Here is a 56,240-nt window from a genome sequence, read left to right on the forward strand (position 1 = left end):
GTGACGACGATTCGCGTGTTGCCGTAGCCGGCTTCCTTCACCATCGAATAGAAAGTCGCGGCATTGGCCGTATGCAGGCGCACGCAGCCATGCGAGGCCGGACGCCCGAGATATTTCACGGCGCCGGTGCCGTGAATGGCGTAGCCGCCGCGGAAGAACACCGAATACGGCATCGGCGAATTGTCATACTTGCGCGAGTACCACATCCGCGCGGTCCATTGCGGCCGGTAGCTGCCGCGCGGTGTGAAGTAGCCCCTTCGGGCCGTCGATACATTCCAGCGATACAGCACCTGGCCGTATCTGCTGACGGTCATCGTCTGCGTCGAGACGTCGATATTGGCGACCAGCGAAGCCGCCCGGCTTGCGATCGACGTGCCGAGCAACGTGGTTGCCAGCACGGCCGCCATGAGGCTGGATTTTTTCATGCGATGAACCCCTTCGATTGCCCCCTGCCATCACGTGGTCTCTTTTCCATCATTTTCGCCGGCAGGTGCGTTAAGTACCACACACTCCTTGACAAATTCGCCAATTCGATTTCGCGAATTTGAATGATTTCCCGTCATAGTTGCTGGGCCGCTGCCCACTCTCAACGGTTTAAGCGCGAGCCTGCCCTCAATCATTGTCCGGCAACCGCGAAAGGCAGCTTGCAAAAGCGCCGCGTTGCTTCTTCAATCAGCAGGATGAATGAACGACTCCTCCGGGCCGTCGATGACCGGGTCGACGACCTGATCGCGCTGACCGCCGAGCTCATCCGCTTTCCGACCGTCAATCCGCCCGGCGAGGCCTACCGGCCATGTGCCGAGTATCTTGGCGCACGCCTCAAGAAGCTCGGCTTCGAAACCGAATTCATTCGCGCAGAAGGCACGCCCGGCGACACCGACCGCTACCCGCGCGTCAATGTCGTCGCCCGCTTCGACGGCCGCTCGCCCGGTGCCTGCGTCCATTTCAACTCGCATATCGACGTGGTCGAGGCCGGCGAAGGCTGGACCGTCGATCCTTTCGCCGGCCTGGTGAAGGAAGGTAGGGTCTACGGCCGCGGCGCCTGCGACATGAAAGGCGGGCTGGCGGCTTCTGTCATTGCCGCCGAAGCCTTCATGGAGGTCTATCCCGACTTTCCCGGCGCCATAGAGATATCCGGCACGGTCGACGAGGAATCCGGCGGGTTCGGCGGCGTCGCCCATCTGGCGAAGCTCGGCTATTTCTCGAAGCCGAAGGTCGACCACGTCATCATCCCCGAGCCGCTGAACAAGGACCGCATCTGCCTTGGCCATCGCGGGGTCTGGTGGGCCGAGATCGAGACCAAGGGCGAGATCGCGCATGGCTCGATGCCGTTCCTCGGCGACAACGCGGTGCGCCATATGGGTGCCGTCGTGCAGGCCTTCGAGGACGAGCTTTTCCCGGCGCTCGACCGCAAGGTGACGCGCATGCCGGTGGTGCCCGAGGGCGCCCGGCGCTCGACCATGAACATCAATTCCGTCCATGGCGGCCAGACCGAGGATTTCCGGCCGGGACTGCCCTCGCCCAACGTGCCGGATTCCTGCCGGCTGACCATCGACCGCCGCTTCCTGCTCGAGGAAGACCTCACCACCGTCAAGGGTGAAGTCACCGGCATCCTCGACCGGCTGAAGCGCGAGCGAGAAAAGTTCGACTACGAGATCCGCGACCTGATGGAGGTGCTGCCGCTGATGACCGAGCGCGACGCGCCGGTGGTGAAAGCCGTCGCCAAGGGCATCATGGAAATCTTCGACCGCGAGCCGGAATACGTCATTTCGCCCGGTACCTACGACCAGAAGCATGTTGCCCGCATTGGCCAGATCTACGACTGCATCGCTTATGGCCCCGGCATCCTCGATCTCGCGCATCGGCCGGACGAATGGGTGGGCATCGCCGACATGGTGGACGCGGCCAAGGTGATGGCGATCGGCCTCGACGTGCTGCTGCGCGGTACGACCGGCTGATCGGGAAAAACATTTCGCTTGGCGCCACCCGGCAGCACGAAACGCAATTTACTCACAGGCCAAATCACGCTTCTATCCGCTGGGCTTGTCCGTTTGACCGCATGGGAGTTCGGCAATGAGATTGTGGAAGACCATTTTGGCCGCCGCTGTGCTTACTTTCGCGGCCGCCACGTCGGCATTTTCGGCCCGCACCGACCTCGTCATCGGCATTCCGCTCGAACCCCCGCATCTCGATCCGACCGCGGGCGCCGCCGCCGCCATCGACGAGGTGCTCTACGCCAATGTCTTCGAAGGTCTCACCCGCATCGGTCCGAACGGCGAGGTGATCCCCGACCTTGCCGAAAGCTGGACCATCTCGGATGACGGCAAGATCTACACTTTCAAGCTGCACACCGGCGTGAAATTCCACGACGGCAGCGATTTCAGCGCCGACGACGTGAAATTCTCTCTCGACCGTGCCCGGGCCGACAATTCGGTCAACGCCCAAAAGGGGCTGTTCGCGCAGATCGACAAGGTCGATGTCGTCGATCCGGCGACGGTGAAGGTCACGCTGAAAAACCCGCAAGGCTCCTTCCTGTACAATATGGGCTGGGGCGACGCGGTGATGGTGTCGCCGAAATCGGCCGACACCAACAAGGAAAAGCCGGTCGGCACCGGCCCCTTCAAGTTCCAGAACTGGGCCAAGGGCTCGTCGATCACGCTTGTGAAGTCGGATAATTACTGGGGTGCCCCGGTTGCGCTCGACAAGGTCGAGTTCCGCATCGTACCCGACGCCGCCGCCGCCGTGCCGGCGCTGCTTTCGGGCGACATCCAGGCCTTCCCCTTCTTCGATCCCGACAGCGTCTCTCAGGTCAAGGACGATCCGCGTTTCAAAGTGGTGATCGGCTCCACCGAAGGCGAGACGATTCTTTCGATCAACAACAAGAAGCCGCCCTTCGACAAGCTCCAGGTGCGCCAGGCCATCTCCTTCGCGCTCGACCGCAAGGCGATCATTGACGGCGCCTCGGCGGGCCTGGGAGTGCCGATCGGCTCGCATATGTCGCCCGCCAACAAAGACTATGTCGACCTCACCGGCCTCTATCCGCACAATGTCGACAAGGCCAAGGAACTGCTGAAGGAAGCCGGCCTAGAAAAAGGCTTCAAGGCGACGCTGAAGCTGCCGCCGCCGTCCTATGCGCGGCTTGGCGGCGAGATCATCGCGTCCGAGCTGCGCGATGTCGGCATCGATCTGGAGATCATCCCCGTCGAATGGGCGCAATGGCTGGATCAGGTCTTCACCAAGAAGGACTACGACCTCACCATCGTCTCCCACACCGAGCCGAACGACATCGATATCTATTCGCGCAAGGACTATTACTTCAACTACGACAACCCGGCCTTCGATGCCATCATCGCCAAGCTCAACCTGACCTCGGACGAGGCGAGGCGGAAGGAGCTGCTGGCAGAGGCGCAGAAGATCCTCGCCGACGACGCCGTGGTCGGCTTCCTTTACGAGCTGCCGAAGGTCGGGGTCTGGGACGCGAAGCTGCAGGGCCTGTGGGAGAATGCACCGATTCAGGCCAATGACCTTACCAAGGTGAAGTGGACGGAGTGACGCCGGCGCGGTCGCCTGATCGCCTCCCATGGCCACCTATCTCCTCAAGCGCCTCATCATCGCGACCATCACGCTGGTGCTGGCCTCGATGGTGGTGTTTGCGGTGATGGAAATCCTGCCTGGCGACCCGGCGCGCCTGATGCTGGGCTTCAACGCCAGCGCCGACCAGGTCGAGCTGTTGCGCAACCAGATGGGCCTGAACGCGCCGCTTGTCCTGCGCTACCTGCACTGGGCGGGCGGGTTGCTCAGCCTCGATTTCGGTCGCTCCTACACCTATTCGGTTCCCGTCATCGACCTCGTGGGTGAGCGCGTCGTCGTTTCCCTGCCGCTGGCGCTAATCGCGCTGGCGCTGTCGACCGTCATAGCCATTCCGGTCGGGGTGTTTTCCGCCGGCCGCCAGGGCCGGGCCGGCGACACATTCGCCATGGGCGCTGCCCAACTCGGCGTTGCCGTGCCGAATTTCTGGTTCGCGCTGATGCTGATTTATCTCTTCGCCGTATGGCTGCAGCTGGTGCCGGCGGGTGGATTTCCTGGCTGGGACGCCGGGATCTGGCCGGCCGTGAAATCGCTGCTGCTACCGGCCATCGCGCTGGCGCTGCCGCAGGCGGCGATCCTGGCGCGCGTCGCCCGCTCGGCGCTGATCGAGGTGCTCAACGAAGACTATATCCGCACCGCCCGCGCCAAAGGCCTGCCCTACCGCGCCGTGCTCTGGCGCCACGCGCTGCGCAACGCCATGATCCCGGTGCTCACCATTCTCGGCCTGCAATTCGCGTTCCTGCTTGCCGGCACCATCATCATCGAGAATGTCTTCTATCTGCCGGGGCTTGGACGGCTGGTTTTCCAAGCCATCACCCAGCGCGACCTGATCGTCGTCGAGAGCGTCGTCATGCTGCTGGTCGCCGCCGTGATCGCCGTCAATCTGCTGGTCGACTTCTCCTACGCCGTTGTCGATCCGCGGCTCAGGGGCCGGCAATGATAATGCGCGTCGACCTGCCCGAGGAAACGCTTGCCGGGGTTCTGGCCAAAGCCTTCGGCAACCGCTCTTTTCTGATCGGCTTCGCCATCACGCTGCTGGTGGCCGCGATTGCGCTGCTCTCCTTTGCATGGACGCCCTACGACGTCACCAAGCTGGTCATCGCAGACAAGACGCAGGCGCCCTCGTGGACGCATTGGTTCGGCACCGACCATTTCGGTCGCGACATCCTTTCGATGATCATGGTCGGCGCACGCAACTCGATCGCGGTAGCGCTGGTGGCGGTCGGCATCGGCATGGGCATCGGCGTGCCGCTCGGCGCCTTCGCGGCGGCGCGGGGCGGCCTTGCCGACGAGGCGCTGATGCGCATCAACGATCTCGTCTTCGCCTTCCCGGCACTACTGTCGGCGATCATGATCACCGCCATCTTCGGGCCGGGCGCCGTCAACGCCATCATCGCCATTGGCATCTTCAACATCCCGGTCTTCGCGCGCGTCGCCCGCGCCGGCGCCTTGGCGATCTGGCCGCGCGAATTCATCCTCGCCGCGCGCGCTGCCGGCAAGGGCATGACGCAGATTTCTGTCGAGCACATCCTGCCCAACATCGCGACGCTGCTGCTGGTACAGGGCACGATCCAGTTTGCGCTGGGCATCCTCGCCGAAGCGGGGCTTTCCTATGTGGGCCTGGGCGCGCAGCCGCCAATGCCGAGCTGGGGCCGCATGCTGTTCGACGCGCAGACGCGGATGGTGACGGCGCCGTGGATGGCAATCTTTCCCGGCATGGCGATCATCGTGACCGTGCTTGGGCTCAACCTGCTCGGCGACGGCATCGCCGACATCCTCGATCCGAAATCGCGGCGGCGGCGATGAGCCTGCTCCAGATCGAGAACCTGTCGCTTGTCATCGGCGGAACGCGGATCCTGAAGCAGGTCGAGCTTGCGATTGCGCCTGGCGAGGTGGTCGGCCTGGTCGGCGAATCCGGTTCCGGGAAATCGATGACGGCGCTGACGATCATGAGCCTGCTGCCGCATCTAGCTCAAACCAGCGGACGCGTCACTTTCGACGGCATCGACCTCCTTGCAGCGAGCGAGGACCAGATGTGCGCGCTGCGCGGCGACGACATCGGCATGGTTTTCCAGGAGCCGATGACGGCGCTCAATCCAGTCAAGACCATCGGCGAGCAGGTGGCCGAGGGCATTCGCTGGCACACCAGGGCGGGCCGCGCCGAGGCCGAGGATCGCGCGCGAAAAATGCTCGACCGTGTCGGCCTGCCGGAAGCCAAGTTCCCACTGTCGCGCTACCCGCATGAGCTCTCCGGCGGGCAGCGCCAGCGCGTCGTCATCGCCATCGCCTGCGCGCTGAAGCCAAAATTGCTGATTGCCGACGAGCCGACCACGGCGCTCGATGTGGTGCTGCAGGCGCAGATCCTCGACCTGCTGCGCGATCTGGTCAGCGAAAACCGCATGGGCCTGCTGCTCATCTCGCACGACCTTGCGGTAGTGACCGAGATGGCCGACCGCCTGACCATCCTGCGCGGTGGCGAAGTGATGGAAGCCGGCGACACCGCGCGCACGCTGTCGGCACAACACCACCCCTACACGCGCGAGCTGGCGCTGGCTTCCATGCATGTGCCGGCGCGGCCCAAAAAACACCTTGCCGGTTCGGCAAAGCCGCTGCTCGAAGTCGAAGGCCTGAGCCGCGACTATCCGGGTCGGCGCAAATCCCTGTTCCGGGCGGCAGAGCCGATCCGCGCCGTCGACGATGTATCGCTAACCATCGAGCCGGCCCAGTCGGTAGCCCTCGTTGGCCGTTCCGGCTGCGGCAAATCCACGCTCGCCCGCATGATCCTGGCATTGGACAAGTCGACGGCGGGCTCAATCCGCTTTCGCGGCCAGACCATCACCGGCAAATCAGAGGCCGAGCTGAAGCCGGCCAGGCGCGACATGCAGGTGGTCTTCCAGGACCCTTACGGCTCCTTCGATCCACGCCAGAAGGTCGAGAAGCTGGTCGCCGAGCCGTTGCATCTCCTGGAGACCCAGCCGTTGAAAGCCGAGCGGCGCGAGATGGTCGCGCATGCGCTGCATGAGGTCGGACTCGGCCGGCGCGACATGGACAAATACCCGCATGAATTCTCGGGCGGCCAGCGCCAGCGCCTGTCGATCGCCCGCGCCATCATCACCCGCCCGAAACTGGTCGTCGCCGACGAGCCGGTCTCGGCGCTGGATGTGTCGATCCGCGCCCAGATCCTCGACCTCTTCGCCGAGCTTAACCAGAAGCTCGGCATCGCCTATCTGTTCATCACCCATGACCTGACGGTTGCCCGCGCCATGTCGGACGAGGTGCTGGTCATGCATGAGGGCAAGATAGTCGAGCGCGGCAGGACGGCCGATGTGCTCGACAGCCCGCGCTCGGAAGCCGCGCAGGCGCTGGTCGCGGCGGCGCCGGACCTTCACCGTGCGATCGCGCGACGCATGCAGGAACAAGGGTAAGCGGCGAGCCCGCGCTCAGCCCTCCGGTTTGACCAAATCCACCGGGCTGATGTCGAGTAGGTCGAGCGTGCGACGCAGCAGCTTCACCTCGCTCTCGGCAAGCTTGGAATCCGCCTTCGCGATCTCGGCCATGTGACGCGCAAGCAGCTTTCGCCGCTCGACATCGAGGTCGCGGAACAGCGCGATCGCTTGTGAGCCGTTGGTCTCGTAGCCGTAGTCGTTGAGATATTCGACGACGCTGTCGATCGAGGCTTCGGGAATGCCGAAGGCTTCCTTGCAGATGTGCCGGAAGGCGACCATCTCGCTCTCCGACACCGCGCCGTCGGCCAGGATCATCCGGAACAGCATCAGAAGCTCGGCCGACAGCACCGGATCGTCCGCTACCTTGCGCACGCCGGGGTCGCCGTCGAAGATCGAGCGTATCTGGTCGAGCAGCGCCATCGCCGTAAGCCTCCCCTTGCGATTCCGTTGAAATTGTTAGCGTGGAATCGGTCTTGCGCAAACTGTCTAAGCATGATGGAAGCAGCCGTCCCCCGCCTTGACCCACAGCCCGATGATCGACCTTACCTTGCAGACTGTTTTCATGCTCACCGCTGCCGCTTTCGCGGCGGGCTTCGTCGACTCGATCGCCGGCGGTGGCGGCCTGATCACCATCCCGGCGCTGCTCCTGGCGGGCTTCTCTCCGGTGGCAGCGCTCGGCACCAACAAGCTGCAGGGCATGTTCGGGTCCGGCTCGGCCACGATCCATTATGCCGCCAATGGCCAGGTCGATCTGCGCCGACAACTGCCTCCCGCGCTGCTGGCGCTGGTTGGCGGCGCCATCGGCGCCTTGCTGGCGACGATCGTGCCCGGCGACTTCCTGCGCGCCCTTTTGCCGGTTCTCTTGATCGCGATCGCTCTCTACTTCGCGTTCAAACCCAACATGAACGACGTTGACCGCGCAGAGCGTCTGTCACCGCTCCTCTTCGGCCTAACGGTTGTGCCTGCCATCGGCTTGTACGACGGTCTGTTCGGCCCAGGCACGGGCTCGTTCCTTATGCTCGCCTTCGTCAGCCTTGCCGGCTATGGTCTGCTCAAGGCGACCGCGCACACCAAGCTGCTCAATTTCGCCTCCAACATCGGCGGCTTCGTCGTCTTCGCCGCCGTCGGCGTCATCGACTGGAAGATCGGCCTGATGATGGGTGTTGCCCAGTTTCTGGGCGCCCGCCTCGGTGCAGGCCTCGCCATCAAAATCGGCGCAAGACTGATCAAGCCGCTGCTGGTGATCGTGTGTGTAGCGCTGGCGGTGAAGCTGCTTGCCGACCCGGCCAATCCCCTACGCCAACTCATTGGTGTGTGACTGTCCTGCTGGTAGAATTCGGGTGTTGCGAATCATGTTGGAGGGACCAGACATGAATCTTAGTGCGCCCACGCAGATCGTGTTCATTATTTCGTTGGTCATCGCCGCCATCGGCCTTCTCGCCGCTCTCGGCGTTCTTGCGTTCATTCCTCTCGCGTCGGTGTGGATCATGCTCATCGCCTATGTCGTGCTCGCCGGCGGCTGCCTGATGCGCGGCGCCTAAAGCAATCCAGGAAAAGTGTGGAGCAACTCGGAGCGCCCGGCCCTGCCGGGCGCTTTTGATTTTTGCGAGCGTGTTCTGCTAGGCTTGCGGCATGTCCGACGAGACGGAGCGCCATCGGGAGGATACTCGCTCTCCCGCCCTCCATTCCGAGATGGTGCGGCGCAAACCCGCCGCCCCGCTCGCAGGCATCGTCACGGATATCTGCGGCTATCGGGAAATATTGCCCGGCCATTTCCGCATGGTCGAATATGCCTCGCTGACCGTACCCCTGGTGATCAGCTTCGCCGAAGCCTTCGCCATCGGGCTCGGCCGCAGCCCGGGCGACAACGATCGCTACGCCAGCTTCGCCGCCGGTCTCTATGCCGGCCCGGTCATGATCGAATCCTTCGGCGCCGCCTGCTGTGTCCAGGTCAATTTCACGCCGCTTGGCGCCAGGCAATTCTTCGGCCTGCCGATGAGTGAGTTGCGCGACCGCATGGTCGGGTTGGACGATGCGATGGGCTTTGATGGCATCGCGCTGCGCGAACAGCTCGGCGAAGCGTCGGATTGGGACAAGCGCTTCGACATTGCCGAGGGTTTCATCGCAGGCCGACTCGCGGACGCGCATGCGCTTTCGCCCGAAATCGCCTGGGCCTACCGGACGGTCATCGCATCGGGCGGCCGCACCCGCATTTCGGCGCTCGCCAGCGAGATCGGCTGGAGCCGCAAGCATCTGGCGGCGAAATTCACCGACGCGACCGGCATCGGCCCGAAGACATTGTCACGCATCGTGCGCTTCAACCGCGCGCTGTCGCTGTCGAAGCGGCAGGACGACAACTGGGCCGGCATTGCCGCCGATTGCGGCTACGCCGACCAGGCGCATCTGGTGCGCGAATTCCGTCAGCTTGCCGGCGAAACGCCATCCGGGCTCGCCACGTGGATCTAAGCTTCAGGCGAGGTAACCTTTCTTCAAGACGTGGAAACCGCCTTCGCACAGACTGGCATCCATTCAACCAGCACAGGGATATTGTCATGCCAGCAACAAACGAAGCACCCCGTCTCTATCCAGCCCTGCGATACAGGAACGCCGCTAGGATGATCGACTGGCTCAGCGAGGCCTTCGGCTTCGAACTGCGCGCCCGTTATGGCGATGGCGACATCGTTCACCACGCGGAACTGACCTTTCGGTCCTCGATGATCATGCTGGGCACCGCGCGCGACGACGATTACGGCAAGATGGTCGGCGAGCCCGGCGGTGGCGGCGGCAAGTCCATCTACATTGCCGTCGATGACGCCGATGCCGCCTATGCCAAGGCGAAGAAGGCCGGCGCCAGGATCACCCAGGAACTGGTCGACCGCGACTATGGCAGTCGCGAGTTCATCTGCCTCGACCCGAAGGCAATGTCTGGTCCTTCGGCATCTACTGGCCGAAGGCGGGCGAGAAGGCGTAGTTGCTATCCGCGCCGGCATTTGCGGCTGGCGAAAACGCCTGAACTTCGTCATCCACGGGCGGAGCGGGAGCGAAGCGGACGCGAAGACCCGAGGATCCATTCCGTGACCTCGATCGAAGGGCGCAGAGGAGCAGAATTCTGCACGGTAGCAACGCCTTACCGTCACGGAATGGATCCTCGGGTCTGCGCCGCGTCGCTTCGCTCCTTGCTCCGCCCGTGGATGACGATGCGGCGGAAGCTTTCGCTAATGGCAAGCGTATGCGCATCGACGGGAGGACCTACCGCGCCAGCCCGAAAATCGCATCGCAGTCGAGATGCTTCTCCAGCTCGGCCGCGACCTCGTCCAGCGCCTTCTCGACCTCGGCGCGATAGTCGATGCCCCCATCCTTGACCCCGAGGCTCGCAAGGTAGGCCGCGCGAAAAGCGTCCGCTGCAAACAGCCCATGCAGATAGGTACCGATAACCTTGCCATCGGCGGAGACCGCGCCGTCCTCGAGGCCGTTGATGATCGCCGAAGGCCGCGCGGCGTCCGGGCCGGTGGTGCGGCCGAGATGGATCTCGTAGCCTTCGAGCGGCAGGCCGAATTGCACCGAATGAGCGCTCGAGTTGCGCACCGTCTTTTCCGGTTCCATCACCGTCTCGATGTCGAGCAGGCCAAGGCCCTCCGTCTCGATGACGCTGCCTTCGATGCCATCGGGGTCGCGAACCTTGCGGCCGAGCATCTGATATCCGCCGCAGATGCCGACGACATGGCCGCCGCGTTTGCGGTGCGCGGCAAGGTCGCGATCCCAGCGATTCTCGCGGAATTTTATCAGATCGCCGATGGTCGATTTCGAGCCCGGAATGACCACCAGCCCGGCATCTTCCGGGAGCGGCTTTCCCGGCGGCACGAACACCACCTCGACCTGCGGCTCGGCCTTGAGCGGATCGAGATCGTCGAAGTTGGCGATCCGCGCCAGCATGGGCACCGCCACCTTCAGCGCCCGCCTTTCGCCCGAGGCAAGTCGCTCGAGCACAACCGAATCTTCGGACGGCAGCCTTGCCGCGGACTTCAGCCAGGGCACGACGCCGAAACAGCGCCAGCCGGTAAACTTGCCGATGGCGCTGACCCCATCGTCGAACAGCGAGACATCGCCGCGGAACTTGTTGATGAGATAGCCGGCGATCATGCGCCGGTCTTCCTCCGGCAGGATCAGATGCGTGCCGGCGACGGAAGCAATGACGCCGCCGCGGTCGATGTCGCCGATAAGCACCACCGGGACGTTGGTACGCGTGGCAAAGCCCATATTGGCGATGTCGCGGCTTCTAAGGTTGATCTCGGCCGGCGAGCCGGCGCCCTCGACGATGACGAGGTCGGCGTCCTCGCCGACCTTCGCCCAGGAATCGAGCACCGCATCCATCAGCCTGGCCTTCATTGCCTGATAGTCGCGCGCCCGCGCCTCGCCAAAAACCTTGCCCTGCACCACCACTTGCGAGCCGATGTCGCTTTGCGGCTTGAGCAGCACCGGGTTCATGTGCACGGTCGGCCTCACCCCGCAGGCCAGCGCCTGCAGCCACTGCCCGCGGCCGATCTCGCCGCCGCCGGTCTTGTTGTTGCCGGGGATGTCGGCGACGGCGGCGTTGTTGGACATGTTCTGCGGCTTGAACGGCCTGACCTTCAGTCCGCGTTTTTTTGCTGCCCGGCAGAGCCCCGCCACCAGCACCGTCTTGCCGACATCCGAGCCGGTGCCTTGCAGCATGATCGCCCTGGCCATCAGCCCCTGCCCTCCGCGCCGATGATAGATTTCTGCGCGAGCGGTCCACCTCGCCAGATATAGAGCGCCATCAGTGGCTCCTTGCCGGTACGCATGGCGTGATTGACGTTGGACGCATGGTGGATGATTTCGCCCGCCGCTCGAACCCGAAAGCCGGCCCCGCCCATGCGCCACTCGGTGCTGCCGGTCAGCGGAATGTAGATCTCCTCGGCGGTGTGGTGGTGGTCTGGGTAGACACTGTCGGGCCCGAGGATCAGCACGCCGCCCGCGACCTCGTCATTGGCGAAATGCCCCCACGTGCCGAACACCTCCAGCCAGCCGTAATTGTCGATGAAGAGCTGTCCGAAATCGGCAGCGGTATAAGTCTGGCCCCAGCACAGCTCATTGCGATGGTCCGCGATGAACCGCGTCAGCGGCCCGACGTCCCGCGGCGCAAGCTCCGCAATCCGATCGAGATGGTGAAGGCAACGAAGCGCACGTGGTTCGCGCGAACGAGAGGGCATGTGCCAATCGATGCGCGCGACGGCGTCCGCAACCAGATCGCTGTCGATGCCGGCGAGATAGAAGTGGAACCGGTCCAGCAGCTGATCGAAAATTGTCGGCACGCAAGACTCCGTTGATCAATCCATGCACAGCCGGTCCGCGGCGGGCTGGGTTGCGCGGCGGCATCATTGGTCTAGATTGATCGCTGCGCAAAGCCAAAAACGACAGGCCACAAGGCCTGAAACGACAGGGAGCACGCCATGGACGCGGCAGTCGATGCGGGCACTGGCCAATTCGAACTCACCGAGCAACAGCGCGCCATGAAGGAGATGGCTGAGGCCTTCGCGGCCGATCGGGTCGCGCCGAACGCGCTCGACTGGGACCGGGCAAAGCACTTTCCGGCCGACGTGATCCGCGAAACCGGGCCGCTCGGCCTGGGCGGCATCTATGTCCGCGACGATGTCGGCGGCTCGGCGCTCGGTCGGCTGGATGCGGTGCTGATCTTCGAGGCGCTGGCGCATGCCGATCCGGCCTTCTCCTCCTTCATCTCCATCCACAACATGGCGGCGTCGATGATCGACCGCTTCGGCAGCGACGAGCAACGCCGGCGCTTCCTGCCGAAGCTGACCTCCATGGAATGGCTGGCGAGCTATTGCCTGACCGAGCCCGGCTCCGGCTCCGATGCCGCCGCCTTGAAGACGAGAGCGGTGAGGAGCGGCGGCGACTATGTCTTGTACGGCGCCAAGCAGTTCATCTCCGGCGCTGGCGACAGCGACCTCTATGTCGTCATGGCGCGCACCGGCGGCGACGGGCCCAAAGGCATTTCGACCCTGGTGGTGCCCAAGGATGCGCCCGGCCTCTCCTTCGGCGCCAATGAGCACAAGATGGGTTGGCATATGCAGTCGACCCGCCAGGTCATCTTCGAGGATTGCAAGGTGCCGGCCGAGAACCTGCTTGCCACCGAAGGCGCGGGCTTCGGCATCGCCATGGCCGGGCTCGACGGCGGCCGGCTCAACATCGCCGCCTGCTCGCTGGGCGGCGCGCAGTCGGCGCTCGACAAGGCGCTCGCCTACACGAGCGAGCGCAAGGCCTTCGGATCGAAGATCAACCAGTTCCAGGCCCTGCAGTTCAGGCTGGCCGACATGGAGACGGAGCTGCAGGCGGCCCGCATCTTCCTCTATGCCGCCGCCTCGAAGCTCGATCGCAAGGCGCCGGATGCCGGCAAATGGTCGGCGATGGCCAAGCGCTTCGTCACCGACATCGGCTTCGACATCGCCAACGAGGCGCTGCAGTTGCATGGCGGCTACGGCTATCTGCACGATTACGGCATCGAGAAGCTGGTGCGTGATCTGCGCGTCCACCAGATCCTCGAAGGCACCAACGAGATCATGCGCGTCATCATCGCGCGAACGCTGATCGGCCGCTGAAGCAGCAAATTTCGGGAGACGACGATGGCAACGATCGCCTTCATCGGAATTGGCAATATGGGCAACCCAATGGCTGCCAACCTCGTAAAGGCGGGGTATGCGGTGCAAGGCTTCGACCTCGTGCCGGAGAACCTCACGATCGCAAAAGAGCATGGCGTCACCGTCATGGCCAATGCCGTCGCCGCGGTGAAGGACGCCGACGTGGTGATCACCATGCTTCCCGCCGGCAAGCATGTGTTGTCGGTCTACGAGGACATCGCGCCCAAGGCGAAGAAAGGCGCCTTGCTGATCGATTCCTCGACCATCGATGTCGAATCGGCACGCAAGGCTCACGCCATTGCCGCCAGGCACGGCTTGCCTTCGATCGACGCGCCTGTGTCCGGCGGCACCGGCGGCGCCACCGCCGGCACGCTCACTTTCATGGCCGGCGGGTCGGATGCAGCATTCGCCTCTGCCGAGCCGATCCTGAAGCCGATGGCCGGCCGCATCGTTCATTGCGGCGGTGACGGCGCCGGCCAGGCCGCCAAGATCTGCAACAACATGATTCTCGGCATTTCGATGATCGGCGTCGCCGAAGCCTTTGTGCTCGCCGAGAAACTCGGCCTGTCGCACCAGGCGCTGTTCGACGTCGCCTCCACCTCCTCCGGCCAGTGCTGGTCACTGACCACTTACTGCCCGGTGCCCGGCCCTGTTCCGGCGTCGCCCGCCAACCGCGACTACAAGCCGGGTTTTGCTGCCGCCCTCATGCTCAAGGACCTGAAATTGTCGCAGGAAGCCGCGCAAAGCGCCGGCGCCGTGACGCCCCTGGGCGCCGAGGCGACGCAGCTCTACGCTCTGTTCAATGCGCAGGGCAACGCAGGCGCCGACTTTTCCGGCATCATAAATTTCCTGCGCGGCGATCAAACCTAAGCAGCTGCTTGCAAAGGGTTATTAGCAAATTTTTTCGACAGAAATCCGGCAAATTTAGATTTGCTTAAGGTCTCGCTAACTCACCGGTAACGATGTGCCTTTAAAACGGACTGCGAGGCGGACATCGCAACCGCCCGGCGCTCCGGATCAGGTCTCGCGTACCGGAGCCCGTAAGTTTCGCAGGTCTCGAGTAGCGAAACGCCATGCGTATCTGGCAAAGCCGCGTTCCCTTCTGGGACGCGGTTTTTGCGTCTGGGCAAGGCTTCGCTGCAGATTCGGGTCGCCGGGCACCCTCCAGCAAGGGCGCCCGGCTGTGTTTTCTCAGCGCTTCCGCAAATCCGCCTCCGCAAGGTCGAGCGCCTTGGCGATGCGCTCGCAGGCCATGTCGATGGTGTCGCGCGTCCAGATCAGCGGCGGCGACAGTATCATCGTGTCGCCGGTGGCGCGCAGCATCATGCCCTGCGAGATCGCGTGATCGCGCACGACGACCGCCGCACTTCCCGACGGCAGGTATCGTTCCTTGGTCGCCTTGTCCTTGACGATCTCTATCGCACCCATAAGACCGATCGAGCGCACCTCGCCGACCAGCCTGTGGCCGGCGATGCGCTCCTGCAGCGCCTGCGCGAAATAGGGACCGGTGTCGGTCCTGACGCGCTCGACCAGACCTTCCCGTTCAATGATCTCGAGGTTCTTCAGGGCCACCGCGCACGCGACCGGGTGACCGGAATAGGTGTAGCCGTGGTAGAACTCGCCGCCCTTTTCGACGAGCGTCCTGCTGATGCGGTCGCCGACCAGGAGCGCCGACAGCGGCTGGTAGCCGGAGGTCAGCGCCTTGGCGGTGGTGATGGTGTCGGGCTGGACGTCAAAGGTCTGCGCCGCGAACCATTCGCCGGTGCGGCCATAGCCGGTAATCACCTCGTCGAGCATCAAGAGCACATCGTATTTGCGGCAGATGCGCTGCACCTCCGGCCAGTAGCTGATCGGCGGGATTTTCACACCGCCCGCACCCATCACCGGCTCGCCGATAAAGGCGGCGACCTTGTCGGCGCCGGCTTCGAGGATGGCGTCCTCGACGGCCTTGGCGGCGCGCAGGCCGAAATCGTGGTCGCTTTCGCCGGCCAGCGCGAGCTCATATGCATAGGGCATCATCACACGGACGATGTTCGGCACCGCGCCGCCGAGCTGCTTGTGCATGGGCTCCATGCCGCCGAGCGAGGTGCCGGCGATCGTCGAGCCGTGATAGGCCATCTTGCGCGAGATGATCCGATTCTTCTCAGGCTTGCCTTCGAGCGCCCAATAGTGGCGCACGAGCCGCAGCGCTGTGTCGTTGGCCTCGGAACCGGACGAGCCGTAGAAGACCTGACCGACATGCTCCGGCGCCAGTTCCGCCAGCTTCTGCGACAGCAGCACCGGTGTAGGCGTCGAACACTTGAAGAAGGAGTTGTAGTAGGGCAGCTCCTTCATCTGGGCGCAGGCGGCCTCCGCCAGTTCGTCGCGGCCGTAGCCGACATTGACGCACCAGAGGCCCGCCATGCCGTCGAGGATTTCCGTTCCGTCGGAATCATAGATGAACGGCCCTTTGGCGTGGGTGATGATGCGAGAGCCCGCTTCACGCAGTTCCTTATGGTCGGTGAAGGGATGAAGGTGATGCGCGGCATCGATCTGCTGAAGCTGCTTCAGCGAATAATTCTGATAGGTCATGGGTTTAGTCATCCTCTTAGAATCAATCCGGCGGTGGCCGGGGCGGATTCGTCAGAGGATACGGGGCGGCGAATAGCCGATGCGGGCGCACAGCCGCAACAGCTCGGCGCGCAGCGTGCGCGGTGACGGCGTCACCGCGACCCCGAAGGCGCCTGATGTGCTGATGCTGACCATGGCGGCACATTAAGCCGCCAACGGCCAGCAATTCAAGCTAGACCGGCAAGCGTGCGCTGCAGAAAGACGTAGCGCATCGCCGTTTGCGCGGCCTGGGGCCGGCGATCGCCGCGCCCGCCATGGCCGCCTTCGGTCTCCTCGAAGAACAGCGTTTTGCCGTGACCGGCGGCCTGCAGCCGCGCCGCCATCTTGCGCGCATGCCCCGGATGGACGCGGTCGTCCGCGGTCGAGGTCATCAGCAGCACCGGCGGATAAACGGCACCTGTCGCCACACGCTGATAGGGCGAATAGGCGGCGAGCCATGCCGCCTCCTCCGGCTTTGACGGATCGCCATATTCCGCCATCCACGAGGCACCGGGCGGCAGTTCGGTGTAGCGCAGCATGTCGAGCAGCGGCACGTCGATGATGACGGCGCCGAACAGCTCCGGACGCTGTGTCAGCGAGACGCCCGTGAGCAGGCCGCCATTCGATCCGCCCTGGATGCCGAGTTGTGCCGCCGTGGTGATACCGCGCCTGACCACATCCTCGGCGACGGCGGCGAAATCATCGAACGCTTTCTGGCGCTTGCCCTTGAGTGCCGCCTGATGCCAGGCCGGGCCGAACTCGCCGCCGCCGCGGATATTGGCCTGCACATAGGCATTGCCCTTGTCCAGCCAGAGCCTGCCGCGGATCCCGGCATAGCCGGGCAAGAGCGGCACTTCGAAGCCGCCATAGCCATAGAGCAGCGCCGGCACCGGTCCCGTCTGGTCGCGCCGCCTGACGACGAAATACGGGATCATCGTGCCGTCCTTCGAGCGCGCCTCGAACTGCTCCGAAGTATAGGGCGATGCATCGAAGCGCGCCGGCTGCGATTTCACGGTTTGAAGTGTGTCGCCATTGTCGTCCGACCATATGATCGAGCTCGGCGTCAGGAAATCGGTGAAGGAGAAGGAGACGCTGGAGCCGAAATGCTCGGCATGGCTGATGCCGACATTGCCGTTGTCGGGCAGGTCGACCGGCTTCACCGACCAGCCATTGCCGGTGCGGTCGCAAACGACGACCTTGCCGCGCACATTGTCCGTCAGGTTGATGAACAGCCGGTCCTGCGTCCTCGAGAGACCTGCGATTGAAACGCGGTGCTCCGGTTTGAGCAGCGTCTCGACCGGCTCGAACGAACCGGTTTCAATCCAGCGGTCGAAATCCACGGAATAGAGCCCATCCGGCAGGCAGCGCGTGCCGTCCGGCGCCGTCCACGGGCTGCGGACGCCAAAGACGAGCTGTCCCTTGAAGATCGCGGTGTCGGTCGCGTCGTCGGGCAGCGGGATGCGCCGGTTCTCGCCCGAAGCCAGCCGGAGAAAACTGTGCGAGGTGAAGAAGTCGATGGTCTTGCCGAGCATGACATGTTTCTTGTCGCCATCGAACTCCACGCCGCCGCCGACCGCGAGATGATTTTTTTCGCCCTCGAAGATCGGCGTCGCCTCCTCCAGCTTCGTGCCACGCCGCCAGAGCTTGATCACCCGCGGATAGCCTGACTGAGTTTTGTCGTCGTCCTCGAAAGCCGCCGAGACGATCACCGTATCCCTGTCCAGCCAGGAAAACCCCGACTTCGAAGCCGGTGCCCGGAACCCGTCCTCGACGAAGGATTTCTTCGCAATGTCGAACTCGCGCATCTCGCTGGCGTCGCCGCCGTCCGGCGACATGAACAGCAGGCAGCGGTCGAAATCGGGATAGAGCCGGCTCGCGCCGCCGAACACCCATTTCACGCCTTCCTTGGCCGAGAGCTGATCGAAATCGAGGATCGTTTCCCAATCCGGCTTGTCGGTCTTGTAGGAGGCGACTGTCGCGCGGCGCCACAAGCCCAGCGCGTTGGTCTTGTCCTGCCAAAAATTGTAGACGTAACCGGCGAGCGCCGATCCGACCGGGATATTGTCCTCGGCCGTCATCAGGTCGAGCGCGGTCTCGAATGCCGCCTGATAGGATGGATCGCCCTGCAGTTCGGCGACAGTCGTCGCATTCTGGCGATGGACCCACTCAAGCGCTTCCTTGCCGTTGCGATCCTCCAGCCACAGGAAAGGATCCTCGACCGGCAATTCAGGCTGGGTTTGGGTCATCGGGCTGGTCATGCTGGTCTCCGGGTCTGGCGGCCCTGCCTACATCGCGTTCGCCGTGCCAACATTCAAGAGCAGCGCTGCCTGCGCTCAGCCAGCCGGCTCTACATCACCCGCCGGCGAATGACGGTGGCTACAGCCAGCGCCGCGCAGATCGCGCCGAGCGTCACCGGAAGCCCTGCGGCGCCGATCAGGTCCATCACACCGCCGGTCAGCGGCGGCACGAGGATGCCACCGACGCCCCACATCAAGGAGAAGGAGGCATTGCCCGCGACCAGCGCCGAGCCGGTAAAACGCTCGCCGAGCTCGATGATCGACATCGTATAGATCCCGTAGGACACCGCGCCCCAGATGAAGACGCAAGGCCAGATCAGCGGCGTCTCGATGAGCGCCGGCAAGAGCGCGCAGCCAAGAACCGTCACCGAGACACAGCCGAATCGCACGAGGCGCGCCGTCAGTCTTTCGGCGAGCAGGCCGAGCGGCACCTGCATGGCGATGTTGCCGGCGATCATCGTCGACAGCAGCGCCGACATGCGCGTCTCGGGAATGTCGAAGTGGGTGCCATAGACGGGAAGCAGCGCCAGCACCGACTGCTCGAAACCGGCGGCGGCGACGACCGCCGACAGGAGCAGCCAGGCGAGCGGCATGAAGCCCAGCACAGAAACTTTTTCACCTGCCTCGTCGACCCTAGGCAGACGTTTCACCACGACCGCCAGGCAGGCGCCGCAGAAAAGAAAAGCAAAGATGCCGACCAGAAAAGGCGGCCAACCCTCCGTGCCGACCGCCAGCAGGCAGAGCGGTCCGGCCGCGAACCCAGCCGAGATGATGGTCGAATAGATGCCCATGACGCGCCCGCGCCGCGACGGCGGCGCCAGCGCGATCACCCAGATTTCGCTGAGCACATAAAGCGGATTGGTGACCACGCCGACCAGGAAGCGCAGTGGGAACCACAAATAGACGTCCTGGGTCCAGCCGATCAGCGCCAGCACCAGGGCCGAGAGCCCGGCGCAGATGAGCGCAGTCCGCCCGGCTCCGAACCGGCGCGCCAGCCCCGGGATCAGCGGCGAGGACAGGATGAAACCGACCGGCGTCATCGCGGCCGACAGGCCGATCACCGCCGGCGACACGCCCTGACGCTGCAGGATGAAGCTCAGCAGCGGATAGGAAAGCCCCTGCGCGATGGCGAACACCGACACGGTCGCGATCACGCCGGTAATCGCGGCCCACTGCACCGTCTCGCCGGTCTCTGATTTCGCCAGAGCCATCATTCCTGCTCCATTCAACGCAGGCTTAGCCGCTGCCGGCGACAGCCGTAAGGGCCAACTGACGGCAAGGGCGCATGTTCCAGCCAATCCTTGTCAGGAACGCCGGCAGGGAATGCTTTGGCGGCGGCAATTCGGCGGGCAATCTGCCCTTCCGTCATGTCGCTTCCCTCGCCCTAGTGGTCGCCGCCTCCTTACCGGCAGCATTGCCGCCGGTCCATTATGCCGACCACTTTCGCATCCCCACGAGGCCTCTCATGACTGCCGCACTTCACCCCGCCGAACCGGCATTGGCAACAGATCGCGCCCGCCGCGGCGGCCGTGCTGGCAAACGTGCCGGCGGATCGGCAGCCTTCGAGCAGCCGCCGTTCCGGCAGCTTAAGAACCCGCTGGTGCCCACCAGGCTGGTGTCCGACGACGAACTGGAATCGATCCACCTCGCCTCGCTGCGCGTTTTGAAGGAGATCGGCGTCGACGTGCTGCATGACGAAGCCCGCCGCATCATGAAGGCGCATGGCGCCGACGTTCGCGAAGGCAGCGAGCGCGTTCGCTTCGACAGCGACATGATCCTCGAGCTCATCGCGTACTGTCCGCCGGAGTTCACGCTGCACGCCCGCAACCCGGCGCACAATCTGCGCTTCGGCGGCAACAACGTTATCCTGTCGATGATGGCCTCGGCGCCGAACTGCTCCGACCTCGACCGCGGCCGCCGCCCCGGCAACCAGGTCGACTATCGCAATTTCCTGCGCCTGGCGCAGATGCACAACATCCTGCAGTGCACCGGCGGCTATCCGGTCGAGCCGATCGACATCCATCCCTCGGTCCGGCATCTCGAATGCATCCGCGACCTCGCCACGCTGACCGACAAGGTCTTCCACATCTATTCGCTCGGCAAGGAACGCAATGTCGACGGCATCGAGATCGCCCGCATCGCGCGCGGCGTCAGCCGCGAGCAGCTGATGGAGGAGCCGTCGGTCTTCACCATCATCAACACCAATTCGCCGCTCAAGCTCGACGTGCCGATGATGGAAGGCATCATCCAAATGGCGAGCATGGGCCAGGCGGTGATCGTCACGCCGTTCACGCTCTCCGGCGCCATGGCGCCCGTCACCATCGCCGGCGCGCTGGTGCAGCAGAATGCCGAGGCGCTCTCCGGCATCGCCTTTGCCCAGATGGTGAAGAAGGGCGCGCCGGTCGGCTATGGCGGCTTCACCTCCAATGTCGACATGAAGTCGGGCGCACCGGCCTTCGGCACGCCCGAATACATGAAGGCGCAGCTCGCCGGCGGCCAGCTTGCCCGCCGTTACAATATCCCCTACCGGACCTCCAACACCTGCGCCGCCAACACGGTCGACGCTCAGGCCGCCTATGAAAGCGTCTTTTCGCTCTGGGGCGCCATCCAGGGCGGCGGCAATCTGATGATGCACGGCGCCGGCTGGCTGGAAGGCGGCCTGCGCTGCTCCTATGAAAAGACCATCCTCGACATCGACCTCTTGCAGATGGTGGCCGAATTTCTCACCCCGCTCGATCTCTCCGAAGACGCGCTCGGCTTCGACGCCATCCAGTCGGTCGGCCCGGGCGGCCATTTCTTCGGCACCCAGCACACGCAGGAGCGCTACAAGACCGCCTTCTACTCGCCGATCGTCTCCGACTGGCGCAATTTCGAGACCTGGACCGAGGCGGGCTCGCCGACGGCGCTGGAACGCACCAACAAGGTGTGGAAGGAGCGCCTCGCAGCATACGAAGAGCCGTATATGGACCCGGCCATCCGCGAGGAGCTCAACGACTTCGTCGAGAAGCGCCGCGCCGAAGGCGGCGCGCCGACCGATTTTTGATCTTTCACGCCCCGCTCACTCGATTCAGTCTCTGCAAAAACGGACCTATCTTCATGAAATCCCACGTTAAAGCGGTTGTCATCGGCGGCGGGGTCGTCGGCTGCTCGGTGCTCTACCACCTCGCCAAGGCCGGCTGGACCGACATCATGCTGATCGAGCGCTCGGAGCTGACCTCCGGCTCGTCCTGGCACGCGGCGGGCGGCTTCCACACCCTGAACGGCGACCCGAACGTCGCCAAGCTGCAGGCTTATACCGTCCAGCTCTACAAGGAGATCGAGGAGCTTTCCGGCCAGTCCTGCTCGCTGCATCTGACCGGCGGCGTGATGATGGCCGATACCCCCGAGCGCATGGATTTCCTGCGGCTCGCCCACGCCAAGGGCCGCTATCTCGGCATGGATACCGAGCTGATTACGCCGTCCGAAGCCAAGGCGATGTTCCCGCTGATGGACGAGAAGAATTTCGTCGGCGCCATGTGGGATCCCGTCGAAGGCCATCTCGACCCCTCCGGCACGACCCACGCCTACGCCAAGGCCGCGCGAAAACTCGGCGCTGAGATCGTGCTGCGCAACCGCGTCGTCGAGCTGACGCAGGAAGCCGACGGCACCTGGAACGTCGTCACCGAGCAAGGCACGGTGAAAGCCGAGCATGTCGTCAATTGCGGCGGGCTGTGGGCGCGCGAGATCGGCCGCATGGTCGGCGTCGAGCTGCCGGTGCTGGCGATGGAGCACATGTACCTGCTCACCGAGCCGATGCCGGAGGTCGAGGAATTCAACAGATCGACCGGCCGCGAGATGATCGGCGTGCTCGACTTCAAGGGCGAGATTTACACCCGCCAGGAGCGCAACGGCATCCTGCTCGGCACCTATGAAAAAGCCTGCAAGCCATGGTCGCCGGTCAACACGCCCTGGGATTTCGGTCATGAACTCTTGCCACCCGACATCGACCGCATCGCGCCGTCGCTGGAGATCGGCTTCAAGCATTTCCCCGGCATCGAGAAGGCCGGCATCAAACAGATCATCAACGGCCCCTTCACCTTCGCGCTCGACGGCAACCCGCTGGTCGGCCCAGTCCAGGGCCTGACCAACTTCTGGTGTGCCTGCGCCGTCATGGCCGGCTTCAGCCAGGGCGGCGGCGTTGGCCTGGCGCTGTCCAACTGGATGGTGCACGGCGATCCGGGCTTCGACGTCTGGGGCATGGATGTCGCCCGCTTCGGCGAATGGGCGACGCTGCGCTACACCAACGCCAAGGTGCGCGAGAACTATTCGCGGCGCTTCTCGATCCGCTTCCCGAACGAGGAACTGCCGGCCGCCCGGCCGGCGCAGACGACGCCGCTCTACGACACGATGCTCGCCAACAATGCGGTCATGGGCGACTCGTGGGGACTGGAAACCCCGCTCTGGTTCGCGCCCAAGGGCACCGAGCCAAAGGACATCGTCTCCTTCCACCGCTCCAACGATTTCGGCCCGATCGGCGAGGAAGTTCGCGCGACGCGCGAGCGGGTCGGCGTCACCGAGATCGCCAACTTTGCCAAGTACGAAGTTTCCGGGCCGGGCGCCGAGGATTTCCTCAACCGGCTGATGACCAACCGGATGCCGAAGACCGGCCGCATTGTGCTCACCCCGATGGTCAACGAGTTCGGCAGGCTGATCGGCGACTTCACCATCGCCAAGACCGGTGAGGACCGTTTCATGATCTGGGGCTCTTCAGCCGCGCAGAAATACCATATGCGCTGGTTCGAGAAGCACCTGCCCAAGGATGGTTCTGTGCGCATCCACCGCTTCGACCAGACGCTGGTCGGCCTGTCCATCGCCGGACCGAGCTCGCGGGATTTGCTGCAGAAACTCGTGGACGTCGACGTCTCGACCAAGGCCTTCCGCTTCATGGACTTCCGCGAGATGGCGGTCGGCGGCGCGCCCTGCATGGTCAACCGCATCACCTATACCGGCGACCTCGGCTACGAGATCTGGATGGCCCCCGCCTATCAGCGCCTCGTCTACAAGGCGATCAAGGAAGCAGGCGAGGAATTCGGCCTCGTCGATTTCGGCATGCGCGCGCTGCTGTCGATGCGTCTCGAAAAGAACTTCCCAACCTGGTTCCGCGAGTTGCGTCCGATCTACGGGCCGTTCGAAGGCTCGATGGACCGCTTCATCAAGCTGGAGAAGAACGACTTCATTGGCCGCGAGGCGGCTGCCAGGGAGCAGGCGCAAGGGCCGAAGCTGCGCCGCGTCTCCTTCATCGTCGATGCTGCGGACGCCGACGTGATGGGCGACGAGCCGATCTGGGCCAAGGTCAGCAAGGATTATGGCACGGTGGAGAAACCGCATGGCTACGGCGCGCCGCGCTTCGACGAGACGGGCAAGGAAGTGCGCGGCTCCGAAGCCGCCGAAGGCGCTTCGGCCGTGCGCGGCATCGTCGATGGCGAGTGGCGCGTTGTCGGCTGGGTGACCTCGGGCGGCTATGCGCACTACGTGCAAAAGTCGATGGCGCAGGGCTATGTGCCGGCGGCCCTTGCCGAGGACGAGAGCGCCGGCCTGTTCGAGATCGAGATCCTCGGCCACCGCCGCCCGGCCCGCATCAACGTCGAACCGCCCTTCGACCCGAGCGGCGAGAAGATGCGCACCTGATTCCAGGAAGCCGCAATGTACCGCTTTCGGATCGTGTTGGTGGCCGGCTATATAGCAACCGGCCACCAACGCATCAGATGAGAAGACGACCCTTGCGGCAGCTGGAGAAATGGACCGACTGGCTCTGCGATGAACGGGTCGGCCCTTTCAGTGCCGCAATCGCGTTTGCACTTGCCTATTGCCTGGTCCAGATCGTGGTTATGCCGCTCTCGTCCCATTTCGTGGGCACCGGCGTCGGCGTCGACGACGCCGAACAGTTGATGGCGATGCGCTTCCTCGCGGCCGGCTATGGCGGCTCGCAGCCGCCTTTATACACCTGGTTCGGCATCCTCACGGCCTCGCTGGTTGGAACCAGCATTCTCGCGCTCAAGATCGTCAAATACACGCTGCTGGCCGGTGGATTGGTCGCGTCCTTCGCCACAGTGCGCCGCCTGGGCTACTCAGCCCGCGCGGCGACCGCCGCCATGTTCGGCCTGCTGCTGTTTCCACAGATCGTATGGGAGATGCAGCATGCCCTCACCCACTCGGTCGCGGTTTTTTGCTTTTCATCGCTGCTGCTCCTGGCAGTCGCCGAGTTGCAGAAACGGCGCTCGACTACCGCGTATGTGCTGCTTGGCTTGGCGACCGCCGCCGCAATGCTGTCGAAATACAATGAGGTGATCTTTCTCGCTGCGCTGTTCCTTGCGGCGCTGTCCGTCCGCGAAACACGTGAGGCGATCTTCGATCGCCGTTTCCTGATCAGTGTGGTTGTGGCGATCCTCGCCTGCCTGCCCACATTCTACTGGAGCCTCACGCATCTGGGAGACCTGCTGGCGCACAGCGGTGGCCTGGGCGTCGCCGAGGGGGGCAGCGCGGCAAAGACCCTGTCTCGCGGCATCCGCGGCTTGGGCAATGCGATACTCAATTTCGCCGGGCTGCCGGCCACGATCTTTGCCGTCGCGTTTTTCCTGGCGCGCAAGCAATCCGCACCACCGCCCGAGGCCGCAGCGTGGCCAGAGACGCTGGTCTGGCGAGCGATAGGCTTCGCCTTGCTGATCACGCTCGTGGTGGTGCTGGCGGGCGGCATCACACAGTTTCGCGATCGCTGGATGCTGCCCGTATTCGTGCTGTTGCCAGTCGCCATTGCCATGCGGCTGGACGCGATGGGGGAAAGGGGCAGGAAGACGCAAGCGACAATCGTCTTCGTCGGCGCCATGATGGCCATCCTGGTGCTTCCGGTAAGCTGGTACATGCAGGTCCACGGCGGCGATAACCGCGGCAGCATCGTGCGCTTGGATTACGCTTCGCTCCATCGTCAGCTGACAGCCGACGGACCGGTCGGCACTGTGGTCTCGAGTTGGTTCTGGATCGGCAATCTCCGCCTCGTCGATCCCGATCTCATCGTGCTCGACGACGAGATACCCGATTTCGCCAAATCGATCCGCGAGCCCGCGGTGCTTGTGCTCGCGGATGACGAGGAACCGGCTTCCGTCATCTTCAAGAGGATCACCGAGGCCGGCTATGTGATGGACACCGTCCATCGGCGCATCGCGGTGCCGCAGTTGGGGAACGCACCGCGCCAGGTCACGATCACCAGGCTGCACAAGATGACGCCGCAATAGACAGCCAGGGGACCGCATGGACACACAACGTTTCGGCCGCCACCGCAAGATCATGCCGTTCGAACCCGGCTCCGTCGAGGCGCTGCGCGCCGCCTCCCGCGAGAAGGCTGCCGCGCTCAACCAGCACGCTCTGGGCTATGGCGCGGTAGCCGAAGCCGAATGGGCGGCGGCAGGCATCGCCTCTCCAGACCTGCCTGCCATGCGAAGCTATCGGCTCGAGCGCATCCGCGCTGAGCTCAGGCGCCGCGACTATGCGGGCGCCCTGCTCTACGACCCGGTCAACATCCGCTACGCGACGGATTCGACCAACATGCAGCTCTGGGTCGCGCACAATCCGACCCGCCACTGTTTCGTCGCCACAGAAGGTCCTGTGGTGCTGTTCGACTATTTCTCCTGCGAGCATTTGTCGGATCACGCCGGCGTCGTCGACGAGGTGCGGCCGGCGGTGTCGTGGATGTATCTTTATAGCGGCGAGCTGACCGACAAGAAGGTCCGTCGCTGGGCAGCCGGCATCGCCGAGCTCCTTGCCGAGCAGGGCGGCGGCAATCGGCGGATCGCCGTCGACCACGTCAACCCGGAAGGCGTCGAAGAGCTTGCCCGCCACGGCATCACGGTCGGCAATGGCGAGGCGGTGATGGAGAATGCGCGCCTCATAAAGTCGCCCGACGAGATCCTCGCCATGCGCCGCGCCATTGTCGCCTGCGAGGCGGCGATGGGCGAGATGGAAGCGGCGCTGAAGGCGGGCATTTCCGAGAACGAACTCTGGGCGGAACTGCATCGCGGCAACATCGCGCGCGGCGGCGAATGGATCGAGACCCGGCTTCTGTCGTCCGGGCCGCGCACCAACCCCTGGTTCCAGGAATGCTCGTCGCGCATCGTCGAGGACGGCGATCTCGTCGCCTTCGACACCGACCTCATCGGTCCCTATGGATTCTGCGCCGACCTCTCGCGCACCTGGCTCTGCGGCAATGGCCGGCCGTCCGACGAGCAGCGTGATCTGTTCCGCATCGCCGCCGACCAGATCGCCCACAACACAGTATTGATGCGGCCGGGCATTTCCTTTCGCGATCTCGTCGAACGCTCCGCCGTGCCGCCGGGAGACTGCTTCCCGGCGCGCTACGGCGTGCTCTACCACGGCGTCGGTCTGGCGGACGAATATCCGACCCTGCCGCATGCCAGCGACTGGACGGACGACACGCCGGATGGCGTCCTGGAACCCGGCATGGTGCTGTGCGTGGAAAGCTATATCGGCAGGCTCGGCGGCCGCGAGGGCGTCAAGATCGAGGAGCAGATCCTCATCACCGAGACCGGCAACGAAAAACTCTCAGCCTACCCGCTCGACGAAAAGCTGCTTGGCAACTGACCCGTCCAAGCCAAGCTCGGCGATGGCCTCGCGCATGGACGCAACGACGTCCGCCGATGTGGCCCTGGCCGAGATAAACGGCAATCCCTTCCGCCTGGTCGTCCAGCCGACCACTTTCACGCGCCGCGCCGCCGGCTCGAATCGCTGCGCCAATGCCCAGCTCTGGCAGTCGATGGCGGCGATATCGGCCCTGCCCTCGGCGATGGCGACGATCGACGACCGGTGGCCGCCGCTTTCGCCGCACGAGGCGAAGACGCCCAGACTTTCGCCGATCGCCTCCAGGTCGCGCGTCAGCCCGAGCAGCCCGGACATCGAATCCGGATTGTTGAAGATGAAGCGCTTGCCGCGGATGAGATCGAGCGGGATGACGGCCTTGCCATCCGCGGGCGAGCCAACCGACGGCCCGCCATCAGCCGGCATCACCAGCGCGCTGGAATAGAGCTCGCCCTGCCCGCCCTCGAAGGCGTCATAGCTTGGCTGAGCGACCACCTGCACATGCCTGGCCAGGCCGAGCTCCATCGGCCCCCAGCAGGTCTGTCCGAAAAGCAGCGCCGGGCTCAGCCAGAGCTGGTGAAAATCGAACTCGTCCGGGGGCAATGTCGCGGGGTCGGGCGCTATCAGCTTCCCGGCGCCGTCTTGGATGCCGCCGGACACCGGCGGCAGGTCGCGATTGCTGCGCGCCATTCTTTCCGGCGCGTCGATACCCCTCCGTCGAAAAGCGTCGCGGAGCTGCGCCCATTGCGCGTCGATCTCGCCGCGAACTTCCGGCCAGTCATACATCGGCAGAGCCGCAATCAACTTGCTCATGACGAACAGCTTTCAAAACAGGCGGTCATCGGCGCCTGAATTCCGCGGCGATAAAGCAGTCGCGAAAGTTCGAAATTACTCTTTCGGCGGCTCAGCCGGCACCGGAGCCGTGCCAAGTCCACTCACATTACGCGCTCTGATGCGCGGCTTGAAGGCACGGCCGGGTTCGGGCGCGCGGCGCAGCACCGGATGCACCACCGGCTCCTTGGCCTTGAAGGCAAATGATTTGATCAGCGCGAAATAATTCGGATAGACGTAGCCGTTGTTCATCCGCAGCCATTCTTCGCGGCGATCGCGAAACATCTTCGGCAGTCTGTACCAGGCGACGGTCGGGCTCTTGTGGTGCACGAAATGCAGGTTGTTGTTGAGGAACAGGAAGGAGAGCGGCGACCGCTCGACGATGATCGTGCGGCCCTCCGGGTGTTCCGACCACTGATGCTCGGCATAGGTGCGCACCGAAATCAGGGACTGGCCGAGCCACACCGGCCCCAGTATGTAGAGCCAGAGCGGGATGCCGAAGCCGAAGGTCACGATCGGCACGACCACTGCAAGTCCGACGGCATGCAGCAGCCAGGCTTTGCGGATCGCCTTGTCGCCGGCGGCCATCTGTCTGGCGTCGTCGAGGAAGAAGCCGATCGACGACAGCCAAGGTCCGAGAACGAAGCGGCCGACCATTGTGTTGTTGATCTTGAGCAGGACCTTCATCGCCGGCGGCATTTCCGCATGCATCCAGAGCGCCTGGTAATAGCTTTCCGGATCGTCGAGCGGGTCGGTCAGCCGCTCGTCGGCGTGGTGCCGAAGATGGATCGCCTTGAAACGGCGGAACGGCCAGACCAGCCCGATCGGCAGGATGACGAAGGCTTCGTTGATGCTGGCGTTGCGCGTCGGATGGCCATGCAGCACTTCGTGCATCAGCGAGGATTGCAGGGCCAGTATCAAGGCCAAGGCGACAAGGGCCAGCAGCGGATAGGAAGGCCAAAGCAGGAAGCCGGTGGCAAGCCAGGCGCCATAACAGAACAGGGTGAGGAATACTGTCGGCCATTCCACGGCCGGTGTGCTGCTGTGTCTCTTGCGTATGCCAGTCATGCTATCGACCACTGCCTTCCAGTCGCCGGAACCACTTTGATTCCTGACAGCATTGTGTCAGGAGCCTGTCGTTGTCGCAACGCGACAAAGTGAACAATCTGTTGCGAATGCGCATTTTTGGCTGCAGATATTATATATTGTAAACAGATTTGGGGATTCATTTGCGCCTGAGCACCTAACCAGCAGGCCTGGGCGCAAATTTTTCCTCCACTGGAAAGGAGCGGCGTGATGGACAAGCGTGATCTGTCGACGGTTTTCCGAGAGCGCCTAAAATTGCTCTTGACACGCTCGGACTTGAACCAGTCGGCCTTCGCGAGCGCCGTCGGCATCGATCGTTCGGCGCTGTCGCAACTCCTGTCGGGCGCCTCGACGCGCCTGCCCCGCGCCGAGACGCTTCTCAACATCGCCGCCGAGTTCAAGGTATCGCTCGATTGGCTGCTGGGCCTTAGCCAGGACGAAGGCGTCACCGGCGAGATTCGCGAAAGCCTCGAGATCGAGGAGGCGCCGGACGGCTTTGACCGCACGCTACTTGCCAAATGGCACGCCGAGGCGGTCGGCACCAAGATCCGCTACGTGCCGGCGGGCATTCCGGACCTCCTGCGCACCGAGGCCCTTGTCGAATACGAGGCCGGCATTACCAACAAGAGCCGCGAGGCGCAGGCCGGCGAAACGCAATACCGCATCGACTACAACAGGCGGCCCGAGACCGACATGGAGGTCTGCATGCCGCGCCATACGCTGGAGATTTTCGCACGCGGGCTCGGCGTCTGGGACCGGTTCCCGGAAGCCGAGCGCCGCCGGCAATTGCTGCACATGGCAACGCTCCTCGACGACCTTTACCCGACCTTCCGCCTGTTCCTCTATGACGGCCGCATGCGCTATTCGATCCCTTATACGATCTTCGGGCCGTACCGCGCCGCAATCTATGTCGGCGATATGTATCTGGTGTTGAACGCCACCCAGCCGGTCCGTACCCTGACCAGCCACTTCGACAATCTGATCCGAGCCGCCGATGTCAACGCGCATGAGGCTGCGAGCTTCACGCAGAAACTGGCCGGCATCTCCTTCACCTCAGGCTCTGTCTGAACGCGGCCGCTATCGCCATGCTGGCATGCGGCGACCAACCTGGCCGACCGTCGTTTTAGGAAACTCACGCAAGAGCGGGCCTCATATTCGTTGACTAGATATAAAGACTTCTTTATATCGTTATTTGAATTCAGGATACGAAAGCCAGAGCCATGACCGCCACCAATCCGATCGACGCATTGCTTGCCGAAAAAGGCGTGCTGCTGGCCGACGGCGCCACCGGCACCAATTTGTTCGCGATGGGACTTGAGGCCGGCGAAGCCCCCGAGCTGCTCAACGAGACGGCGCCCGACACCATCGCCGCGCTGCATCAGAATTTCGTCGATGCCGGCGCCGACATCATCCTGACCAATTCCTTCGGCGGCACCCGTCATCGGCTGAAGCTGCATCACGCTCAGGACCGCGTGCATGACTTGAACAAGCGCGCCGCCGAAATCGCCCGTTCGGTGTCCGACAAGGCAGGCCGCAAGGTGATCGTTGCCGGCTCCGTCGGCCCGACCGGCGAGCTTTTGGTGCCGCTCGGCGCTATGTCCTATGAGGAAGCGGTGGATGCCTTCGCCGAGCAGATCGAGGGCTTGAAGGCCGGCGGAGCCGAAGTCGCCTGGATCGAGACCATGTCGGCGTCGGATGAGATCCGCGCCGCGGCCGAAGCCGCGATCCGTGTCGGCCTGCCCTACACCTATACCGGTTCCTTCGATACGGCCGGCCGCACCATGATGGGGCTGTTGCCCAAGGATATCCACGGCGTTGCGGATGGACTGTCGCAGGCTCCGCTTGGGGTGGGCGCCAATTGCGGCGTCGGCGCAGCCGACATCCTGGCCTCGCTGCTCGACATGACCGACGCGAAGCCGGAAGCCACCGTGATCGTCAAGGGCAATTGCGGCATTCCGGAATTCCGCGGCAGCGAGATCCACTATTCCGGCACGCCCGAACTGATGGCCGACTATGTCCGGCTGGCAGTCGATGCGGGCGCCAAGATCGTCGGCGGCTGCTGCGGCACCTCGTTCGCTCACCTTGCCGCGATGCGCAAGGCGCTCGACGCGCACACCAAGTCGGCGCGTCCGACGGTCGAGTCCATCGTCGAGCGCATCGGGCCGATGCGCAACAAGATAGCGAGCGCTGCCGAGGCAGGCGAAGGCCGTCGCGAACGCCGGCGCAGTCGCGCCTGAAGTTGGCCTGCTCTATTCGCTGTTTTCAGCGTAGCGCGACAGCGCCGTACCGAGATCGGTGGCGGCGCTGTTCTTGCCGTCGCCGCCCATCGTCATCAACGCGCCGGACGCGCGCGGGTCGCTGATCTGCTCCAGCATCACGCGAAAGCGGTCGTTGTTGAGCGCAGAGAGCGCCGTGTCGCGGGCCGCATCGACATTATTCCTGATCCGCGCGGATTCCGCCGACGGAGCGGACGGTGCTCGCGTCTGAAGATTGCCCGCAGTCGGCGTCACGTTCCCGGTGATATGCAATTCCAGCCCCTCACTTCTATCAGCTTTGACTAACAGGAGGGCATTGCGATCAAGTTCCGGAAAAGCCGCGCAATTTAACGATCGGCAAAAGCCGGCAGGTCCTCCGCCGGCTTTTTGTTCCATGGACGGCACCCGCCCTATCTGTTGGTGCCCAGCGACGAGGCTAGCCGCACCAGCGACAGGAATTCCGCCCTGTAGCCGAACGGATCAGCGCCGCGCGCGGCGTTGGCGATCTCCAGGATCCGGTCGTAGCCGAAATTCGCCGTCTGATCCGCGTCGCGCAGCTTCTGCCCGAAAGCCGCGACCGCGACCGAAAAGCGCTGGTCGACGCCGGCTTCATCGAAGGACGGCACCTCGTTGGCCGCGGTCACCGGTGTCGTGATCAGTTTCGAGACATTCTCGTTCGGCAGCTTGTAGCGGATTTTTACGAAGGCATATTCGCCCGCATTGGCAACGCCGCCATTGTCGACCTTCGCCTCGCCATAGCGCAACGGATCGACCTGCTCGGCGCCGCTTCCCTTGGGCGTGACCTCGTAGATCGCCGTCACCGAATGGCCGGAACCGATATCGCCGGCGTCGACGCGGTCATTGTTGAAATCCTCGCGCTTGAGCGCCCGCGTCTCATAGCCGACCAGCCGGTATTCCGAGATCTTGGCCGGGTTGAACTCGACTTGGATTTTCACATCCTTGGCAATGGTGAACAGCGTCGAGGACGCGTCCTCGACCAGCACCTTCTCGGCCTCGGCAAGCGTGTCGATATAGGCGGCCGTGCCATTGCCGTTCTGGGCGATGGTCTGCATCATCTGGTCGTTGAGATTTCCGCGGCCGAAGCCGAACACCGAGAGAAACACGCCGGTCTTGCGCTCCTTCTCGATCAACCGTTTGAGGTCGTCGTCATCGGTCTGGCCGACGTTGAAATCGCCGTCGGTGGCAAGCATCACGCGGTTGATGCCGTCCTTGACGAAAGACTGCTGCGCAAGTTTGTAGGCTTCCTTGATGCCTGCCTCGCCGGCGGTCGAACCGCCTGGCTCCAGATTGTCTATCGCTGCAAGAATCTTCTGCCTTTCCGCGGCCTTTGTCGGCATCAGCACCGTGCCGGCATTGCCGGCATAGGTGACGATGGAGACGGTGTCGTCGGCCTTGAGCTTGCTGACCAGCAACCGGAACGCCGACTTCAAGAGCGGCAGCTTGTCCGGCTCGTCCATCGAACCCGAAACATCGATCAGGAACACCAGGTTTGCCTTCGGCGCCTCGACCGGCTTCACGTCAAAACCCTTGATCGCAACATGCATCAGCTTGGTGCGCTCGTTCCAGGGCGTCGGCATGACGGTGATAGTCGAATTGAACGGCGTCGCGGCCGAGTCTGGCCCCTTCCAGTCATAAGGGAAGTAGTTGATCATCTCTTCGACCCGGACCATGCCTGGGTCGGGCAGAATACCTTCCTTCAGCGAGCGGCGGACGAAGGAATAGGACGCCGTGTCGACATCGATCGAGAAGGTCGACACCGGATCCTGGGCAGCTTGGTGCACCGGATTGGTCTTGAAGGTCTCGATGCGGTCGCGGTTTTGCTCTTGCGGCTGCATTTGATCGGCCGGCATGGGCGCCGGCTGAACCATCGGCCCGAAACCAGCGACGGCGCCAGCCGGCATCTCTGCAGGCTGCATGGCGGTTGCCGGCGCCTGGGCATTCGCGCGTCCGCCGGCGGCCAGCTGGTCAACCTCCGCAGGTGCAGGCGGCGGCGCAGGCAGCGCCTGTGGTACTTGCTTGGCAAAGTCCTTCAACGCCCCGTATTCCTGCCTGGTCCGATCATCGGATCGGCTCAATTCAGTTTTCGGCGGCGATGCCGGTGCGACCTGCGCCTCGTCTTCGACACGCCTCTCGCTATCGGCGCCGGTCTTCTTCTCCTTGGCAGGCGCGGCCGCCAGCGGCTCGCTGATCGCGGGCTGGTTCGGTATCGGCTTCTGCGCAACCGGCTTGTCGGCCACCGTTTCGGTGACCTTCCCGTTTGAAATAACGGGCGGCTGCTCCCTCAGCATCTCAAAAGCGGCATAGCCGGCGATAGGCAGCGCGACCAGCGCGGTCAGGGCCGGGGTGGCAATGAGTTTCCGTTGCATGATCTCTCTCCAGAGCCTTTGTGCTCGCTCCGTGAGACGAAGACCTGCCGGCGATCCTTGGGGGGCGGTCGAAATTTTTTCGTTCAAGTCGAAGGCGTGCATCGCGGCGGCCAACGCACGCGTTTGCGCTTCGCTGTCCGGCGCCGGAACTGCCAGATTGCGCAGCCTTTCGAGTTCGTTGTCGTCGACCATGGTCACACTTCCCCGGCTGAGCGCATGAGCAGCTTCAGCCGTTTCTTCGCTTCATGGATGTGCCAGGAAACCGTCGCCTCCGAGATCGCCATCACCTCGGCCGCAGCCGCGTGGCTCAACCCTTCGCCATAGACGAGCAGCACCGCGTCGCGCTGCTTGTCCGGCAGCATGCGCACCGCCGCCCACAGCGCCTCGGCCGGGTCCTGGGCTTCCGCCGAGCCCTCCCCCGCGATCAGCGCATACGTGCCGAAGGCCTCGGTCTTGGCGCTGTCGCGGGCGCGCTTGCGCATCATGTCGCGCGAAGCGTTCAGTGTCATGGCGTAGAGCCAGGTCGTGAACGCGCCATTGCCCTGATAGTCGCGGATTGCCCGGCCGAGCCGCACGCAGACATCCTGGGCGATGTCTTCGGCATCGGCCTTGCGGCCGCACCAGCGATAGGCGGCGCGATAGACGAAGCCATAGTGCCTTTCGAGCAGTTTGCCGAAAGCCCCCCTGTCTCCACCCCTCGCCCGCCCGATCAATTCGGCATCGGAGGCTTCGCTGTCGTCCAGCATCATCGCCGTCATTTGCCTGTTGGACGAAGGCTAATGGCGATTCCTTGGGACGATGGAAAGATTTTTTTGCGGCGGCCTCCGCACCCTACCCCAAGGTTTCGGCGAACAGCGTGATCAGCCGCTTCCAATGGCGCTCGGCGCCCGCTTCGTCATAGACGCTGTGGTCCTTGACGCACCAGCCATGACCGACGCCGACATAGTTCTCGATCGTGTGGTCGACTTCGGCGACCCTGAGCGCCTCTGCCAGCCGGGCTGATTGCTCCGGCGGAAAGCTACGGTCCACGCCGGCGACCCCGACGTAGATGCGTGCCTTGATCGACGCCGCCTTCCGGTGCGGGCTGTCGGGCGCGTCGCTTGCCAGATTGCCGCCGTGGAAGCTGGCGGCGGCAGCAATGCGGTCGGGATAGGCCGCGGCGGCATTGAGAGCCCGCGCGCCGCCCATGCAATAGCCGACGACGCCGACCGGCCCGTCCAGGCCTTCGGCAGTGAGCGCATCGAGGAAGGCCGCGCTGTCGCGGATGGTCATCTCTTGCGTGGTGCCACCGCTCAGCGCCGTCAGTTGAGCCCTGGTCCTATCCTCAGCAAACGCAGTCTTCGGGTCGAACGGTCCATAGGGCACGCTGCGATAGAAGAGATCGGGCACCAGCACGGCATAGCCACGCCCTGCGAGGCGTTCGGCCATCTGGTCGAGCGTCGGCCGCGGGCCGAAAATATCCATGTAGAGGATGACGCCGGCCCTGGCCGCCGCCGCCGGTCGGAACAGCCCGGCCTTGGCCTTCCCGTCCCGGGTTTCGATCTCGATCTCTTGCTTGGCCATGCTGCGCTCCGTCGTCTGTCCGCGCGATAGATATCCGGCTGGAGCAGCCCGGCAAGACAATCCCGGAGCCTGGCGTTCAAGATTTCGTGCGGTTTGGCCTTCATCTTACAGCCGAGCAAAGGCCGCCATATGAAAGGCCTGCACCTCTGGCGGATAGCGATAGTCCGCCCCGTAGGGACATGCGTTGCGGTCGAGGCAGCCGCTCGTGCGGCACAGGCCGCCTCCGGGGCCGCGCACATGCCCAAGACAGGCTTCATGGGCAAAACCCTGCTCGGAATAGGCATGGACCGGACAGGAATTCATGCAGGGTTTTTCGACGCATGTGTCGCAGAGATGAATCGCTTCTCGAGGCTCGGGGAGGAAAATCTCTTCCTCGAACAGCAGCGCGCCGCGATAGGCATGCCACGACCCATACTGCGGATGCATGAGGATGCCGAGCGGCGACGGCTTCAACCCTTCCGCCCGCATCGCCCATTGCTGGAACGGCAGATAGGGCCTGTCGGAGGGCGACACGGCGCGAGCGCCGAACGCTTGCGCCACCGCGCCGATCACCTCCCGCGACCAGGTGTCGAGCGGGTTGACGATCCCGCTGGCCCGCTGCCCGAGCCAGCGCTGGAAGTGCGGCCAGGGTGCGGCGCCGGCCTGCCCAACCAAGAGGGCGGACTTCGCAGGCGCGCCTGAAAGCCCCGCAGGCACGGCTTCACCACTAGCGAAGCGAAAGCCGCCCCGAAGGATCAGGCCGTGGGCGGCAAGCGCCGCCGCGGTCCCTTCGATCGTGCCGCGCGAAAAAGTCATCCCTTCTTGTCCGGGTCGGAGAACGCGCTCCGCCAGACTTCCTTATGGATGATGTTGGCGACTTTAGCCCGGCCTGACTCGGGCTCCTTTCAAGTGAAGGCGTCGGCCATCGAGGCCTTCTTCCTGTCGATGAAATCCTTCAGTGCCTCGTCGATCGCCGGATCGAGATGCGGTGCCTCGTAGCTTTCCAGCCAGCGGCGGGCGAGCTCGTTGGCGCGCTGCGGCGCTGTCTTTTCGCCTTCGGCCAGCCACTGCTCATAGGAATTGTTGTCGGCGATGTTGGAGCGGTAGAAGGCGGTCTGGAAATTCGCCTGCGTGTGGTCGCAGCCGAGATAGTGGCTGCCCGGACCGACCTGGCGGATGGCGTCCATCGCCTGGCCGTTCTCCGACAGGTCGACGCCCTCGGCGAATTTCTGCGTCATGCCCAGCTGGTCGATGTCCATCATGAATTTCTCGTAGCAGGACGCCAGTCCGCCCTCGAGCCAGCCGGCCGAATGCAGCACGAAGTTGGTGCCGGCAAGGATGGTCGAGTTCAGCGTGTTGGCGCTCTCATAGGCCGCCTGCGCATCCGGGACCTTCGAGGCGCAGAGCGAGCCACCGGTGCGGAACGGCAGGCCTAGCCGGCGCGCGAGCTGCGCTGCGCCATAGGAAACCAGCGATGGTTCCGGCGTGCCGAAAGTCGGCGCGCCCGACTGCATCGAGATCGACGAGGCGAAAGTGCCGAACAGCACCGGCGCGCCGGGCCTGATCAGCTGCGTGAAAGAGGCGCCGGCAAGCACCTCGGCCAGGATCTGGGTCAGAGTGCCGGCAACGGTCACCGGGCTCATCGCGCCGGCCAGGATGAACGGCGTGACAATGCAGGCCTGGTTGTGGCGCGAATAGACTTTCAGCGCGCCGAGCATGGTCTCGTCGAACACCATCGGCGAGTTGGCGTTGATCAGACTGGTCAGCACCGTGTTGTTCTCGACGAAATCCTCGCCGAACACGATCTTGGCCATCGCCACGGTGTCCTCGGCCCGCTCCGGCGCCGTCACCGAGCCCATGAACGGTTTGTCCGAATAGCGGATATGCGAATAGACCATGTCCAGATGGCGCTTATTGACCGGCACGTCGACCGGCTCGCACACCGTGCCGCCCGAATGGTGGATCGACGGCGCCATATAGGCGAGCTTCACGAAATTCTGGAAATCCTCGAGCGTTGCGTAGCGGCGGTTGCCGTCGAGGTCGCGCACGAAGGGCGGGCCATAGACCGGCGCGAACACCGTTCCTTTGCCGCCGATCTGCACCGAACGCTCCGGATTGCGCGCATGCTGGGTGTAGATCGAAGGCGCGGTCTTGAGCAGCGAGCGGCAAAGCCCCTTGGGAAAATGCACGCGCTCGCCTTTCACATCGGCGCCGGCCTCTTTCCACAGCGCGAGCGCCTCGGCGTCGTCGCGGAAGATGATGCCGATCTCTTCCAGCACCGTGTCTGTGTTCTTCTCGATCAGCGCCAGGCCTTCCTCGTCGAGGACCTCGTAGACGTTAATCTTGCGCTTGATATAGGTGAGCTGGGTGCCCGGACCGCCGCCTGCGCGCGCCGCGCGCCTGGCCGCCGCGCCGCCGCTGGCGCCGCGTCCGCGTCGTCCGCCCGACGCTTCCTGCTCGACTGCCGCGTTATCGCTCATGATCGTTCTTCCTATAGATTTTAGATTTGGGCCTGAATTGGCTCGCGGCCGGTTCGCCGCCGCTTCTTTCCGGATCGTAGCCATGCACCCTATTGGAAACGGCCCGCCAGCGCCAACGCCTGTCGCAAAATCGACAAGAAAACCGCCAACTTTTCAGTCGCTTTCCTTTTGCGGGAAGTCGCAAATCAGCTATGGCTACCTTGCCCTCGCGGGTTAGGTATTGGCGCATCGATTTTTGAGCTGCAGCAAGCATTCCGAGCAGCAAGGAGCCCGAGGAAAAAATGTCCGACGACGAGATCATCCTTTCCGAGCTTTCCGACGAGGAACTCGTGCAGCAGATGCATGACGACCTTTATGACGGGCTGAAGGAAGAGATCGAGGAAGGCACGCATATCCTTCTTGAGCGCGGCTGGCAGCCCTACACGGTGCTGACCGAGGCGCTGGTCGAAGGCATGCGCATCGTCGGCGAAGATTTCCGCGACGGCATCCTGTTCGTGCCGGAAGTGCTGCTCTCGGCCAATGCCATGAAGGCCGGCATGGCCATCCTGCGCCCGCTGCTTGCCGCCACCGGCGCGCCCAAGCAGGGCAAGATGGTGATCGGCACCGTCAAGGGCGACATCCACGACATCGGCAAGAACCTCGTCGGCATGATGATGGAAGGCGCCGGCTTCGATGTCATCGACCTCGGCATCAACAATGCGGTCGAGAAATATCTGGAAGCGATCGAGCAGCATCAGCCCGACATCATCGGCATGTCGGCGCTGCTCACCACGACCATGCCCTATATGAAGGTCGTCATCGACACGATGAAGGAAAAGGGCATTCGCGACGATTACGTCGTGCTGGTCGGCGGGGCGCCGCTCAACGAGGAATTCGGCAAGGCCGTCGGCGCCGACGCTTATTGCCGCGATGCCGCGGTGGCGGTCGAGACCGCCAAGGACTTCATGAAGCGCAAGCACAACGTTCGCGCTTCCGCCTGATCCCAGGGCATCAGGATGGATCGAAAAAAGCCGCGCCTTGCAGCGCGGCTTTTTTGTTCCCAGATGATGATGAGGCTGAACGATCAGTTGGCGACAGTGTCTTTGACCGCCCTCGCCGTCGATTTGACGTCCTTGCCGACGCCTCGAATGGTGTTGGCGCAGGCGGTGAGTGCAAGCGCGCAGGCAAGGATGGCAATCGGCGCGATGCGTAGCAGTTTCATGGGTGTCTCCCTCAACAGATAATTAGCCCCGCAGCGAAAACCGGCTCGACTGGTTCATGGTCAAAACGCAAAAAACGAAACCGAATCAAACAGACAGGCTGCTCGTCATCGCCTGCGGGATGATTGCGCGCGAAGTTTTGGCCGTCAAGCAACAGCTAAAGCTCGATCACCTTGAGTTGACCTGCCTGCCGGCCGAGTTCCACTTCTATCCGGACCGCATCGCGCCGGCCATGGACAAGGCCATCGAAAAGGCCAAGGCGGAAGGCTACAAACACATCTTCGTCGGCTATGCCGATTGCGGCACCGGCGGCATGCTCGACCGCGTGATCGAGAAGCATGGCGTGGAGCGCATGGCCGGCCCGCATTGCTTCGCCTTCTACCAGGGCATGGACCTCTACGCGAAGGTCGCCGACGGCGACATGATGTCGTTCTACATGACCGACTTCCTCTGCCGCCAATTCGACGCCTTTTTCATCAAGCCGCTCGGGCTCGACAGGCATCCCGAGCTTATCAAGGACTATTTCGGCAATTACGAGAAGCTGATCTATCTCGCGCAAACCGACGATCCGGATCTCGACAAGATTGCCGAGAAAGCCGCCGCCATGCTCGGCCTCGCCTACGAGCGCCGCTCGACCGGTTATGGCGATCTGACGAGCGAACTGGCGCGGGCGGCAGCCAACGCTTGAGGCTCGAGCAGGGCTGCTTCAACGGCGGCCAGCGGAACGGACGATCGACTTGCAGACGAAGCCCCCTCGCCTCCGCTGGCAAGCCGGATGACAGCGGCCTGCGAACGGGTAAGTTGTGCCCCAAGCAGACTAAACAGCTATTCCAGCCACCGATTCGGGAAACGCCCATGATCCCTCGCCTGCTGCTTGCCGCCCTTTGCCTTATCGGCTTCGCCCTGCCCGCCTATGCCGACGGCGAGTTGCAGAAGCTGATCACCGCCGCAGACAAGGCGCGACTGGATAAATATGGCGAAACGCGCAAGGCGGCTCTCGAAGAGGCAAAGGCCGGCGATCCGGCTGAGGTCAAGCAACTCGATGCGCTGCTCGCCAAGCCGCTGGTCGCTTTCTCCGACAAGGATCTGACCGGCAACTGGAAATGTCGCACCATCAAGGCCGGCGGCTTGAGCCCGCTAGTTATCTATGGCTGGTTCAAGTGTAAGGTCACCGGGGACGGCTCGGGTTGGCGGCTGCAGAAGATCAGCGGCTCGCAGCGCACCACCGGTCGCTTCTTCGACGACGGTGAGAAGCGCGCCATCTATCTCGGCTCGTTTTCGGTCAATGACGAAAAGGCCAAACCCTATGGCAGCGGCGCCGAAAGCGACCAAGTGGGCTATGCCTTCCGCAACAGTGCCACCGAGTGGCGCATCGAATTCCCCGCGCCCTATTATGAATCGAAGCTCGACATCATGGAATTCAAGCGCTGACTGAGCCCGAAAAGTTGCAGAGTTTTCGGACCAGGATCATGCGCGACCATTGGCTCACTAAGGGTTAACCCGCTCTCCCTAGCATGCGCCCGACTTTGAGAGCGGGTGCTTGCCATGGCAACGTCGGAATCCGGTCCGCGGCGGACTGTTGTCGTCACCGAAGGCGGTCCGCATATCTGGGCAATCGTTAACGCCATCGCCGATCGCGTCGGCCCTGTGAGTGTCATCCTCGAAACCCCTGAATCAAAAAAGCGTTTGCTGCTCGGCCGCGCCCGCCGCCAGGGCTGGATCTCGGCCATCGGCCAGCTCGGCACGATGGTGCTGACCAGGCTTGGCAAGCGGTTCTTTGCCGGCCATGCTGCACGGCTGATTGCCGAGGAAAAGCTCGAGACAGAACCTCGCCCGACCCAGACGATCATCCATGTGCCTTCCGCCAACGGTCCGGAATGCCTTCAGGCGATTGAGAAGATCGGGCCGGGCGTCGTGCTCCTCGCCGGCTGCCGGCTGCTGTCGAGGAATATGCTCGCGAAGATGCCTTGCCCGGTGCTCAACTATCACGCCGGCATTGCCCCGAAATATCGTGGCATGAATGGCGGCTACTGGGCGCTGGCCTCCGGTGATCGAGGGAATTTCGGCACCACTGTGCATCTGGTCGATGCCGGCGTCGACACCGGCGGAGTGCTGAAGCAGGCGCGCGGCAAGTCGAAACGCGGCGACACCATCGCCAGCTACGCGCTGCGGCAGGCGGCATTTTCCCGCGACATCTGCGTCCAGGCAGTGGCCGAGGCGCTGGCGGGAAAACTTACGACGATCGATCCCGGCCTGCCCTCGAAACAGTGGTTTCACCCGACGATTTGGTCCTACCTCTGGACCGGCCTGACGAAGCGCGTCTGGTAATCTGCCGGCGTCGGAAATTCAGCACTCGCTTTGCGTCATCGCCAGCGTCGCTTTTGAAGGCGCGCGCGTCGTCCCATAACAAGCGGCACAAGGGCGCATGCGGCAATGCTCCCAACATCGAGGAGTTGAGAATTCATGGCCGATCTGATCGTCGTCTATTGGCGCGATATCCCTGCGCAGGTCATCGTCAAGAAAGGCCGGCAGAACGCCAAGCGCGAGCTGCCGCTGCGCTTCACCGAGGCGATCGACATGTGCGCCATGCGCACGGGCGCCGGCGGCACCGACGATTACCTCGCCGAATGGCGTAAGGCCGATCCGGTTCCGGTCGGCGACGACATCGAAGCCGAGGTCGAGAAGGCCTACCAGGAACTCGATACGAAATATGACCGCGAGCGGCTGGTCGCTCTGGTCAAGGCTGGCGGGAAAGAAAATGTCTGAGAAGCAGCCGGCGGTCACCCAGGCCACCCTGGTCAAGAAGGCGGCGCCGAAGTCCGACTACAAGCCTGCGGACGTGTCGCCGCAACGCCGCGTTCAGCGCACTTTTGCCGTGAGGTTGTGGTCCATCCGCCATTCGCGACTGCTCGAATGGTTTTATGGCAGGTTCGCCGATGTCTTCCTGCTCTTGCATCCTTTGTGGAAGGGCATCGGCTACGGCCGCGTCGAAGCGCCGGTGAAATTCGTCGAGAAACGCGTCAAGGGCTTCATGTTCGACTGCCGCATGTGCGGCCAGTGCGTGCTCTCCTCCACCGGCATGTCGTGCCCGATGAACTGCCCGAAGCAGCTGCGCAACGGCCCCTGCGGCGGCGTGCGCGCCAACGGCAATTGCGAGGTCGAGCCGGACATGCCCTGCGTCTGGGTCAAGGCCTGGGAAGGCTCCCGCAACATGAAGCATGGCGACAAAATCCTCACCGTGCAGAAGCCGGTCGATCAGTCGCTGCGCGAAACCTCGGCCTGGCTCAGGGTGACCGCGCAGGCGGCCGCGGCGCGTGAAGCCGCCCAGAACCCGCAGAACCCCGGAGCTTCAGCATGAGCATCCGCCACCAGCGCGACGAGAACCCGGCCGGCGTTCACCTGCCGCTCGATCCCCTGCCCGGCCATTCGTCGCGCGGCCGGCTGGAGCGCGTGCTGCGCCGCGGCGAGTTCGCGGTGACGACCGAGCTCAACCCGCCCGACAGCGCCGACCCTGAAGACGTCTACAACCGAGCCAAGATCTTCGACGGTTGGGTCGACGCCATCAACGCGGTCGACGCCTCCGGCGCCAACTGCCACATGTCGTCGGTCGGCATCTGCGCGCTTTTGACCCGCATGGGCTACGCCCCGATCATGCAGATCGCGTGCCGCGACAAGAACCGCATCGCCATTCAGGGCGACGTGCTGGGCGGGGCGGCAATGGGCGTCGCCAACATGCTCTGCCTCACCGGCGACGGCGTGCAGGCCGGCGATCAGCCGGGCGCCAAGCCGGTCTTCGACCTCGATTCCATGTCGCTGCTCGAAACCATCCGCATCATGCGCGACAACGGCAAGTTCCTGTCCGGCCGCAAGCTGACGACGCCGCCGCAGATCTTCCTCGGTGCTGCCGTAAACCCCTTCGCGCCGCCTTACGATTTCCGTCCCATCCATCTCGGCAAGAAGATCGCCGCCGGCGCGCAATTCGTGCAGACGCAATATTGCTTCGATGTGCCGATGTTCCGAACCTTCATGCAAAAGGCGCGCGACCTCGGCCACACCGAAAAAGTCTTCATCCTGTGCGGCGTCGGGCCGCTCGCCTCTGCCAAGACCGCCAAATGGATCCGCTCCAACGTGCCGGGCATCCATATCCCCGATGCGGTGATCAAGCGGCTCGAAGGCGCGCAGGACCAGAAGAAGGAAGGCAAGCAGCTCTGCATCGACATCATCAACGAGGTGAAGGAAATTGCGGGCGTCGCCGGCGTCCATGTGATGGCCTACCGCCAGGAAGAGTATGTCGCCGAGATCGTCGATGAATCCGGCGTGCTGAAAGGCCGCCAGCCCTGGAAACGGGAGATCCGCCGCGACGACCAGATCGTGGCCGAGCGGCTCGACCACATACTGCACGACGAGATTACCGAAACCCAGGTCGACATGGTGAAGACCGCGCATTGATGTATGTCGCCCAAAGTGGGAACCGGTTTGGGACAACGACATACATGAACTTAAAATCCAACGCGCGGCCGGCACCCGTCCGCTTGAACAAGACCAGATAACGATATAAAGAACTCTTTATATCCCGACGGAGAGATTGCATGACCCGCACCATCGTCGCCTCGGCGACCCGAGAAATCGTCATCGGCTTCGATCAGCCCTTCTGCGTGATCGGCGAGCGCATCAACCCGACGGGCCGCAAGAAGCTGGCCGCCGAGATGGTGGCCGGCAACTTCGAGACCGTCATCAAGGATGCGCTGGAACAGGCCGCCTGCGGCGCCACCATGCTCGACGTCAATGCCGGCGTCACCGCCGTCGACCCCAATGCGACCGAGCCGGCGCTTTTGGTGCAGACGCTGGAGATCGTGCAGAACTTGGTCGATCTGCCGCTGTCTATCGACTCTTCGGTGACCGCCGCGATCGAGGCGGCGCTGAAGGTCGCCAAGGGGCGCCCGCTGGTCAACTCCGTCACCGGGGAGGAAGAGAAGCTCGAAGCCATCCTGCCGCTGGTCAAGAAATACAACGTTCCGGTCGTCGCCATCTCCAATGACGAGACCGGCATCTCGATGAATCCGGACGTCCGCTTCGCGGTCGCCAAGAAGATCGTCGAGCGCTGCGCCGATCACGGCATTCCCGCGCATGACGTCGTCGTCGATCCGCTGGTGATGCCGATCGGCGCGCTGGGCGATGCCGGCCGCCAGGTGTTCGCACTGCTGCGCCGGCTGCGCGAGGAACTCAAGGTCAACACCACTTGCGGCCTTTCCAACATCTCGTTTGGCCTGCCGCATCGCCACGGCATCAACGCCGCCTTCATCCCGATGGTGATCGGCGCCGGCATGACGAGCGCCATCATGAACCCGGTCCGCCCGCAGGAGATGGAGGCCGTGCGCGGCGCCAACGTGCTGAACGGCACCGACGAGAACTGCACCAACTGGATCCGCACCTACAAGGACTACAAGCCGGCCGAAGGCGGCCATGCGGTCGCGTCTCCGGTCGCGGTCACCGCCCCCGGCGATGGCGCCGCCGCTGCCGGCGGGCGTCGCCGCGGCGGTCGTGAAGCCCGCATGGCCAGGGGGTAAGCGCGCAATCGTGAGCCGCATTGCAAACAGCCCTGATCCGGTCGCATCGTCGATGCGGTCGGAGAAGTCTGCTTTGCGGTCAGGCGACGCCCAATATGGCGTCGAACAACGCCATTCCAGCCCAGGATCCGAAGATGCCTGTGCCGCCGCCGACGATGACATCATCGTCGTAGGCGGGCCAGAATGCGTGGAGCAGGAGCGCTCCGACGATCGCGCCGAGAATTCCGGAGGCCAGATATTGCGGATTGCGCAGCCATGGGCCTTTGAGCACGCGCACCATGGTGAAAGCGGTGAAGATGGCGGGCAGCAGAATATCCGACATGTTTGGCCCCTGGACCAACGTACACTCCACCCAACAGTAAAACGATCCGTTAAACGGTATCGGCAATTGCCATCGAGACGCGTGCCAGCATGAATCCCCCGCCCAACATCACCGATCCGCTTGTGCTGTTCATGCCGTCAGGCAAGCGCGGGCGGTTTCCCGTTGGCACGCCGGTGCTGGACGCCGCGCGCCAGCTCGGCGTCTATGTCGAGAGCGTGTGCGGCGGCCGCGCCACTTGCGGGCGCTGCCAGATCGAGGTGCAGGAAGGCAATTTCGCCAAGCACAAGATCGTCTCTGCCAACGACCACATCTCGCCCAAGGGCGCCAAGGAAGAGCGCTACGAGCGCGTGCGCGGCCTGCCCGAGCGCCGCCGCCTCTCCTGCTCAGCGCAGGTACTCGGCGACCTCGTCATTGACGTGCCGCAGGACACGGTCATCAACGCCCAGACCATCCGCAAGGCAGCCGACACTAGGGTGATCGCTCGCGATACGGCAATCCGCATGTGCTATGTCGAGATTGAAGAGCCCGACATGCACAAGCCGCTCGGCGACCTCGACCGACTCAAGATCGCCTTGATGAAGGACTGGGGGTTCAAGAATGTCGAGTTCGACTTCTATCTCATGCCGCAGGTGCAGGGCATTCTGCGCAAGGGCAATTGGACCGCCACCGCCGCCATCCACAAGGATGCGGACAGCGACATCGCGCGCGTCATCGCGCTGTGGCCGGGCCTGAAGAACGAGGCCTACGGGCTCGCCTGCGACATCGGCTCGACGACCATTGCCATGCATCTCGTGTCGCTGCTGTCGGGCCGCGTCGCCGCCTCTTCCGGCACCTCCAATCCGCAGATCCGCTTCGGCGAGGATCTGATGAGCCGCGTCTCCTACGTGATGATGAACCCGGACGGCCGCGAGGGCATGACGGTCGCCGTGCGCGAGGCCGTTTCCGGCCTGGTCGACAAGGTCTGTGCGGAAGGCAATGTCCAGCGCAACGACATCCTCGACGCGGTGTTCGTCGGCAATCCGATAATGCATCATCTGTTTCTCGGCATCGATCCGACCGAGCTCGGTGGCGCGCCGTTCGCGCTCGCCGTTTCCGGCGCCGTGCGCATCAAGGCCTCCGATCTCGGCTTGAAACTGAACCAGGGCGCGCGCCTTTATATGCTCCCTTGTATCGCCGGCCATGTCGGCGCCGACGCAGCCGCGGTCACGCTCTCCGAGGGTCCGCACCGCCAGGACGAGATGATGCTGATCGTCGACGTCGGCACCAATGCTGAGATCGTGCTCGGCAACAGCACGCGCGTCGTTGCGGCCTCCTCTCCCACCGGCCCGGCCTTCGAGGGCGCCGAGATTTCCGGCGGCCAGCGCGCGGCGCCCGGCGCCATCGAGCGCGTGCGCATCGATCCCGACACGCTTGAGCCGCGCTACCGGGTCATCGGTTCGGAACTCTGGTCGGATCAGCCGGGCTTTGCCGAAAGCGTGCAGGCGACCGGCGTCACCGGCATTTGCGGCTCCGGCATCATCGAAGTGGTGGCCGAGATGTATCTCGCCGGTATCATCTCCGAGGACGGCGTCGTCGACGGATCGCTTGGCGCGCGCTCGCCGCGCATCGTCGCCAACGGCCGCACCTTCTCCTATGTGCTGAAGGACGGCGAGCCGAAGATCACCATCACCCAGAACGACGTGCGCGCCATCCAGCTCGCCAAGGCGGCGCTCTACGCCGGCACCAAGCTATTGATGGAAAAGCAGCACACCGACCATGTCGACCGCATCCATTTCGCCGGTGCCTTCGGTTCTTTCATCGACCCGAAATACGCCATGGTGCTGGGGCTCATTCCCGATTGCGATCTCGACAAAGTCTCGGCCGTCGGCAACGCCGCCGGCGCCGGCGCGCGCATGGCGCTCCTCAATCGCGGCTACCGCCGTGAGATCGAGGAGACGGTGAGCAGGATCGAAAAGATCGAAACCGCTCTGGAGCCAAAATTCCAGGAGCACTTCGTCTACGCCATGGCGCTGCCGAACAAGGTCGACCCTTTCCCGAAGCTCGCGGCCGCAGTGAAGCTGCCGCCGCGCAAGACGGTCGGCGAGGACGGCGCCGCAGGCGACGCCACCCCGCGCCGGCGCTCGCGCGAAGAACGGGCGGCGCGGCGTGGGCGCGAATAGGTCCCCTTCGCCCGACGCCTCTCTTTAGTTCGTATGCATGCAAATGTTTCCGGATCCATCGATCCGGAAACCGGAACGCTGTTTTCGTGAAATCCGCCGGAAACATGCCGGGCGCATTTAGCCCGCCATCGAAGGGCTGGCGCGAAATGTCTTCGAGCTGGCGCGACCTTCCGGAGGAACCCACTATGTCGATGTTCGATAACCTCGGCCGCTTCGGCGTGACCATCAGGCAGGCTCATGCCCGGAGCAAGGCGATCCGCGCGCTCAACGACCTGCCCGTGCATGTCCAGAAGGATATCGGCTGGCCGGCTTCGCCGCCGAGCGACCCGCAGGCAGCCCTGCACGCGCTGCTCCTGGGAACCGCCCGCTGATGACCTTCGCCGACAAATGTAAGCTGCTCGGCAAGCGCCGAGGCCGGCAAGCGGCCTCGGCGATCGGCGACAACAAGTTGCGCGCCGCGCTGCTGCCAGGGCGCCGTTGACGCGACCGCCGTCGCATCACGCCGATGTGCCCGCTGCGAACCTTGACATTTTCAACCTAACTACAATCTTCGCATAGCAGGGGGAATTTCTCTTAGTCGGCTCGACCGATCCGTGTTCCGTATGCCCAGTTTGAAAAGCCACGTCGTTTCGTTCATTCTCAGGCACAGCCGCAAGAAGGCCTTTTCCAGTCCCGAGAATCTGCAGCGCTGGATCGCCTACGCCCGCAAGACCGAAGACTATCATCCGCCGGCTCTTCTGAAGGCGCGGCTGGATATCGCCGAGACCAGCGTCGATGGTTTCCCCGTCTATGAGATCGCACCGAAATCGGGCGAGCGCCGGCGTATCCTCTATTTGCATGGCGGCGCCTTCGTCTTTCAGATCACGTCCTATCACTGGGTGCTGATTGCCGAGATGGCGGAGCGGCTGGGCTTCGGCATCACCGTGCCGATCTATCCGATCGCGCCGGAGTACAATTTCCATGACATGTTCGGCATGGTCGGCGACGTATACCGGCGCATGCTGCAAGAGACCAATGCCGAGAACATCGTCTTCATGGGCGATTCCGCCGGCGGCAACATGGCAGTCGTGCTCACCATGATGGCCGCCGAGGAAGGCCTGCCCTCGCCGGCGCGCCACGTGCTAATCTCGCCCGGCCTCGATATGTCCTTGTCCAATCCGGAAGTGTTCGAAGCCGAACGCAACGACCCCTGGCTGGGCATCCCCGGCGGGCTCGAGGCGATCCGGCTCTACAGCGCCGGCATCGACCGCTCCGACTGGCACATCAGCCCGCTCTACGGCGATCTCTCGGTGCTGCCGAAGACGCTGCTGCTCACCGGCTCGCGCGACCTGCTCAGCCCCGACAATCTGAACTTCGCCGAACGGGCGCGCGCCGCAGGAATCGAGGTCGAGGTCGTCTACGAGGAAGGCATGTTCCACGTCTGGCCGCTGATCGATATGCCGGAAGCGCGGCGCGCACGTGACAGCATCGTCGACTTCCTCACAGCCGAGATCCTACCGCAGCGAGCCCATGCATCACGCGGAACCACTTATGCGGCGCGACCTGCGCCGGCGGCCGAATAGCTCAGAACTTGCCGGTTTCCCGGAACAGTTCGAAGGTCGCGCGGATGTGGTCGGCAACCGCCTTCACCGGCGCGCTGGCATCGGGTGCCACCACCATGGCGAGATTGTAGGTGCCGATATCGGGCATGCCGTCCTTCGCGCCCAGCGAAACCATCTCGTCGCCGAGGAAGGACTTCGGCAGCGGCGCGACGGCAAGGTCGGCCATGATGGCGGCGCGCTGGCCGGCGGTATGAGCGCTCATATAGGCGATGCGGTAGTTGCGGCCTTCCCGGCCGAGCGCTTCCAGGGCGCCGGCCCGCCAGGCGCAGCCTTCTTCCCAAAGCGAAACCGGCAGCGGTTCGCGCAGATGCGCGCAGCCGCCCTTGGCGCCGGCCCAGACGATCGGCTCGGTTAGCAGCACCTCGGCGCCGACCGCGCTGGTCTTGTAGGAATTGGTGAGCAACGTGATGTCGAGCGCACGGTCGTCCATGCGGCGGCGCAGATTGACGCTCTGGTCGATGGTGACGTCGACGGCGATCGACGGATGCGATTGCGCGAAGCGCTTCAACACGTGGGGCAGCACGCGCTCGCCATAGTCGTCCGGGGAGCCAAGCCTGACCACACCGACAATGTCGGGAATGATGAACTTCGACACCACTTCGCGGTTGATCGACAAAAGCCGCCGGGCATAGCCGAGAAGCATCTCGCCGTCCGTGGTCAGCGTCACCGAGCGCGCGTCGCGCGCGAAGACGGAACGGCCGAGAATGTCTTCGAGCTTCTTGATCTGCATGGAGACGGCCGAGGGGGTGCGGAAGACCGCATTCGCGGCGGTGGTGAAGCTGCCGGTCTCGGCGATCGCCACGAAGGTGCGCAGCACGTCGAGATCGAGCAGCGGCAAAGGATGGTTGAGTGGGGCGTTCATCGGAGCTTGCCTTCAATTTTTCTGATGCAAGTGATCATTCCATTTCGTTTGATTGAACATCACTTCGAGCGCATAGTCAACTCGATCGATGCAGGATGCTGCCAAAAGCAGCCATCGAACGACCATGATACAGGCCTGCACTCGACATGAAATGAAGCTGAAACAGACCTGACGTAACCAATTGCCGGGCGCCTCCCTGCCCGAATCGAGGAGAAAGAAAATGTCTATCCTGTCGTCTATCGGTCGGCTCGCGACCGAATTCAGTGCCGCCCGCGCTCGCTACCAGACCGAACGCGCAATCCATGCGCTGCCGATCGAACTGCAGAAGGATATCGGCTGGCCGGAAGCCGCCGATGCCAAGACTGGACTGCGCTACGGCGTGGGAACCTGGGCCGGAGCCAAGTAAATAAGTGTGCATCACGTGCTAAGGGCCTGCCGCGTGTCAGACCGGCAGGCCCTTTTGTTTGTACTCAAATGACTTTTCCAGCCATGCGGCCGTCGCATGACGCATATGAAGCACTCGCATAGCGACGTCCGTTTCGAATAAAGCGCTGTAACTAATAGTAAATTTCGAGCGCAGAGCTCAAAAAAGTCGCATGGGATGTCGGTTTTCATAACAAGCGCTTCGTTTTTGCGATTTAGTTTTGGCTGGAGCAGGCCTATATCACCGCCAGCAAAAACGAGCTGCCCCACTCCATCAAGCGAAGGCGACCCGTCTGAGCAACCAAATGGAGATGATGATGAAGCTCTTTGCCCGCCTGTTCCCCCGTCGCGAAATGAACCTGACGACCGCTCTTGAGCGTCAGCGTCTTGCCAAGACCATGCCCGGCCAGACCGGCGCCATGGCTGCCGCTCGCCTCGGCTTCGTTGCCTGACACAGCAGTTTCGAACGGCACCTGGTTGCCGTCGCGCTGAGTGAAATTCAACGTCGCCCGGCTCCGCCGTGGCGGCGTTTTTCTTCTGACGGCGCATTCGTTGGAACCTGAAGTAGCAACCTTCAGTCTCGCGCCATCGACGATTGCCCGTTTGCGACCCGTGTCGCAAATTTAATCGTCGCTTAGCCGTCTAGCCGATTGACAGGAATGATTTTTCCTGATGTCGCTATGCTATTAGCGACATTCTGTTCGCGTCATGGCCGCGTGAGGTTTCCCGTGAATGCCGTCAAGCACCCGATCAAGAGATCGTTTGTGTTCTTCCTCATCCCCGACTTCACCATGATCGCCTTCGCAACGGCGCTCGACCCGCTCCGCTCGGCCAACCGGATGCTCGGCTACGAGGCCTATAGCTGGCGCCTGGCCAGTATCGACGGCAAGCCCGTGCGCGCGTCGAACGGCGTCGAATGCGCCGTCAACACCTCGCTCGAGGAAGAGCGCAAGAAGATGGCCGGGCCGGACCGCCCGAACATGGCGATCGTTTGCAGCGGCATGAATGTCGAGCGCTATCATAACAAGTCGGCCTTCGCCTGGCTGCGCGAGGAATACAACCGCGGCGTCGCCGTGGGCGGCCTGTGCACCGGCGCGCACATCCTGGCGGCCGCGGGCCTGCTCTCCAACAAGCGCTGCGCCATCCATTGGGAAAACCTGCCGGGCTTCTCGGAGGCCTTTCCCAAGGCCAACGTCTTCGCCGACCTCTTCGAGATCGACCAGAATGTCTACACCTGCGCAGGCGGCACCGCGGCGCTCGACATGATGCTGAAGCTGATCGGCGACGACTTCGACGAAAGCCTCGTCAACCGCGTCTGCGAGCAGGTGCTGACCGACCGCGTGCGCAGCCCGACGGATCGCCAGCGCCTGCCGCTGCGCGCCCGTCTCGGTGTGCAGAATTCCAAGGTGCTGACCATCATTGAATTGATGGAGGCGAACCTCTCCGAGCCGCTGTCGCTGATCGAGATCGCCGACCACGTCGATCTGTCGCGCCGGCAGATCGAGCGCCTCTTCCGCACCGAGATGGGCCGCTCGCCTGCCCGCTACTATCTCGAGATCCGGCTCGACCGCGCCAGGCATTTGCTCATCCAGTCGTCGCTGCCCGTGGTGGAAGTGGCTGTCGCCTGCGGTTTCGTCTCGGCCTCGCACTTCTCCAAATGCTACCGCGAGCTCTATGCCCGCTCGCCGCAGCAGGAGCGCGTCGACCGCAAGCAGTTGCTGGCCGCCTAAGCGACAAGGCTACGAAAACCTGCGCGGACTGCGTGTGCGCGGTCCGTATCGCCTCGATGCGGATTGTCCTCGGTCAACTTCGCCTTCAGCGCCGAGAATTCCGGGCTGGTTTTCAGCCTGGCGTTATGACCGCTCACCGGTTTGACGACCTCAATATCGGTCGCAATAGCACTCCGCGGACGAGATGCGGTCGTTCCAGCCGGAACCTCCGAAATCGCGGACCCTGCGATTGAGCTCGATCGAGCGGCCGCGCCTTCCTGCATTCTCATAGGCGACAAGCGTGCAGCCCCGCCGCACCAGCACCGAGGAAACGCGGTCGTTCCAGAAGCCGCCCCGGAAATTGACGGCGTCGTCAGGACCCATTGCAAGCGAGCGCCCGCGGAAGTTCGCATTCTCGAACAGCACGCAGGCGGCCTCGCCGTAAAATTGGGCGCTGGCGCTTCCGGCAAATATTGTCGACGCAAGCGCCGCCAGGATGACCAAACGTTTCATGCAATATTTCCTCATTTCATCGCGTTGCGCGATGGCGCGGGCCCGATCACATTTTGCCATTGTGCTACACGAGGAAGCAAGTCCGAACCCCGCTCCGGCGGAGCTTGCCGACCGTCACCGGCTATCCATCATCCAGCCGCGGTTGCGCCACATCTTCTCACCGGCCAGGCAATCGGCGGCCGGCCTGTCGTCGGCAAGCACGACCGGCGGGTGAGCCGCCTCTTCTGCCGCCCATTGCCGCGAGGCCGGGCCGGCGAGCTCGAGCACCAGCTTGCGGCGGATCGCTTCCGGGAATTGCGTCCAGTCGTTGACCGGGATCATGAAGGCGCCCGGCCCGCCGATCACGCAGTCGCTGTAGTAGCGGTCGAGATTGGCGACGTCGAAGGCGCCGCCGTACCCGCCCCTTGTCATCAGCGGCAGTCCGTTGATGGTGATGCCCTGCCTCACCACCTCGTCGCGCGTGATGTCGACCGGCGCGCCCTGGTTGTTGGGTCCGTCGCCCGAAACGTCGATGACGCGCTTGGTCCCCTGAAAGCCGCTTTCGGCGAAAAGGTCGCTGCCGAAGGCCAGCGCGCCGGAGATCGAAGTACGTCGCGCGCTGTCCGGCGGACGTGCGTTCATCTGCGCAACGACCCGTTCGGCGTCGGCGCGATTGGCAATCGCTGTCCACGGTACGACGACCCGCTGCCATCTAGTGCCGGCCCACTCGACATAGGTGACCGCGATCTTGCCGTGGACGCCGTCGGCGATAGCCTTGAGCACGTTGTCATCCGTCAGTGCCGCCGCATAGCCACGGCGCTGGATCTCGAGTTCGGCCGGCGACATGGAGAGCGAAACATCGACTGCGAGCACCAGCTCGACATCGACCGGCTCTATCGCACTCGATCGCGCGGGCAGGCCGAGGAGCAGCGCCAGCGCGGCGGCGCCGGAAAGCCAATGCCTTGTTCGGCCCAAAGCGGACATGACGCAACGGTAAGCGATAATCGCGCATGAACAAAGCAAAAAGGCCCGGCGTCGACCGGGCCTTCCACCAATCCGGACGAACGCGCGCTCGCTTAGCTGCGCGGCTTGAGATTCTCCGGGTCGTAAAGCGGCTTGTAGCCGACGCCGGCCACCTCGACCGGATAGGTCTCGCCGAAATACTCCACCTGCAGCTTGCGACCTTCCTGGCAGTAGGCCCAGGGCAGATAGGCGAGCGCGATGTTCTTGCCGATGGTCGGGCCGTAGGCGACCGACGTGGTGAAGGAGCGCCGGCCGAGCTCGTCGACCAGCGTCTCGCCGGTCGCGGGATCCTGCACCGGCATGATGCCGACCGGATAGCGCGCGACGCCCTTGGAATCGGTGTTCTCGGTCATCACCAGCGTGCAGAGCATAGCCGGCTGATGCTCGCGGGCGCGATATTCCAGGTGCTTGGCCTTGCCGCAGAAGTCGTTCTCCTTGACCTTCGGGCGGGCAAGATCTGCCTCGAGCAGATTGTATTCGGTCAAGAGGTCGGCGTTCTGCAGCCGCAGGCTCTTCTCCATGCGGCGCGTGTTGGCGTAGGTCTCTACGCCGAACGGCATGACACCGGTCGAGCGCAGCGCGTCCCAGACGGCGAGCCCGTCCTCATAGCGCATATGCAGTTCCCAGCCCTGCTCGCCGACATAGGAGATGCGGAAGGCCGTGACGTCCTTTCCGCCGATCCTGATCGGCTTGATCGCCGCGAACGGGAAATTGTCCGGCGTCAGCCCGTTCGGGTCCTCGACCACCTTCTGCAGCGTCGTGCGCGCATTCGGTCCCCAGATGCCGATGGTGACGTATTTTTCGGTGACATCGGTGACAGTGACATCGAAACCTTTGTCCTGCGCGGTGCGCTGCATGTAGCGGAAGTCGCGCGGCCCGGCGTCGGCGCCGTCGATCACGCGGCAGCGATCGGCCATGCGGATCACGGTGAAGTCGGCGCGCACCATGCCTTCCTCGTCGAGGAAGTGGGTGTAGATGCCCTTGCCAATATTGTTGTCGCCGCCGATCTTGGCCGCGCACAGCCATTCCAGCAGCGCGACATGGTCCGGCCCTTCCACGTCGTACATCGAAAAATGCGAGAGGTTGACGATGCCGCAATCCTCGCTCATCGCCAGATGCTCGGCATTGGAGACGCGCCAGAAATGGCGGTTGTCCCACTCATTCTCGCGCACCGGGACGCGGTTGGCGTATTTTTCCAGGAGATGCTCGTTGGCGGCATAGCCATGGGCGCGCTCCCAGCCGCCCAGCTCCATGAAGTAGCCGCCGAGTTCCTTCTCGCGCTCCCAGAACGGCGAGCGGCGGATGTTGCGGCCCTTGGAGAACGGCTCGCGCGGATGCACCGCCGGATTGTAGACCTTCATCGCCGTCTCGGTGCAGCGATCCCAGATGAACTCTTCTTTCGTCTGGTGCGGGTAGAAGCGCGCATAGTCGATGGCGTGATGATCGATCGCGGTGCGGCCGTCGGTCATCCAGTCGGCGATCAGCTTGCCCATACCCGGGCCGTCCTTGACCCAGATGGCGACGGCGTACCAGAGGCCCCTGACCTTCTGGCTTTCGCCCATCGAAGGCCCTCCATCGGTCGTCACCTGCAGCAGCCCGTTGAAGGAATGGCCTTCATTGTAGCCGAGCTCGCCGAGGATCGGCGTCAGTTCCATGGCGCGCTCCAGCGGCGCCATGATCTGCTCCATGTCGAGGTCGCGCTGCGAGGGCGAGAGCCGCGCCTGGTCTTTTTCCAGCAGGTCGCGCGGATGGCAAAGGCGCGGATTGGTCTCCTCGTAATAGCCCCATTCGATCTGCCCGCCCTCCGCGGTCTTGGGATCCCCGGTGTCGCGCATATAGGCCGAGTTGCCCTGGTCGCGCAGCAGCGGCCAGCCGATCTCCTTGCCGGTGCCGGCGAACTCGTTATACGGGCCGAAGAAGGTCAGCGGGTGGTCGATCGGCATGACCGGCAGGTCTTCGCCGACCAGTGCCGCGGTCAGCCGGCCCCAGATGCCGGTGCAGACGACCACATAATCGGCTTCGATCGTGCCGCGCTCGGTCGCGACGCCCTTGATGCGGCCGTTCTCGACGATCAGGTCCTTGGCCGAGGTGTTGGCGAAAGCCTGGAGTTTGCCGGAAGCGACACCCTGGTCGACGAGCTTGCCGGCCACCGTCTGCGAGCGCGGGATGACGAGACCGGCGTCGGGGTCCCACAACCCGCCCTGCACAAGATGCTCCTCGATCAGCGGGAACTTCTGCTTGATCTCGGCCGGCTCGATCAGGCGCGCGCGGGTGCCGAATGCCTTGGCGGAAGCAATCTTGCGCTTGATCTCGTCCATGCGGCCGTCGTCGCCGACGCGCGCGACTTCGAGGCCGCCGATGCGCGCGTAATGCCCCATCTTCTCGTAGAAATCGATGGAATAGAGCGTCGTCCAGCAGGAGAGAAAATCGTGGCTGGTCGTGTAGCAGAAGTCCGAGGCATGCGCGGTTGAGCCGATATCGGTTGGGATGCCGGACTTGTCGATGCCCACGATGTCGTCCCAGCCGCGCTCGATTAGGTGATGGGCGACCGACGCGCCGACAATACCGCCAAGACCGACGATGACGACCTTCGCCTTTTTCGGAAACTCTGCCATGCCCGCGACTCCAAAGTGCTAAAGCGGGCGCGCCGGCGCCCGTACGAATTGCGCCACAATATGCAGAGGACGCGGATTGAGCTACCGCCTGTTTGCGACACGTCGCGGATGCCGCGCGACCCGGCGCGCCAGCTCGGCTCCACATGCGATTTCGCTCAGGCGAAAGCCCCGAAGTCCTCGGCCTGGAAGCCGACCTGGCAGCTGGCAGTCTTGAGCTTAACCACGACGGGAACACTTCCGGCGTTATCGTTAAGCAGCGGCTACCGGAACGATAAAAGGCCGGACAAACGCCCAGCCTTGCCGATCATTTCAAGGAGTTCTTACTTGATCCGCGCGACGCCGCCGGAGATCTCGACCGTTTCCGAACCGGTCAGCGCTTCGAGATCACCATTGGGCAGAGTGACGAAGCAGCCATTCGGGCAGAACTCCACCGTCTCGCCGGCGGCCAGCGCCAGCTCGGTCTTGCCG

At 63.7% G+C, this 56,240-nt stretch carries 52 protein-coding genes and 1 pseudogene (2 of these 53 cut by a window edge); 30 read left to right on the forward strand and 23 right to left on the reverse strand.

Annotation, left to right across the window (positions count from 1 at the left end; translation table 11 throughout):
- Positions 1–425, reverse strand: partial view of a L,D-transpeptidase gene (locus P9230_RS02940; protein ID WP_066999783.1) — the 5' portion only. 7 nt of this gene lie to the left of the window's left edge; the window shows 425 of its 432 coding nt (coding positions 1–425); it begins with the start codon at positions 423–425; the stop codon falls past the left edge of the window.
- A 255-nt stretch (positions 426–680) separates the two neighbouring features.
- On the opposite strand from P9230_RS02940, the gene P9230_RS02945 reads away from it, so the two are divergent.
- The 5 genes from P9230_RS02945 to P9230_RS02965 all read left to right on the forward strand — a co-directional run bounded on the left by P9230_RS02945 (position 681) and on the right by P9230_RS02965 (position 7,013).
- Positions 681–1,958, forward strand: coding sequence for an acetylornithine deacetylase/succinyl-diaminopimelate desuccinylase family protein (locus tag P9230_RS02945; protein WP_095830143.1), 1,278 nt, complete (start codon positions 681–683; stop codon positions 1,956–1,958).
- 115 nt (positions 1,959–2,073) lie between these two features.
- Positions 2,074–3,552 (forward strand): ABC transporter substrate-binding protein, encoded by a 1,479-nt coding sequence (locus P9230_RS02950; RefSeq protein ID WP_278117370.1) that lies wholly within the window; start codon positions 2,074–2,076, stop codon positions 3,550–3,552.
- Positions 3,553–3,580: 28 nt separating this feature from the next.
- The gene (locus tag P9230_RS02955) at positions 3,581–4,528 is read left to right on the forward strand and encodes an ABC transporter permease (protein ID WP_278117372.1); all 948 of its coding nucleotides are present in this window, start codon (positions 3,581–3,583) and stop codon (positions 4,526–4,528) included.
- Positions 4,525–5,394 carry an ABC transporter permease gene (locus P9230_RS02960; protein WP_095825655.1) on the forward strand — a complete coding sequence of 290 codons (870 nt, stop codon included), beginning with the start codon at positions 4,525–4,527 and terminating at the stop codon, positions 5,392–5,394. Before P9230_RS02955 ends, P9230_RS02960 begins: the two co-directional genes overlap by 4 nt.
- Entirely contained in the window at positions 5,391–7,013 is a 1,623-nt protein-coding gene (locus P9230_RS02965; protein ID WP_278117374.1) for a dipeptide ABC transporter ATP-binding protein, read from the forward strand. The genes P9230_RS02960 and P9230_RS02965 overlap by 4 nt, the downstream gene beginning before the upstream one ends.
- A 15-nt stretch (positions 7,014–7,028) precedes the next feature.
- Here P9230_RS02965 and P9230_RS02970 read toward each other — a convergent pair whose 3' ends face one another.
- Positions 7,029–7,454, reverse strand: a complete 426-nt coding sequence (locus P9230_RS02970) for a TerB family tellurite resistance protein (RefSeq protein ID WP_066999766.1) — start codon at positions 7,452–7,454, stop codon at positions 7,029–7,031.
- Positions 7,455–7,566: 112 nt separating this feature from the next.
- Here P9230_RS02970 and P9230_RS02975 point away from each other — a divergent pair, with 112 nt between their 5' ends.
- The 4 genes and pseudogenes from P9230_RS02975 (at position 7,567) to P9230_RS02990 (ending at position 10,005) form a co-directional block, all read left to right on the forward strand.
- Complete coding sequence (locus P9230_RS02975) at positions 7,567–8,352, forward strand: TSUP family transporter (protein ID WP_066999763.1); 786 nt, start codon at positions 7,567–7,569, stop codon at positions 8,350–8,352.
- Positions 8,353–8,404: 52 nt separating this feature from the next.
- Positions 8,405–8,575 (forward strand): hypothetical protein, encoded by a 171-nt coding sequence (locus P9230_RS02980; protein WP_127325719.1) that lies wholly within the window; start codon positions 8,405–8,407, stop codon positions 8,573–8,575.
- Between the two features lie 91 nt (positions 8,576–8,666).
- Positions 8,667–9,500, forward strand: a complete 834-nt coding sequence (locus P9230_RS02985; RefSeq protein WP_095825658.1) for a helix-turn-helix transcriptional regulator — start codon at positions 8,667–8,669, stop codon at positions 9,498–9,500.
- Positions 9,501–9,586: 86 nt separating this feature from the next.
- A pseudogene (locus P9230_RS02990) lies at positions 9,587–10,005 on the forward strand (VOC family protein).
- Between the two features lie 278 nt (positions 10,006–10,283).
- Here P9230_RS02990 and P9230_RS02995 read toward each other — a convergent pair.
- On the reverse strand, positions 10,284–11,759 hold the full coding sequence (locus P9230_RS02995; protein WP_067329370.1) for a cobyric acid synthase: 1,476 nt from the start codon (positions 11,757–11,759) through the stop codon (positions 10,284–10,286).
- Positions 11,759–12,364: a dimethylsulfonioproprionate lyase family protein gene (locus tag P9230_RS03000; protein WP_278117378.1), complete on the reverse strand. Its 606-nt coding sequence runs from the start codon at positions 12,362–12,364 to the stop codon at positions 11,759–11,761. Before P9230_RS03000 ends, P9230_RS02995 begins: the two co-directional genes overlap by 1 nt.
- 138 nt (positions 12,365–12,502) lie before the next feature.
- Between P9230_RS03000 and P9230_RS03005 the strand changes: the two genes are divergently transcribed.
- Positions 12,503–13,669: an isobutyryl-CoA dehydrogenase gene (locus P9230_RS03005; RefSeq protein WP_278117380.1), complete on the forward strand. Its 1,167-nt coding sequence runs from the start codon at positions 12,503–12,505 to the stop codon at positions 13,667–13,669.
- 24 nt (positions 13,670–13,693) lie between these two features.
- The gene (gene mmsB, locus P9230_RS03010) at positions 13,694–14,578 is read left to right on the forward strand and encodes a 3-hydroxyisobutyrate dehydrogenase (protein WP_067329360.1); all 885 of its coding nucleotides are present in this window, start codon (positions 13,694–13,696) and stop codon (positions 14,576–14,578) included.
- Positions 14,579–14,899: 321 nt separating this feature from the next.
- Here mmsB and P9230_RS03015 read toward each other — a convergent pair whose 3' ends face one another.
- The 3 genes from P9230_RS03015 to P9230_RS03025 form a co-directional block, all read right to left on the reverse strand.
- Positions 14,900–16,279 (reverse strand): aspartate aminotransferase family protein, encoded by a 1,380-nt coding sequence (locus P9230_RS03015; protein ID WP_278117383.1) that lies wholly within the window; start codon positions 16,277–16,279, stop codon positions 14,900–14,902.
- Between the two features lie 206 nt (positions 16,280–16,485).
- Positions 16,486–18,555, reverse strand: coding sequence for a prolyl oligopeptidase family protein (locus P9230_RS03020; protein WP_278117385.1), 2,070 nt, complete (start codon positions 18,553–18,555; stop codon positions 16,486–16,488).
- A gap of 89 nt (positions 18,556–18,644) precedes the next feature.
- Positions 18,645–19,805, reverse strand: coding sequence for an MFS transporter (locus P9230_RS03025; protein ID WP_067329632.1), 1,161 nt, complete (start codon positions 19,803–19,805; stop codon positions 18,645–18,647).
- A gap of 254 nt (positions 19,806–20,059) precedes the next feature.
- Between P9230_RS03025 and P9230_RS03030 the strand changes: the two genes are divergently transcribed.
- From P9230_RS03030 to P9230_RS03045, 4 genes are all read left to right on the forward strand, one after another.
- Positions 20,060–21,637 carry a trimethylamine methyltransferase family protein gene (locus P9230_RS03030; protein WP_066999726.1) on the forward strand — a complete coding sequence of 526 codons (1,578 nt, stop codon included), beginning with the start codon at positions 20,060–20,062 and terminating at the stop codon, positions 21,635–21,637.
- Between the two features lie 53 nt (positions 21,638–21,690).
- Positions 21,691–24,261, forward strand: a complete 2,571-nt coding sequence (locus P9230_RS03035) for an FAD-dependent oxidoreductase (RefSeq protein ID WP_127241754.1) — start codon at positions 21,691–21,693, stop codon at positions 24,259–24,261.
- A 92-nt stretch (positions 24,262–24,353) separates the two neighbouring features.
- The gene (locus tag P9230_RS03040; RefSeq protein ID WP_278117387.1) at positions 24,354–25,862 is read left to right on the forward strand and encodes a glycosyltransferase family 39 protein; all 1,509 of its coding nucleotides are present in this window, start codon (positions 24,354–24,356) and stop codon (positions 25,860–25,862) included.
- Positions 25,863–25,878: 16 nt separating this feature from the next.
- A complete protein-coding gene (locus P9230_RS03045) occupies positions 25,879–27,225 on the forward strand; it encodes a Xaa-Pro peptidase family protein (RefSeq protein ID WP_127241752.1) in 1,347 nt (448 codons plus the stop codon).
- Here P9230_RS03045 and P9230_RS03050 read toward each other — a convergent pair.
- Positions 27,187–28,032, reverse strand: a complete 846-nt coding sequence (locus P9230_RS03050; RefSeq protein WP_127243230.1) for a PhnD/SsuA/transferrin family substrate-binding protein — start codon at positions 28,030–28,032, stop codon at positions 27,187–27,189. The genes P9230_RS03045 and P9230_RS03050 overlap by 39 nt on opposite strands.
- Positions 28,033–28,107: 75 nt before the next feature.
- The gene (locus tag P9230_RS03055; RefSeq protein WP_127241389.1) at positions 28,108–29,118 is read right to left on the reverse strand and encodes a fatty acid desaturase; all 1,011 of its coding nucleotides are present in this window, start codon (positions 29,116–29,118) and stop codon (positions 28,108–28,110) included.
- A 228-nt stretch (positions 29,119–29,346) separates the two neighbouring features.
- Here P9230_RS03055 and P9230_RS03060 point away from each other — a divergent pair, with 228 nt between their 5' ends.
- The gene (locus P9230_RS03060; protein ID WP_095778490.1) at positions 29,347–30,204 is read left to right on the forward strand and encodes a helix-turn-helix transcriptional regulator; all 858 of its coding nucleotides are present in this window, start codon (positions 29,347–29,349) and stop codon (positions 30,202–30,204) included.
- Positions 30,205–30,356: 152 nt separating this feature from the next.
- The gene (bmt, locus tag P9230_RS03065; RefSeq protein WP_278117392.1) at positions 30,357–31,373 is read left to right on the forward strand and encodes a betaine--homocysteine S-methyltransferase; all 1,017 of its coding nucleotides are present in this window, start codon (positions 30,357–30,359) and stop codon (positions 31,371–31,373) included.
- Positions 31,374–31,385: 12 nt separating this feature from the next.
- On the opposite strand, the gene P9230_RS03070 is transcribed toward bmt, so the two are convergent.
- From P9230_RS03070 to P9230_RS03095, 6 genes are all read right to left on the reverse strand, one after another.
- Positions 31,386–31,787, reverse strand: a complete 402-nt coding sequence (locus tag P9230_RS03070; RefSeq protein ID WP_245433184.1) for a hypothetical protein — start codon at positions 31,785–31,787, stop codon at positions 31,386–31,388.
- Between the two features lie 14 nt (positions 31,788–31,801).
- On the reverse strand, positions 31,802–33,970 hold the full coding sequence (locus tag P9230_RS03075; protein ID WP_127241388.1) for a VWA domain-containing protein: 2,169 nt from the start codon (positions 33,968–33,970) through the stop codon (positions 31,802–31,804).
- A 2-nt stretch (positions 33,971–33,972) separates the two neighbouring features.
- Entirely contained in the window at positions 33,973–34,536 is a 564-nt protein-coding gene (locus P9230_RS03080; protein WP_067329326.1) for an RNA polymerase sigma factor, read from the reverse strand.
- Between the two features lie 73 nt (positions 34,537–34,609).
- Positions 34,610–35,341, reverse strand: a complete 732-nt coding sequence (locus tag P9230_RS03085; protein WP_278117395.1) for a dienelactone hydrolase family protein — start codon at positions 35,339–35,341, stop codon at positions 34,610–34,612.
- A gap of 105 nt (positions 35,342–35,446) precedes the next feature.
- On the reverse strand, positions 35,447–36,136 hold the full coding sequence (locus tag P9230_RS03090) for a hypothetical protein (protein ID WP_278117398.1): 690 nt from the start codon (positions 36,134–36,136) through the stop codon (positions 35,447–35,449).
- A gap of 89 nt (positions 36,137–36,225) precedes the next feature.
- Positions 36,226–37,800 carry a trimethylamine methyltransferase family protein gene (locus P9230_RS03095; protein ID WP_066999687.1) on the reverse strand — a complete coding sequence of 525 codons (1,575 nt, stop codon included), beginning with the start codon at positions 37,798–37,800 and terminating at the stop codon, positions 36,226–36,228.
- A gap of 281 nt (positions 37,801–38,081) precedes the next feature.
- Here P9230_RS03095 and P9230_RS03100 point away from each other — a divergent pair, with 281 nt between their 5' ends.
- Positions 38,082–38,780 carry a B12-binding domain-containing protein gene (locus P9230_RS03100; protein WP_066999684.1) on the forward strand — a complete coding sequence of 233 codons (699 nt, stop codon included), beginning with the start codon at positions 38,082–38,084 and terminating at the stop codon, positions 38,778–38,780.
- An 83-nt stretch (positions 38,781–38,863) separates the two neighbouring features.
- Here P9230_RS03100 and P9230_RS03105 read toward each other — a convergent pair whose 3' ends face one another.
- The gene (locus tag P9230_RS03105) at positions 38,864–39,001 is read right to left on the reverse strand and encodes an entericidin A/B family lipoprotein (protein ID WP_019858698.1); all 138 of its coding nucleotides are present in this window, start codon (positions 38,999–39,001) and stop codon (positions 38,864–38,866) included.
- A 56-nt stretch (positions 39,002–39,057) separates the two neighbouring features.
- On the opposite strand from P9230_RS03105, the gene P9230_RS03110 reads away from it, so the two are divergent.
- The 7 genes from P9230_RS03110 to P9230_RS03140 all read left to right on the forward strand — a co-directional run bounded on the left by P9230_RS03110 (position 39,058) and on the right by P9230_RS03140 (position 44,566).
- The gene (locus tag P9230_RS03110; RefSeq protein WP_095801944.1) at positions 39,058–39,687 is read left to right on the forward strand and encodes a DUF1638 domain-containing protein; all 630 of its coding nucleotides are present in this window, start codon (positions 39,058–39,060) and stop codon (positions 39,685–39,687) included.
- Positions 39,688–39,854: 167 nt separating this feature from the next.
- Positions 39,855–40,430 carry a DUF4893 domain-containing protein gene (locus P9230_RS03115; protein WP_095829808.1) on the forward strand — a complete coding sequence of 192 codons (576 nt, stop codon included), beginning with the start codon at positions 39,855–39,857 and terminating at the stop codon, positions 40,428–40,430.
- A gap of 114 nt (positions 40,431–40,544) precedes the next feature.
- Positions 40,545–41,327, forward strand: coding sequence for a formyl transferase (locus P9230_RS03120; RefSeq protein ID WP_095825679.1), 783 nt, complete (start codon positions 40,545–40,547; stop codon positions 41,325–41,327).
- Positions 41,328–41,462: 135 nt separating this feature from the next.
- Positions 41,463–41,765: a virulence factor gene (locus tag P9230_RS03125; RefSeq protein WP_066999671.1), complete on the forward strand. Its 303-nt coding sequence runs from the start codon at positions 41,463–41,465 to the stop codon at positions 41,763–41,765.
- Entirely contained in the window at positions 41,758–42,357 is a 600-nt protein-coding gene (locus tag P9230_RS03130) for a methylenetetrahydrofolate reductase C-terminal domain-containing protein (protein WP_066999668.1), read from the forward strand. Before P9230_RS03125 ends, P9230_RS03130 begins: the two co-directional genes overlap by 8 nt.
- Positions 42,354–43,448, forward strand: coding sequence for a methylenetetrahydrofolate reductase (locus P9230_RS03135; RefSeq protein ID WP_278117400.1), 1,095 nt, complete (start codon positions 42,354–42,356; stop codon positions 43,446–43,448). Before P9230_RS03130 ends, P9230_RS03135 begins: the two co-directional genes overlap by 4 nt.
- Positions 43,449–43,588: 140 nt before the next feature.
- On the forward strand, positions 43,589–44,566 hold the full coding sequence (locus P9230_RS03140) for a methyltetrahydrofolate cobalamin methyltransferase (protein ID WP_278117401.1): 978 nt from the start codon (positions 43,589–43,591) through the stop codon (positions 44,564–44,566).
- Between the two features lie 79 nt (positions 44,567–44,645).
- Here the strand turns inward: P9230_RS03140 and P9230_RS03145 are convergent, their stop codons facing one another.
- Positions 44,646–44,888 (reverse strand): hypothetical protein, encoded by a 243-nt coding sequence (locus tag P9230_RS03145; protein WP_245299687.1) that lies wholly within the window; start codon positions 44,886–44,888, stop codon positions 44,646–44,648.
- Between the two features lie 89 nt (positions 44,889–44,977).
- Here P9230_RS03145 and P9230_RS03150 point away from each other — a divergent pair, with 89 nt between their 5' ends.
- The 3 genes from P9230_RS03150 to P9230_RS03160 all read left to right on the forward strand — a co-directional run bounded on the left by P9230_RS03150 (position 44,978) and on the right by P9230_RS03160 (position 48,609).
- Positions 44,978–47,047: an ASKHA domain-containing protein gene (locus P9230_RS03150; protein WP_095801948.1), complete on the forward strand. Its 2,070-nt coding sequence runs from the start codon at positions 44,978–44,980 to the stop codon at positions 47,045–47,047.
- Between the two features lie 185 nt (positions 47,048–47,232).
- Positions 47,233–47,418 (forward strand): hypothetical protein, encoded by a 186-nt coding sequence (locus P9230_RS03155; protein WP_067329623.1) that lies wholly within the window; start codon positions 47,233–47,235, stop codon positions 47,416–47,418.
- A gap of 231 nt (positions 47,419–47,649) precedes the next feature.
- Positions 47,650–48,609: an alpha/beta hydrolase gene (locus tag P9230_RS03160; RefSeq protein ID WP_278117402.1), complete on the forward strand. Its 960-nt coding sequence runs from the start codon at positions 47,650–47,652 to the stop codon at positions 48,607–48,609.
- Position 48,610: 1 nt separating this feature from the next.
- Here the strand turns inward: P9230_RS03160 and P9230_RS03165 are convergent, their stop codons facing one another.
- Entirely contained in the window at positions 48,611–49,510 is a 900-nt protein-coding gene (locus P9230_RS03165) for a LysR substrate-binding domain-containing protein (RefSeq protein WP_066999645.1), read from the reverse strand.
- Positions 49,511–49,730: 220 nt separating this feature from the next.
- Here P9230_RS03165 and P9230_RS03170 point away from each other — a divergent pair, with 220 nt between their 5' ends.
- Complete coding sequence (locus P9230_RS03170) at positions 49,731–49,916, forward strand: hypothetical protein (protein ID WP_066999640.1); 186 nt, start codon at positions 49,731–49,733, stop codon at positions 49,914–49,916.
- Between the two features lie 253 nt (positions 49,917–50,169).
- Here P9230_RS03170 and P9230_RS03175 read toward each other — a convergent pair whose 3' ends face one another.
- Positions 50,170–50,436 carry a hypothetical protein gene (locus P9230_RS03175; protein ID WP_164747539.1) on the reverse strand — a complete coding sequence of 89 codons (267 nt, stop codon included), beginning with the start codon at positions 50,434–50,436 and terminating at the stop codon, positions 50,170–50,172.
- Between the two features lie 225 nt (positions 50,437–50,661).
- Here P9230_RS03175 and P9230_RS03180 point away from each other — a divergent pair, with 225 nt between their 5' ends.
- The gene (locus tag P9230_RS03180; RefSeq protein ID WP_127325395.1) at positions 50,662–51,663 is read left to right on the forward strand and encodes a GlxA family transcriptional regulator; all 1,002 of its coding nucleotides are present in this window, start codon (positions 50,662–50,664) and stop codon (positions 51,661–51,663) included.
- 150 nt (positions 51,664–51,813) lie between these two features.
- Here P9230_RS03180 and P9230_RS03185 read toward each other — a convergent pair whose 3' ends face one another.
- The 4 genes from P9230_RS03185 to P9230_RS03200 all read right to left on the reverse strand — a co-directional run.
- Positions 51,814–52,155, reverse strand: coding sequence for a peptidase inhibitor family I36 protein (locus tag P9230_RS03185; protein ID WP_067000849.1), 342 nt, complete (start codon positions 52,153–52,155; stop codon positions 51,814–51,816).
- Positions 52,156–52,269: 114 nt separating this feature from the next.
- A complete protein-coding gene (locus tag P9230_RS03190; protein WP_278117405.1) occupies positions 52,270–53,118 on the reverse strand; it encodes a DUF1194 domain-containing protein in 849 nt (282 codons plus the stop codon).
- Between the two features lie 92 nt (positions 53,119–53,210).
- Positions 53,211–55,772, reverse strand: coding sequence for an FAD-dependent oxidoreductase (locus P9230_RS03195; protein ID WP_127847189.1), 2,562 nt, complete (start codon positions 55,770–55,772; stop codon positions 53,211–53,213).
- A gap of 320 nt (positions 55,773–56,092) precedes the next feature.
- Positions 56,093–56,240, reverse strand: partial view of a hypothetical protein gene (locus tag P9230_RS03200; protein WP_066999629.1) — the 3' portion only. Its footprint extends 116 nt past the window's final position; 148 of the gene's 264 nt are visible here — the last part of the coding sequence; the start codon falls outside the window, past its right edge — the gene reads right to left on this strand; its stop codon occupies positions 56,093–56,095.

Source organism: Mesorhizobium sp. WSM4887 (genome assembly GCF_029625865.1).
Taxonomy (GTDB): Bacteria; Pseudomonadota; Alphaproteobacteria; order Rhizobiales; family Rhizobiaceae; genus Mesorhizobium.

Bases quoted from the DNA above. Each gene is read 5' to 3' on its own strand.
- P9230_RS02975 (WP_066999763.1), top strand. From the start codon at position 7,567: ATGATCGACCTTACCTTGCAGACTGTTTTCATGCTCACCGCTGCCGCT.
- P9230_RS02950 (WP_278117370.1), top strand. From the start codon at position 2,074: ATGAGATTGTGGAAGACCATTTTGGCCGCCGCTGTGCTTACTTTCGCG.
- P9230_RS03095 (WP_066999687.1), bottom strand. From the start codon at position 37,800: ATGAGCGATAACGCGGCAGTCGAGCAGGAAGCGTCGGGCGGACGACGC.
- P9230_RS02960 (WP_095825655.1), top strand. From the start codon at position 4,525: ATGATAATGCGCGTCGACCTGCCCGAGGAAACGCTTGCCGGGGTTCTG.
- P9230_RS03100 (WP_066999684.1), top strand. From the start codon at position 38,082: ATGTCCGACGACGAGATCATCCTTTCCGAGCTTTCCGACGAGGAACTC.
- P9230_RS03005 (WP_278117380.1), top strand. From the start codon at position 12,503: ATGGACGCGGCAGTCGATGCGGGCACTGGCCAATTCGAACTCACCGAG.
- P9230_RS03115 (WP_095829808.1), top strand. From the start codon at position 39,855: ATGATCCCTCGCCTGCTGCTTGCCGCCCTTTGCCTTATCGGCTTCGCC.
- P9230_RS03050 (WP_127243230.1), bottom strand. From the start codon at position 28,032: ATGAGCAAGTTGATTGCGGCTCTGCCGATGTATGACTGGCCGGAAGTT.
- P9230_RS03125 (WP_066999671.1), top strand. From the start codon at position 41,463: ATGGCCGATCTGATCGTCGTCTATTGGCGCGATATCCCTGCGCAGGTC.
- P9230_RS02970 (WP_066999766.1), bottom strand. From the start codon at position 7,454: ATGGCGCTGCTCGACCAGATACGCTCGATCTTCGACGGCGACCCCGGC.
- mmsB (WP_067329360.1), top strand. From the start codon at position 13,694: ATGGCAACGATCGCCTTCATCGGAATTGGCAATATGGGCAACCCAATG.
- P9230_RS03185 (WP_067000849.1), bottom strand. From the start codon at position 52,155: ATGAAACGTTTGGTCATCCTGGCGGCGCTTGCGTCGACAATATTTGCC.
- P9230_RS03105 (WP_019858698.1), bottom strand. From the start codon at position 39,001: ATGAAACTGCTACGCATCGCGCCGATTGCCATCCTTGCCTGCGCGCTT.
- P9230_RS03195 (WP_127847189.1), bottom strand. From the start codon at position 55,772: ATGGCAGAGTTTCCGAAAAAGGCGAAGGTCGTCATCGTCGGTCTTGGC.
- P9230_RS03020 (WP_278117385.1), bottom strand. From the start codon at position 18,555: ATGACCAGCCCGATGACCCAAACCCAGCCTGAATTGCCGGTCGAGGAT.
- P9230_RS03030 (WP_066999726.1), top strand. From the start codon at position 20,060: ATGACTGCCGCACTTCACCCCGCCGAACCGGCATTGGCAACAGATCGC.
- P9230_RS03140 (WP_278117401.1), top strand. From the start codon at position 43,589: ATGACCCGCACCATCGTCGCCTCGGCGACCCGAGAAATCGTCATCGGC.
- P9230_RS02945 (WP_095830143.1), top strand. From the start codon at position 681: ATGAATGAACGACTCCTCCGGGCCGTCGATGACCGGGTCGACGACCTG.
- P9230_RS03150 (WP_095801948.1), top strand. From the start codon at position 44,978: ATGAATCCCCCGCCCAACATCACCGATCCGCTTGTGCTGTTCATGCCG.
- P9230_RS02995 (WP_067329370.1), bottom strand. From the start codon at position 11,759: ATGGCCAGGGCGATCATGCTGCAAGGCACCGGCTCGGATGTCGGCAAG.
- P9230_RS03085 (WP_278117395.1), bottom strand. From the start codon at position 35,341: ATGGCCAAGCAAGAGATCGAGATCGAAACCCGGGACGGGAAGGCCAAG.
- P9230_RS02955 (WP_278117372.1), top strand. From the start codon at position 3,581: ATGGCCACCTATCTCCTCAAGCGCCTCATCATCGCGACCATCACGCTG.
- P9230_RS03080 (WP_067329326.1), bottom strand. From the start codon at position 34,536: ATGACGGCGATGATGCTGGACGACAGCGAAGCCTCCGATGCCGAATTG.
- P9230_RS03090 (WP_278117398.1), bottom strand. From the start codon at position 36,136: ATGACTTTTTCGCGCGGCACGATCGAAGGGACCGCGGCGGCGCTTGCC.
- P9230_RS03015 (WP_278117383.1), bottom strand. From the start codon at position 16,279: ATGACCTATCAGAATTATTCGCTGAAGCAGCTTCAGCAGATCGATGCC.
- P9230_RS03135 (WP_278117400.1), top strand. From the start codon at position 42,354: ATGAGCATCCGCCACCAGCGCGACGAGAACCCGGCCGGCGTTCACCTG.
- P9230_RS03055 (WP_127241389.1), bottom strand. From the start codon at position 29,118: ATGACTGGCATACGCAAGAGACACAGCAGCACACCGGCCGTGGAATGG.
- P9230_RS02980 (WP_127325719.1), top strand. From the start codon at position 8,405: ATGAATCTTAGTGCGCCCACGCAGATCGTGTTCATTATTTCGTTGGTC.
- P9230_RS03145 (WP_245299687.1), bottom strand. From the start codon at position 44,888: ATGTCGGATATTCTGCTGCCCGCCATCTTCACCGCTTTCACCATGGTG.
- P9230_RS03025 (WP_067329632.1), bottom strand. From the start codon at position 19,805: ATGGCTCTGGCGAAATCAGAGACCGGCGAGACGGTGCAGTGGGCCGCG.
- P9230_RS03155 (WP_067329623.1), top strand. From the start codon at position 47,233: ATGTCGATGTTCGATAACCTCGGCCGCTTCGGCGTGACCATCAGGCAG.
- P9230_RS03160 (WP_278117402.1), top strand. From the start codon at position 47,650: ATGCCCAGTTTGAAAAGCCACGTCGTTTCGTTCATTCTCAGGCACAGC.
- P9230_RS03170 (WP_066999640.1), top strand. From the start codon at position 49,731: ATGTCTATCCTGTCGTCTATCGGTCGGCTCGCGACCGAATTCAGTGCC.
- P9230_RS03110 (WP_095801944.1), top strand. From the start codon at position 39,058: ATGGTCAAAACGCAAAAAACGAAACCGAATCAAACAGACAGGCTGCTC.
- P9230_RS03130 (WP_066999668.1), top strand. From the start codon at position 41,758: ATGTCTGAGAAGCAGCCGGCGGTCACCCAGGCCACCCTGGTCAAGAAG.
- P9230_RS02965 (WP_278117374.1), top strand. From the start codon at position 5,391: ATGAGCCTGCTCCAGATCGAGAACCTGTCGCTTGTCATCGGCGGAACG.
- P9230_RS03120 (WP_095825679.1), top strand. From the start codon at position 40,545: ATGGCAACGTCGGAATCCGGTCCGCGGCGGACTGTTGTCGTCACCGAA.
- P9230_RS03075 (WP_127241388.1), bottom strand. From the start codon at position 33,970: ATGGTCGACGACAACGAACTCGAAAGGCTGCGCAATCTGGCAGTTCCG.
- P9230_RS03045 (WP_127241752.1), top strand. From the start codon at position 25,879: ATGGACACACAACGTTTCGGCCGCCACCGCAAGATCATGCCGTTCGAA.
- P9230_RS03165 (WP_066999645.1), bottom strand. From the start codon at position 49,510: ATGAACGCCCCACTCAACCATCCTTTGCCGCTGCTCGATCTCGACGTG.
- P9230_RS02985 (WP_095825658.1), top strand. From the start codon at position 8,667: ATGTCCGACGAGACGGAGCGCCATCGGGAGGATACTCGCTCTCCCGCC.
- P9230_RS03060 (WP_095778490.1), top strand. From the start codon at position 29,347: ATGGACAAGCGTGATCTGTCGACGGTTTTCCGAGAGCGCCTAAAATTG.
- P9230_RS03070 (WP_245433184.1), bottom strand. From the start codon at position 31,787: ATGGAACAAAAAGCCGGCGGAGGACCTGCCGGCTTTTGCCGATCGTTA.
- P9230_RS03035 (WP_127241754.1), top strand. From the start codon at position 21,691: ATGAAATCCCACGTTAAAGCGGTTGTCATCGGCGGCGGGGTCGTCGGC.
- P9230_RS03190 (WP_278117405.1), bottom strand. From the start codon at position 53,118: ATGTCCGCTTTGGGCCGAACAAGGCATTGGCTTTCCGGCGCCGCCGCG.
- bmt (WP_278117392.1), top strand. From the start codon at position 30,357: ATGACCGCCACCAATCCGATCGACGCATTGCTTGCCGAAAAAGGCGTG.